38 protein-coding genes, 1 tRNA gene and 1 pseudogene (2 of these 40 running past the window's edge) are annotated in these 57671 nt (G+C 65.4%); 16 read left to right on the top strand and 24 right to left on the bottom strand.

Annotation, left to right across the window (positions count from 1 at the left end):
* The 3 genes in view from HG800_RS14380 to HG800_RS14390 are tightly spaced (at most 16 nt apart) and all read right to left on the bottom strand, a layout consistent with a single transcriptional unit that may run on beyond the window.
* On the bottom strand, positions 1 to 474 hold the 5' portion of the coding sequence (locus HG800_RS14380; RefSeq protein ID WP_169977325.1) for a DUF7133 domain-containing protein. The gene continues 2526 nt to the left of window position 1, outside the view; the window shows 474 of its 3000 coding nt (coding positions 1-474); the start codon lies at positions 472 to 474; the stop codon falls past the left edge of the window.
* 16 nt (positions 475 to 490) lie between these two features.
* Positions 491 to 1861: an amidase gene (locus HG800_RS14385; protein ID WP_169977326.1), complete on the bottom strand. Its 1371-nt coding sequence runs from the start codon at positions 1859 to 1861 to the stop codon at positions 491 to 493.
* Between the two features lie 7 nt (positions 1862 to 1868).
* Entirely contained in the window at positions 1869 to 2783 is a 915-nt protein-coding gene (locus HG800_RS14390; protein WP_169977327.1) for an SMP-30/gluconolactonase/LRE family protein, read from the bottom strand.
* A gap of 226 nt (positions 2784 to 3009) precedes the next feature.
* On the opposite strand from HG800_RS14390, the gene HG800_RS14395 reads away from it, so the two are divergent.
* On the top strand, positions 3010 to 3594 hold the full coding sequence (locus tag HG800_RS14395) for an LOG family protein (RefSeq protein ID WP_169977451.1): 585 nt from the start codon (positions 3010 to 3012) through the stop codon (positions 3592 to 3594).
* A 46-nt stretch (positions 3595 to 3640) separates the two neighbouring features.
* Here the strand turns inward: HG800_RS14395 and hemL are convergent, their stop codons facing one another.
* The 4 genes from hemL to HG800_RS14415 all read right to left on the bottom strand — a co-directional run bounded on the left by hemL (position 3641) and on the right by HG800_RS14415 (position 8030).
* Positions 3641 to 4966, bottom strand: coding sequence for a glutamate-1-semialdehyde 2,1-aminomutase (gene hemL, locus HG800_RS14400; RefSeq protein WP_169977328.1), 1326 nt, complete (start codon positions 4964 to 4966; stop codon positions 3641 to 3643).
* A 305-nt stretch (positions 4967 to 5271) separates the two neighbouring features.
* Positions 5272 to 6240: a DUF1559 domain-containing protein gene (locus HG800_RS14405; protein WP_169977329.1), complete on the bottom strand. Its 969-nt coding sequence runs from the start codon at positions 6238 to 6240 to the stop codon at positions 5272 to 5274.
* A gap of 193 nt (positions 6241 to 6433) precedes the next feature.
* Positions 6434 to 6859, bottom strand: a complete 426-nt coding sequence (locus HG800_RS14410; protein ID WP_169977330.1) for a hypothetical protein — start codon at positions 6857 to 6859, stop codon at positions 6434 to 6436.
* A 265-nt stretch (positions 6860 to 7124) separates the two neighbouring features.
* Entirely contained in the window at positions 7125 to 8030 is a 906-nt protein-coding gene (locus HG800_RS14415; protein ID WP_169977331.1) for a histone deacetylase family protein, read from the bottom strand.
* Positions 8031 to 8176: 146 nt separating this feature from the next.
* On the opposite strand from HG800_RS14415, the gene HG800_RS14420 reads away from it, so the two are divergent.
* Positions 8177 to 9262, top strand: a complete 1086-nt coding sequence (locus tag HG800_RS14420) for a carbohydrate-binding family 9-like protein (RefSeq protein ID WP_169977332.1) — start codon at positions 8177 to 8179, stop codon at positions 9260 to 9262.
* Positions 9263 to 10028: 766 nt separating this feature from the next.
* Positions 10029 to 11342 carry a glycosyltransferase gene (locus HG800_RS14425; protein WP_169977333.1) on the top strand — a complete coding sequence of 438 codons (1314 nt, stop codon included), beginning with the start codon at positions 10029 to 10031 and terminating at the stop codon, positions 11340 to 11342.
* Positions 11343 to 11364: 22 nt separating this feature from the next.
* Here HG800_RS14425 and HG800_RS14430 read toward each other — a convergent pair whose 3' ends face one another.
* From HG800_RS14430 to HG800_RS14445, 4 genes are all read right to left on the bottom strand, one after another.
* On the bottom strand, positions 11365 to 12297 hold the full coding sequence (locus tag HG800_RS14430; protein WP_169977334.1) for an alpha/beta fold hydrolase: 933 nt from the start codon (positions 12295 to 12297) through the stop codon (positions 11365 to 11367).
* 46 nt (positions 12298 to 12343) lie between these two features.
* On the bottom strand, positions 12344 to 13306 hold the full coding sequence (locus tag HG800_RS14435; protein WP_169977335.1) for an NAD(P)-dependent alcohol dehydrogenase: 963 nt from the start codon (positions 13304 to 13306) through the stop codon (positions 12344 to 12346).
* Positions 13307 to 13504: 198 nt separating this feature from the next.
* A complete protein-coding gene (locus HG800_RS14440) occupies positions 13505 to 14236 on the bottom strand; it encodes a YceI family protein (RefSeq protein WP_169977336.1) in 732 nt (243 codons plus the stop codon).
* 113 nt (positions 14237 to 14349) lie between these two features.
* Positions 14350 to 14835: a MarR family winged helix-turn-helix transcriptional regulator gene (locus HG800_RS14445; RefSeq protein WP_169977337.1), complete on the bottom strand. Its 486-nt coding sequence runs from the start codon at positions 14833 to 14835 to the stop codon at positions 14350 to 14352.
* Between the two features lie 322 nt (positions 14836 to 15157).
* On the opposite strand from HG800_RS14445, the gene nhaA reads away from it, so the two are divergent.
* Both nhaA and HG800_RS14455 read left to right on the top strand, forming a co-directional pair.
* Positions 15158 to 16738: a Na+/H+ antiporter NhaA gene (gene nhaA, locus HG800_RS14450; protein WP_169977338.1), complete on the top strand. Its 1581-nt coding sequence runs from the start codon at positions 15158 to 15160 to the stop codon at positions 16736 to 16738.
* A 167-nt stretch (positions 16739 to 16905) separates the two neighbouring features.
* The gene (locus HG800_RS14455; protein WP_169977339.1) at positions 16906 to 17559 is read left to right on the top strand and encodes a PEP-CTERM sorting domain-containing protein; all 654 of its coding nucleotides are present in this window, start codon (positions 16906 to 16908) and stop codon (positions 17557 to 17559) included.
* A gap of 24 nt (positions 17560 to 17583) precedes the next feature.
* Here the strand turns inward: HG800_RS14455 and HG800_RS14460 are convergent, their stop codons facing one another.
* Complete coding sequence (locus HG800_RS14460; protein ID WP_169977340.1) at positions 17584 to 21540, bottom strand: serine/threonine-protein kinase; 3957 nt, start codon at positions 21538 to 21540, stop codon at positions 17584 to 17586.
* A gap of 314 nt (positions 21541 to 21854) precedes the next feature.
* On the opposite strand from HG800_RS14460, the gene HG800_RS14465 reads away from it, so the two are divergent.
* From HG800_RS14465 to HG800_RS14495, 7 genes are all read left to right on the top strand, one after another.
* On the top strand, positions 21855 to 23630 hold the full coding sequence (locus tag HG800_RS14465) for a formylglycine-generating enzyme family protein (RefSeq protein WP_169977341.1): 1776 nt from the start codon (positions 21855 to 21857) through the stop codon (positions 23628 to 23630).
* Between the two features lie 294 nt (positions 23631 to 23924).
* Positions 23925 to 25109, top strand: coding sequence for a glycosyltransferase family 2 protein (locus HG800_RS14470; protein ID WP_169977342.1), 1185 nt, complete (start codon positions 23925 to 23927; stop codon positions 25107 to 25109).
* Positions 25082 to 25948 (top strand): hypothetical protein, encoded by an 867-nt coding sequence (locus HG800_RS14475; protein WP_169977343.1) that lies wholly within the window; start codon positions 25082 to 25084, stop codon positions 25946 to 25948. The genes HG800_RS14470 and HG800_RS14475 overlap by 28 nt, the downstream gene beginning before the upstream one ends.
* Positions 25948 to 27129 carry a glycosyltransferase family 4 protein gene (locus HG800_RS14480; protein WP_169977344.1) on the top strand — a complete coding sequence of 394 codons (1182 nt, stop codon included), beginning with the start codon at positions 25948 to 25950 and terminating at the stop codon, positions 27127 to 27129. Before HG800_RS14475 ends, HG800_RS14480 begins: the two co-directional genes overlap by 1 nt.
* Before the next feature lies 1 nt (position 27130).
* Complete coding sequence (locus HG800_RS14485; protein WP_169977345.1) at positions 27131 to 27784, top strand: hypothetical protein; 654 nt, start codon at positions 27131 to 27133, stop codon at positions 27782 to 27784.
* A gap of 1077 nt (positions 27785 to 28861) precedes the next feature.
* Entirely contained in the window at positions 28862 to 30184 is a 1323-nt protein-coding gene (locus tag HG800_RS14490; RefSeq protein WP_169977346.1) for a Gfo/Idh/MocA family protein, read from the top strand.
* A 201-nt stretch (positions 30185 to 30385) separates the two neighbouring features.
* Positions 30386 to 30457, top strand: a tRNA-Gly gene (locus HG800_RS14495).
* Positions 30458 to 30801: 344 nt separating this feature from the next.
* Here HG800_RS14495 and HG800_RS14500 read toward each other — a convergent pair.
* The 7 genes from HG800_RS14500 to HG800_RS14530 form a co-directional block, all read right to left on the bottom strand.
* The gene (locus tag HG800_RS14500) at positions 30802 to 35604 is read right to left on the bottom strand and encodes a PQQ-dependent sugar dehydrogenase (protein WP_169977347.1); all 4803 of its coding nucleotides are present in this window, start codon (positions 35602 to 35604) and stop codon (positions 30802 to 30804) included.
* A 343-nt stretch (positions 35605 to 35947) separates the two neighbouring features.
* Positions 35948 to 37474, bottom strand: coding sequence for a hypothetical protein (locus HG800_RS14505; RefSeq protein WP_169977348.1), 1527 nt, complete (start codon positions 37472 to 37474; stop codon positions 35948 to 35950).
* A gap of 72 nt (positions 37475 to 37546) precedes the next feature.
* Positions 37547 to 38848: a DUF1552 domain-containing protein gene (locus tag HG800_RS14510; protein ID WP_169977349.1), complete on the bottom strand. Its 1302-nt coding sequence runs from the start codon at positions 38846 to 38848 to the stop codon at positions 37547 to 37549.
* Positions 38845 to 41730, bottom strand: coding sequence for a DUF1592 domain-containing protein (locus HG800_RS14515; protein WP_169977350.1), 2886 nt, complete (start codon positions 41728 to 41730; stop codon positions 38845 to 38847). Before HG800_RS14515 ends, HG800_RS14510 begins: the two co-directional genes overlap by 4 nt.
* Positions 41727 to 42428: a GntR family transcriptional regulator gene (locus HG800_RS14520; RefSeq protein ID WP_169977351.1), complete on the bottom strand. Its 702-nt coding sequence runs from the start codon at positions 42426 to 42428 to the stop codon at positions 41727 to 41729. Before HG800_RS14520 ends, HG800_RS14515 begins: the two co-directional genes overlap by 4 nt.
* Before the next feature lie 502 nt (positions 42429 to 42930).
* Positions 42931 to 46227 carry a hypothetical protein gene (locus tag HG800_RS14525; protein ID WP_169977352.1) on the bottom strand — a complete coding sequence of 1099 codons (3297 nt, stop codon included), beginning with the start codon at positions 46225 to 46227 and terminating at the stop codon, positions 42931 to 42933.
* A gap of 538 nt (positions 46228 to 46765) precedes the next feature.
* Entirely contained in the window at positions 46766 to 47971 is a 1206-nt protein-coding gene (locus tag HG800_RS14530; RefSeq protein ID WP_169977353.1) for a calcium-binding protein, read from the bottom strand.
* Positions 47972 to 48192: 221 nt separating this feature from the next.
* Here HG800_RS14530 and HG800_RS14535 point away from each other — a divergent pair, with 221 nt between their 5' ends.
* Both HG800_RS14535 and HG800_RS14540 read left to right on the top strand, forming a co-directional pair.
* Entirely contained in the window at positions 48193 to 48816 is a 624-nt protein-coding gene (locus tag HG800_RS14535; protein ID WP_235963693.1) for an ECF-type sigma factor, read from the top strand.
* Positions 48816 to 52196 (top strand): protein kinase domain-containing protein, encoded by a 3381-nt coding sequence (locus tag HG800_RS14540; RefSeq protein WP_169977354.1) that lies wholly within the window; start codon positions 48816 to 48818, stop codon positions 52194 to 52196. Before HG800_RS14535 ends, HG800_RS14540 begins: the two co-directional genes overlap by 1 nt.
* A gap of 291 nt (positions 52197 to 52487) precedes the next feature.
* Here the strand turns inward: HG800_RS14540 and HG800_RS14545 are convergent, their stop codons facing one another.
* Both HG800_RS14545 and HG800_RS26950 read right to left on the bottom strand, forming a co-directional pair.
* Positions 52488 to 52838, bottom strand: a complete 351-nt coding sequence (locus HG800_RS14545) for a hypothetical protein (protein WP_169977355.1) — start codon at positions 52836 to 52838, stop codon at positions 52488 to 52490.
* Between the two features lie 6 nt (positions 52839 to 52844).
* On the bottom strand, positions 52845 to 53075 hold the full coding sequence (locus tag HG800_RS26950; protein ID WP_206352271.1) for a hypothetical protein: 231 nt from the start codon (positions 53073 to 53075) through the stop codon (positions 52845 to 52847).
* Between HG800_RS26950 and HG800_RS28430 the strand changes: the two are divergent.
* Positions 53052 to 53147: pseudogene (locus HG800_RS28430) on the top strand (hypothetical protein); the annotation flags it as partial. The gene HG800_RS26950 and the pseudogene HG800_RS28430 sit on opposite strands and share 24 nt — an antisense overlap.
* A gap of 182 nt (positions 53148 to 53329) precedes the next feature.
* Here HG800_RS28430 and HG800_RS14555 read toward each other — a convergent pair.
* The 3 genes from HG800_RS14555 to HG800_RS14565 all read right to left on the bottom strand — a co-directional run bounded on the left by HG800_RS14555 (position 53330) and on the right by HG800_RS14565 (position 57328).
* A complete protein-coding gene (locus HG800_RS14555) occupies positions 53330 to 54769 on the bottom strand; it encodes an MATE family efflux transporter (protein WP_169977356.1) in 1440 nt (479 codons plus the stop codon).
* 448 nt (positions 54770 to 55217) lie between these two features.
* Entirely contained in the window at positions 55218 to 56255 is a 1038-nt protein-coding gene (locus HG800_RS14560) for a WD40/YVTN/BNR-like repeat-containing protein (RefSeq protein WP_169977357.1), read from the bottom strand.
* Between the two features lie 56 nt (positions 56256 to 56311).
* Positions 56312 to 57328, bottom strand: coding sequence for a Gfo/Idh/MocA family protein (locus HG800_RS14565; RefSeq protein ID WP_169977358.1), 1017 nt, complete (start codon positions 57326 to 57328; stop codon positions 56312 to 56314).
* Between the two features lie 334 nt (positions 57329 to 57662).
* Here HG800_RS14565 and HG800_RS14570 point away from each other — a divergent pair, with 334 nt between their 5' ends.
* A protein-coding gene (locus HG800_RS14570) for a right-handed parallel beta-helix repeat-containing protein (RefSeq protein WP_169977359.1) crosses the window boundary here: on the top strand, positions 57663 to 57671 show its 5' end (the start). It continues 1359 nt past the right edge of the window; 9 of the gene's 1368 nt are visible here — the first part of the coding sequence; the start codon lies at positions 57663 to 57665; the stop codon falls past the right edge of the window.

The following is a 57671-nucleotide window of genomic DNA, read 5'->3' on the forward strand; positions in this document are numbered from 1 at the left end:
GTTACCGACCATAACATAAAGCCATCCGTCGGGGCCTCGACGGACGGCATGGGCGTCGTGCTCGCTGCCGGTCTTGATGGGCAGAATGAGTTCGGAGGGGCCGTCGGCGATGCCGTCGTCATTCGCGTCGACGAAACGACGCAGGCCGCCATCACCGACGACGAAGAGGGAGTTGCCCTCCCAGAACAGGCCCATTGCGCCATCCTTCGGACCGTCGGCGAAGGGGAGGGCCCGATCGGCGCGGCCGTCGCCGTTGTCGTCGACGAGGATGCGGGTGTAGCCTCGGCCGGAGACGATCACGCGGCCGCGGGGGTCGATCGTCATGCACTGGATGTCGTTGGCGAGGTCGCTGCCGGAGAACTCGGTGACGACGAAGCCGGGAGGGATACGCAACCCGGAGACCTCATCGCCGTTTGTTCCGATGGGAACGGCCAGGATGAACATGATGGCAGTAATCAATCGCGGTATTCTCATGCGTTCTGTCCTCGGTTCAATCGGCCGGGAAAGGCGGGAGTTCGGCAGCGCCCGCGGCCTTGCGAAGCGCGGCCTCAGTGCGGAGGGCGACGCCGAACAGGGCGGCCTCGCCCTCGGGGCCGGAGCGGCCGGTCAGTTGCAGGCCGAGCGGCAGACCGTTGGGGGAGAGGGCGATCGGGTGGGTGATCGTCGGTAGGCCAAGGAAACTCCAGGGGGAGTTGAACGCAGGGTCGCCGGTCGTCGATGGGTCGGGAGCAGGGCCGAGGGCGGCGGGGGTGAGCAGGGCGTCGACCTCGCCGAGATGGCTGTCGAAGAGCCATCGGGTCTTTTCCTGGAAGTGCTTTGCAACAAGGAAATCAACGTAGGTGACGTGCAAACCTTCCTCAATAAGTTTTGTGATGCGAGGAGGGTAACATTCTGGGCTGCGCTTGATCGCCCCGTAGTGGTTCCCGGCGGCCTCGGCGGAGAGGATGGTGAAGTGATTCGCGGGAATCTCGGGGAACGGGCTCGGCATTGAGAGGCGGACGACGCGGTGGCCCGCGGCCTGGAGTGCGGCGGTCGCTTGCTCCATTGCGTCGAGCATGGCGGGCTCGGTTCGCTCGTCGAACCAGTGGCGGAGGCGGCCGATGGTCAGCGGTCTGTCGGTGAGGAAGGGTCGGATGTTGGCCAGCAGGGCGAGGTCGGCGATGGTGAGGGCGATCGGCCCAGGGTGGTCGAGGCTCTGCGCGAGGGGGAGGATGCCCTCGGCGCTCCAGCTTCCATACGTCGGCTTGAAGCCGGCGACGCCGCAGTACGAAGCGGGCCGGGTGATCGAGCCACCTGTTTGCGAGCCGAGGGCACCGAGGCACATGCCGCAGGCGACCGCCGCGGCCGGTCCGCTGGAGGAGCCGCCGGGGGTGTGGTCGAGGTTCCAGGGGTTGCGGGTCGGTGGGGGATCGATCCAGGCATAAGGGGTTGTGACGGCCTTGCCGAGGATGATGGCTCCGCGGCGCCTCAGGTCGGCAACGATGGGGGCGTCGGCTTCCGGGATTGTGCTTCCGCGGAGCTCGTCGGCTTCCGGTTCCGAGAGGTTCTTGCAGAGAAGTTCCTCGAAGCCAGGGATGCCGTACTCGGTTGGCATTCCGGCGACGTGGATGATATCCTTCACGCCGATCGGGATGCCTCCGAGCGGGCCGAACGGTCGCCCGACCTGGTGGTCGGCGTCGAGCCGGTCGGCCTGGGCTCGGGCACCGTCGCGGTCGAGGAAGGCCCAGGCGTGGACCTCGTGCTCACGATCGTCGATCCGGTCAAGACACCGCTCCAGCACCTCGCGGCAAGAGGTGCGGCCGGAGCGGAGGGCGTCAAGCGTGCCGGCGAGGGTGGCCTCGGCGGGAGGGAAAAGCTCCATCGGCGGATTACTCCGGGTCGTCGGCGATGGCCAGGATGAAGCCTTTGGCCTCCATCGTAACGGCATAAACAGAGGTGCGCGCGGTGATGTAAAGGGTGTTGGAGTCGGGGCCGCCGAAGGCGCAGTTGGAGGGGTTCTCGGGAACCTTGATGAACCCGAGGGTGTTGCCGCTGGGGGCGACGACCTGGATGGCACCGAGCGAAGGCTGGGTGAGGAAAAGGATGCCGCGATCGTCGACAGTCAGGCCGTCACCACCTCGGGGATCGGTGCCGGGAGCCTGTTCGAGCTGACACAGCACAACGGCCTCTCCTGGTTCGCCAGGAGCTTTGAGAACGTAGGAAAGCACGTCGGGAGCGCCGGAGGGAAGGACGTAGAGGGTACGGCCGTCGGGAGACAGGAGGATGCCGTTCGGCCGAGGAAGGTCGGTGAGGATGCGGTGGACGGATCGGTTTGCGTCAATGTAATAGACGGCGCCGACGCCAGGGTCGGTGAAGTAGATGCCCCCTTGACGGTCGAGCACGAGGTCGTTCGGACGGTCGAAGGGTTGGCCCTCGAACGCGTCGGCGATCACGTCGATTTCCTTTGATTCGGGATGGATGGCGATGATCCGCTTCCCGGCACCCTGGCAGGCGATGAGGCGTCCGTCGCGGGCGATCATCAGACCGTTGCAGCCCTGGGAGTTTTCCAGGAAGGGAGAGACGGTTCCGTTCTGGTCGAGCCGGTAAATGGTGTTGCCGCGGACGTCGGTGAAATAAAGATTTCCATTGGCATCGGTCGCGGGGCCTTCGGTGAAAATCAAGTCGGTCACGACCTGACGCATGGGGCCGACAGGCCCGACGGCAGGAATCGTTTCGGCCTCCTGAATCGAGGAGAGACCGGAGAGGGTGAGCACGAAAAACACAAAAGGTGCGGAAATGCTCATGATCGGATTTCCCGACGGGTGAGGGCTGTCCGAAATCTGGCGATCCCTTGATGGTATCGTGCGGGGCTTTCGATTCCTACAGGGTGGCTTCGCTCACAGGCGATCGTTCGCAAAAGGCCGACGGAGTTTGCCGAGCGCGGAGTTCAAGGCCCCTTCCCACGGTGGTGGGGAAGCTCGTAGGATCGAAGCCTTTGATTCGGTCGCTCCTGGATTCTGAATGGAGGCGATGGTGCAAGCGGTCTGTGTGTTTTGTGGGTCGAGCCCGGGGGCCGATCCTGCGTATCGGGAGGCGGCGGCTGCGCTCGGGCAGTTGCTGGCTGAGTTGGGCAAGACGCTCGTTTATGGCGGTGGCAGTGTGGGACTGATGGGCGTGCTGGCCGACGCCGTCATGGCACAGGGGGGGAGGGTGATTGGCGTGATCCCCCAGTCACTCCTCGATCGTGAGGTCGGGCATACCGAGCTGACCGAACTCCACGTGGTCGGCTCGATGCACGAGCGCAAGGCGATGATGGCGGAGCTGGCCGAGGGTTTCCTTGCGCTTCCGGGAGGAATTGGTACGCTGGAAGAATTCTTCGAGATCTGGACATGGGGCCAGCTGGGGCTCCACCGCAAGCCGTTCGGCCTGCTCGATGTCGAAGGGTTCTATCAGCCGATGCTTGCGTTTCTCGATCGCCTGGTCGAACAGCGTTTTGTCAGGCCGGAGCATCGAGCTATGTTAATCGTTGCCCGACAACCGGTCACGCTGCTCGCGGCGATGGAAGCCTACACCCCGCCCCCCGTGCCGAAGTGGATCGACCGGGAAGCGACGTGAGCAGGCTGAGGATTCGCGGTGGGATACCGCCATCGACCTGGAATGGTTAGTGGGTGGCGGCCTTGAGGGCCTCGCAGGCGGCGGTGATGGTGTGGTCGATGTCGGCCTCGGTGTGGGCGGAGGAAAGGAACGCGGCCTCGAACTGGCTGCAGGGGAAGTAGACGCCTCGGGCGAGCAATTCCCAGAAGAAGCGGCCGAACAGTGCAGTGTCGGATCGCTTGGCGTCGTCGAAGCTATGCACGGGGCCCTCGGTGAAGAAGAGGGTGATCATGCTACCGACACGCTGGATACAGTGAGGAACCTTGGCATCAGTGGCGGCGCGGCGGAGTCCGTCTTCGAGTCGGGCAGTGAGCGATTCGAGATATGGGTAAGGGTTTTCTTGCTTGAGCAAGCGAAGGGTGGTCAATCCGGCGGCCATGGCGAGCGGGTTGCCGGAGAGGGTTCCGGCTTGGAAGACGGGACCGACCGGAGAGACGTGGGTCATCACCTCGCGAGACGAGCCGTAGGCCGCCGCGGGGAGGCCGCCGCCGATGATCTTGCCGAGACAGGTGACATCGGGGGTAATGCCAAAATGTTCCTGAGCACCGCCGTAGGCCAGGCGGAAGCCGGTCATCACCTCGTCAAAGAAGAGGAGGGCTCCGTTCTTTTCAGTCAGCTCGCGAAGCAGTTCCAGATAGCCGGGGCGAGGGGGGACGCATCCCATGTTGCCGGCGACTGGTTCGAGCAAGACAGCGGCAATTTGGTCGGGGAAGCGCTGGAAGGCGTCGGCGACGGCAGCGGCATCGTTGAAGGGACAGAGGATGGTGTCGCTCGCGGCGCCGGGAGTGACACCGGGGCTGTTCGGGTGGCCGAGGGTGGCGACCGCCGATCCGGCCGAAACGAGCAGGGCATCGACGTGGCCATGATAATGACCGATCATCTTGATCACTTTATGCCGTCCCGTCACCCCTCGGGCGAGGCGGACCGCGGACATGGCGGCCTCGGTCCCCGAGGAGACGAAGCGAACCATTTCGATTGAGGGAACGGCGTCGACGACGGCCTCGGCGATCTCAGCTTCTCGGACGGTCGGAGCGCCAAAGCTGGAGGACTTCGCCAGGGCGTCGGTGACTGCGGCGTTGACCTCGGGTCGGCAGTGGCCGAGGATCATCGGCCCCCACGATCCAATAAAGTCAATGTATTGATGACCGTCGATGTCGTACAGGTAGGCCCCGTCGGCCCGATCCATGAAGGGAGGCTCGCCGCCGACGGCGCCGAAGGCTCGGGCCGGGCTGTTGACTCCTCCGGGAATCACCCGGCCGGCGCGGACGAACTCGGCGTGGCTGCGGTCGAGGTGGTAATCGGGCCTTGATCGGGCAGGGGTGGTGGCATCCATCGGCATGCGTCAAGCGGGGGTTGGCGGGAGAGGGCGGGCATGGCTTGGGGAGTGCGCGACGCGGCGAGGAGCAGCTCCCTCTGTAGAGACAGCATAGCCACCGGGCAGCGGAGCCGTCGAGCGCGGATCAAGGCGAAGGGAGGGAGTGGATACTCGCGGTGAGGTTGATCGCAGGGGGATGATGATCCCCGATCCTTCAGGCCAACGGAGGCCAGAACGACCGAGGCCCGCGCCTTCCGGCGTGAGAAAACGCCGGAAGGGCGGGCCTGATCGGTGCAAATTCGAGGACGAGCCCCGTTGCAGGGTCAATACTGGTCGGCGCTGACGACCTCACCGCCTCGGGTCGTGCTGAGCGATCGCCAGGTGAAGACGTTGACGGTGTCCTTGACGAAGCGAACGCTACCGTCGGCCATGGCCATGTTGGCACCGCCGGGGTGTCGGCTGCGGACGCCATGTCGGGTCGGGCCGTTGTCTCCGCCGGCGATGACGCAGGGCGGGTTGCCTTCCTCAAGGTTTCGGCAGTTCTGAGACATGACGTCGGGCAACCGGCTGTTGGGGGTGTTCCAGGCCGTGAAGAAGGCGGCGTCTCCCCAGGCGGTAAAGCCGCGAAGGTCGTTGAGTTGCCCCTGGATGCATTCGCCGGCGAGCAAGGTGTTGCTCGTCCCGTCGCGGAAGGCAGAGAAGTTCCGGGTGATGTTGGCGGCAGGACGGGTCGAGCACCAGTCCACATCACTGAAGGGAGCCCCGCCGAAGGGGACGCCGAGGAACTCTTGCTGGAACATGTTGGTGTTCCCGAAGTTCACGACGTAGTTGTTGTTCGGGATCTGGCTGATGGGCCGGTTCAAGGTGTCGCTCGGGCACTGATAGGCCGAGACGACCATCCGGGCGGTCGTCGTGTTCTGAGCGCTGCCGTAGCGAATGAAGTTGCGAATCGGATCGCGAGGCACGGCGGCATCGCCGGTCGTGCCGAGCAGACCCCAGCCGCCATCGAAGTTGATGGCGTTGAACATGTTCTCCTGCTCCACGTAGGGAAGCATGAAGTGAATCCAGGTGTGGAAGCAGCAACAGCGGATGCCCGGGGGAAGGGTTCCGAAGGTGTCGTGATAGTTATGCATGCCCAGGCCAATCTGCTTGAGATTGTTGGTGCACTGGGCGCGTCGGGCGGCTTCTCGGGCACTCTGAACGGCGGGCAAGAGTAGCGCGATCAGAACACCGATGATCGCGATGACGACGAGCAACTCAATGAGTGTAAATCCCTTGCGGCGATGCAACATGATTCCGGCCTCCGATGGAAATCCGCGGATCGAAACGAGGAAATCGGGCAGGTGATCCCGCCCGGGTGATCCGAGCGATCGAACGATCGCGAACGAGGAATTCGGATCTCAGCGCGAGCGAAGGCAACGGCATACACGATCGGCCCATCATTCGAAGCACAAATCGAGGGGCGAATCGAGTCGTCGATCGGGTTTAGGGCTCCAGGGAGAAATCGAAGGTATTCGGGCCGTCGGCGGTGACCTCGGCCTTCAGCTCGGTCTGCGAGTTGTACCGGGCGGGCAGGCCGGGGGTTTTGGCGATGGGGACCATTCCAGGAAGTTCCCCTTCCTCGGGATCGAGTTCGGCCTCTTTCGGGTTCGAGGTGATGATCACCCGGTAGCTGCCAGGGACGGGCCCCTCAGCGCGGGGGATAAGGTAGCGACCGTTGGCAATCTCGGCCCCGGTCAGCGTGGGAATGGAAGGATCAGTCGGCTCGAATTGAATCAGGCCGCTCTCCAACGGTTCTCCGGAGAGTGTGACCAAGCCCGAGACTTGCTCTCGGGGAAGTCCGTCTCCTCCTCCACAGCCCGTGACGGCGAAGGGAAGGAGCAAGGCAATTACCAAACACAGTCGCTTCATCACTATCGGCTCCGAACCAGCGAGACGGCAAAAAGCGGTCGCATGCTGGTAACGAGAACCGCCCGATCATGCCGCGCGGCTCTCACGTTTTCGTTTCATCGTCTTAAACTGGCCAAGACTCAATTGCAAGTCTTTTTTGATGCAAAAAAGTTTTGAGACCCAGGTCGGGAACGGGTTCTCATGAAACACCAAGAGTGTCCGATCCGGTTCCGTCGTGAGGGAGTCTCGGGGACGCTTGCGGGAGATCATCCGACTGGGTTGACGGTTAGCCGGGCAAGCCCTCGACTGCAAGTTTCACGGTGGCGAAGTGAATGGCAACAATGTCGTCCACGTTTTCGGAATAGCCGCCGGCCATGCTCACGGCAACGGGAATCGCTCGGGATCGGAGGGCGTCGAAGACGAGCCGATCGCGGGCTTCCAGCCCCGGCATGGTCAGCTTCATCCGACCGAAGCGATCGGCCAGATAAGGGTCGGCCCCGGCAAGGTAAATGGCCAGATCAGCGCGGGAACGGTCGATCCCCTCAGCCAGACCGGCATCGAGGGCGGCGAGGTAGGCGTCGTCGTCGGTGCCATCGGGCAAGGGAACGTCGAGATCGCTGGGAGGTTTGCGGAGCGGGTAATTGCGTTCGCCGTGGATCGAGAAGGTGAAGACGGTCGGATCGTCGGCAAAGATCAAGGCGGTCCCGTCCCCCTGGTGGACGTCGCAATCGACGATCAAGACGCGGCGGGCGAGCCCTTCGGCCTGCATCGCTCGGGCCGCGATGGCCGAGTCGTTGAACACGCAGTAGCCGGCGCATCGGTTCGGGGCGGCATGGTGGGTGCCGCCGGCAAGGTTGACTCCGAAGGATGCGCCGGTGAGCACGTCTCGAGCGGCGGCGATGGTGGCACCAGCAGATCGGCGCGAGCGTTCGATCAACTGAGGCGACCAGGGGAAACCGAGCGCCCGAGCTTCCTCGGCAAGGAACTGGCCGGAGACGGCTCGGGCGAAGTAATCCGAGTCATGGGCTCGAAGGATTTCCTGATCGGTCGCGGCCGGCGGTTCTCGGAGCAGTTCGGGAGGCACGATGCCGGACCGTTCGAGCCGATCGCGGAGCCGGGCGTACTTGGCCATCGGGAAGCGGTGCCACTCGGGCAAGGGCAGGACAAACCGGTCACTGAAATAGATCGCCACGGGGAAAGACCTCGACCTCGGCCTTGGCTTCGGGGATCGCTGCGAAACATCGGGGCGGCCGGTCATCGACCGGAACAGGATCGGATCGTATTGTAGGCGTCAAGACGATCAGGGGGACTGGTCGATTCTCAGGAGACTCTCGCATCATGCTGATTCCGTCGTTGCTTACCCTGCTCGTGCTGTCACCCTCGCCGCTCGATGACGAGCCGAGGCCCCACGAGTTCACCGCCGCCGAGGCCCGCGGCTATGTTGCGTACCGGACGCCCGGTCTGATCACGATTGATGGTCGGCTCGACGACCCGGGCTGGGAGGGGATTCCCTGGACCGAGGTCTTCCTCGATATCGAAGGAGACGCGCGTCCACGCCCCCGCTTCAAGACCCGGGCGAAAATGGCCTGGAATAAACAGTACTTCTACATTGCTGCGGATCTGGAAGAACCGCACGTTTGGGGAACCTTGACCGAGCATGATTCGGTCATTTTCTATGATAATGATTTCGAAGTATTCATCGACCCCGACGGCGACAACCACCAGTACTACGAGTTCGAGATCAATGCTCTGAATACCGGCTGGGATCTTCGCCTCGTCAAACCGTACCGAGACGGCGGCCCAGCCCTGAACGAGTGGGAGATTCCCGGCCTGAAGACGGCTGTGCACATTCGAGGGACGATCAACGATCCGAGCGACGAGGATGAAGGGTGGTCGGTCGAGATTGCCATGCCCTGGAACGTGTTGGGCGAGTTTACCGATCAGCCCAGCCCTCCCCGAGACGGCGACCGATGGCGGGTGAACTTCTCAAGGGTCGAGTGGCAGCATCGGATCGTCGAGGGACGCTACGAGAAGGTGCCGGAGACTCGGGAAGATAACTGGGTCTGGTCGCCGCAGTGGGTCATCGACATGCACCGCCCCGAGCGCTGGGGAGATGTGCTGTTCTCGACCAAGCCGGTCGGTACGGTGGCCTTTCCCCCCGATCGTGCCCGTCCGGCTCGCGATTTCTTGCACCTCGTTTATGAAGCGCAGAAGGTGTTCCGCAAGGAGAATGAGCGCTGGGCCGAGTCGATCGAGGAACTCGGCTTCGACGCCAGCCCTGAGCCCTCGTTGACGATCGAGGTGACGGAGGAGGGTTACACCGCCTCGGTGATCGTGCCCGCCGCAGAGGGCGAACCAGCCCGACGCTGGACGATCGCCCATGATTCTCGGATCACCAGCGCTTCGGTCCACGACCCGTCGTGATCGGCCTGTCGGCCCATGTGCCCTTGCGGATCGTGACCGGAAGGGCATCGGTCGTTCAGGTTGACATGCGGGCGCAGTTCAAAAAATTGTCAGGCGTCCGATGGACGAGCGTCCTCCTGATCACGACATCGAGTCGCTCATTTCAACCATAATTGAGCGTAATTTCGATGGGATTGACCACGAATCGACCCTTCGTCGGTCGTTTTTCTCGCGGGAATGCCAAGTTTGACGCAATGGTGTCTAGCCCTGATGGGTTCCCTGGCACGGCCTCTCTTGTTGACACGGGTCGAAGGTCTTATTGTCAAAAGGAACGATGCCCGAAATGCCATTGCTGAGGGCATCAGGAACAACGAGTCGAGCACCTGGAGTTCGACGGGATCGCGTTGCGTTGGGGAAACACACAGAGCAGATGATTCGTCTGTGGGGTCACACCCTGCGCCTCCATTCAGTTTAATCTCCATGGATGCGTGTCTTCTGGCGGAATACTCGCCAGGAGGGTTCCTCGGCCAAACCCGAGGCGGAGCCGAACTTCGGCGGAAGGCGCGTTGGAGAACGTGAAGGCGGTTCCCGTCATCCTGGCCCGCAATCTCAATACGGATCTTCGTGTGGAAATGATTGATGGCTGAATTGAAGATGCTCGGTCACGATCGCTCGAAAGGGTTGTCTTGTGATCGGGCTTCTGAAGGTTTGATCCGATCTCGAGGGGTGATGGGGCTCCTTGCCCGGTCATCGTTCGGGAGCGTGAAAGCCGCACGACGATCTCCTGTTGCGTTCGATTGCCCTGGTGCTCGACCATTTGCTCTGTTCTGGTGAACCCGAGATGACCCTGACCGTGAATCGAAACATGCTGCCGGCTCGGCAGACCGAAGCCTGTGATGGTGTGGTCTGGTGCGGGAACGTTGACTACTGGTATCACAACCGGGGTCATTCGTCCGTCCGCATGGCGGTTCGCCTGGCAAAGCGGGGCATGCCCACGCTCTGGATCAACAGTATCGGCATGCGGATGCCGGTCCCCGGTCGAACCGAGATTGCCTGGAGCCGATACACGCGAAAGCTTGGCAGCATGCTCCGCGGTCTGCGTCGCGACCCGGAAACCGGCATGTGGGTCTATTCTCCCCTGTTCGTGCCGAAGTACTCGCCGAAGGGGATCGAGCTGAACGGGCGGTTGCTGGCCTGGCAAATTGCCGTTTTGCGTCGGTGGCTAGGAATGAAGCACGCCTCGGCTGTCGTGTCGATGCCCACCATGGGACCGGCGGTCGAACGCCTGAACTGGACGCGCACGGTCTTCGAACGGTGTGACGACTTCGGATCGATGCCGGGGGCCGATCATGCCACCATCGCCCCGCTCGAACGTCGACTCGTCACCGGGTCCGACGTGGTCATTTATGTCAACGAAGGGCTGATGGAGGCCGAGCGCGGCCTGTCGTCTCACGCCGAGCTGATCGGCCACGGTGTCGATTTCGAGCGATTTGCCCAGGAACGTCCGGAGGGACGGCCTCCTGAAGGACCTCGGCCGAACGCATTGCAGGGACTTCCCCGGCCGATCATCGGCTTCTACGGCGGCATGGACGACTACCGGATGGATCGCGAGTTGCTGGTCCGGGTCGCCCGGCACGCGGCGGCTCGGGGGGGATCGCTCGTTCTGATCGGCCCGGCACAGATGGACCTCAGCTCGATCCTGGCCGAGCCGAACGTTCGACACATCGGCCAGATGCCTCCCAACGACCTGCCGGCCTTCGCCGCTCATTTCGATGTCGGCATCATTCCCTTCCTTCGAAATGAATTCAACGAGAGTTGTAATCCGATCAAGATCAAGGAATACCTTGCGATCGGTTTCCCGGTCGTGGCTTCCCAGCTTCCCGCGTTCGATCCGTACGACGGCCTGATCGAACAGGCCACCACGCATGACGAATTTTTGCAAGCGATCGACCGCGCCTTGCTCGACGACACTGCCGAACGGACCCGAGCCCGCCGGGCGACGGTCGCGGAGGATAGTTGGGACCGTGTGACCGATCGCATTGCCTTGCTGCTCGGCTGTCCTCCCTCGGCCGAGGGGGCAGACGCATCGGCGATCTTTTGACTTGCGAGCAATCCGCCTTCGCTCAGGGAGCCCAGGGAGACGAGGTTAGCCACCAGGTCATCGTCTGGGTCACGCGGTCGGAGGCATCTTGCTGGACAAAGTGGCCCGCGCCGGGGATGGTGATGAGGGTCAGGTCGTCGGCAATCCAGTCCCAGGTTCCGGCAAGGGCTCCGGGCAAGAGGGCGGTGTCGTCCAGGCCGTGAATCATCAAGACGGGGCACGAGACGGGAGGGAACTCGCGTCCTTCGAGGGCTTGATCGTAGGGCGGGCGCGGGTAGTTGGCCCGGTAATAGTTGAGCATGGCGGTGCGGGAGGATCGGCCGAACGCCTCGACGTAGATGGCTCGGGCTTCGGGATCCTGAACCCATCCGGCGAGCAGGGCGGGGGGGATGAGCGCCTCGGCCCCGTCGGCCTGGAAGTTCCGGGCGTACTGGCTGGCCCGTTGCTGGTCAGGGTTCTCGGCCAGCTCGCGGAGAAGACCCTTCGGATGAGGCAGGTTGAGGATCACCAGCCTCTTGGTCTGCTCGGGGTGCGCCATGGCGAACGACCAGGCGATCATCCCTCCCCAGTCGTGCCCAACGATCACGGCTGATTCCGCCTCGAAGTGTCGGACAACGGCCGCCACGTCCTCGACCAGGCGATCCAGGGCGTACGCCTCGACCCCCTCGGGCTGGTCGCTTTCGTTGTAGCCGCGCAGGTCGATGGCGACGACGCGGAAGTGCTTGGCGAGCGGAGGCATCTGGGCGCGCCAGGTGTACCAGAAGTCGGGGAAGCCGTGCAGCATGATCACGAGCGGCCCCTCCCCCATCGTCGCGTAATGAATCTTCACGCCATTCGAGTCGGCCTTGCCGTGCGTGACGAGGTCGCGGATGTCGGGGGCCTTCGCCTCGGGAGCGTCGTCGATCGGCGCGACCAGGCCCAGCAAGATGACGATCGGCAGCAGCAAGCCAGGCATCGGTGGTCCTTCCTTCGCGAACGGTGGGAGTCGAATCACAAATGAGTCAAGCGATGCGTAACACGATCTTCCCGCGCGTGCGGCCGGTCTGGCTCTGCTCGTGGGCTTGCCGCACGTCGTCCAGCGGGTACACGTGTTCGATGACGGGACGGAGTTCTCCTTGCTCGGCAAGCTGAGCAAGGGTGGCAAGGTCGTCTCCACGAGGCTTGACCAGGATGATCGCTGCCCGTCGCCGAACGCCGAACGGCCGGAGAACCGGCAAGACCCCCATCCAGCCGATCAAGCTGGGCGAGGGCAGGGTCGAAACGTACGTTCCGTCAGGCTTGAGGATGTGGCGGGCCCGTCGGAAGCTGCTCCGAGCGACGGCATCGAGGAAGACGTCAAACCGTTCGTCTCGCTGCGTCACGTCGTGCACGGTGTAGTCGATCACGGTGTCGGCGCCGAGCGATCGGACCAGTTCGGCATTCGAGGCCGAACAGGTCCCCACGACCCGAGCGCCCAGCGCCTTGCCGATCTGAACGGCGAAGGTGCCGACTCCTCCCGAGGCGCCATTGATCAGGACCGACCCACCCGAAGGGACCTGGCCAAGATCGCGGAGCGATTGCAAGGCGGTCAGGCCGGCGATCGGGACCGAGGCGGCATCCTCGAAGCTCCAGACCTCCGGTTTCCGAGCGGCGGCCGATTCGGCGATGAGGGCGAACTCGGCATAGCTGCCGGTACGGCCCTTTCGCAGGTCGGCCATTCCGAAGACCGGATCACCCACCCGGAATCGAGTGACCCCCTCGCCGACGGCATCGACCTCGCCGGCCAGGTCGCCGCCGAGGATCAAGGGGAAGGTTGGTCGCAAGATCCCCTTGAGCATCCCGCTGCGAATTTTCCAGTCGACCGGGTTGACCCCCGCCGCCCGGACCCTGACCCGGATCATTCCCGGCTCCAGCTCAGGAGAATTGACCTCTCGGATCTGAAGCCGATCGGGGCCTCCGTATCCGTCGATCACGGCGGCTTTCATGCGTTTGGAACTCCAAGGACCCGAGGGCATTCCGGCCGAGGGTCGAAGGGGCGGGATTACCGAAGCTGGTGGCTCGGTGGCCAGCGGCGCGCTGACGGTGAGGATGCCCCCTATTACGACCAGGAGAACCGAGGGATGTCCAGGGGCCTTGGCTGCTGGACATCCCTCACTGGTCTGTCGTCGACGATTCGAGGACGGTTATTCCGAGGCTTCGGTCGCATCGGCACCGCGAGGAGCGTCCACGTCGAGACGGATCACGACATCCTTGTTGATGATATTGTCGCGGACGTCTGCCTCTGATCCGTAGACGATTCCCCAGATGGTCCGGTCGATCTTGAACTCGGAGTCGAGCGTGACCGCCGCGTCGGTAATGGCGACGGTTGCGGGGAAGCTCACCGACTTGGTGACGCCGTGCATCGTCAGGTTTCCGGTGATCTCGTGGGTTCCTCCACCGGAGGTGTCGGCCACGATCGCCGTCGAAACAAATTCCGATTCGGGGTACGTTTCGACTTCAAAGAAATCTTCATTCTTCAGATGGCCGGTCAGGCGATCGTTGTCCGACCAGATCGAGTTCATGTCGATCGTGACGAAGACGGAGCTGATCGAATCGCCGTCCGCCGGAAGCAAAAACTGGCCGGTGAACGACTTGAATCCGCCGTCGTGACTGCTGCCGACAAGCTTCGAGCCGACGAAGTCGATCTTGGACGACGAACCATCGAATGCTACTTCTTCGCCCTCAGCCGGAGCGGCGTCAGCCTCTCCTTCAGCCTCGGTTTCGGTTTCGGTGGCCGTGACGTCGGACTCGCCCGGAACGGGCTGGGCCTCGCCCACCTTGGCAGCGGTCACGTCGGCGGCCGGGTTCGAGCAGCCGGCCGCGGCCAAGAAGACGAGCAGCGAGCTCAGGGCAGACCATCGCGCAATGACGTTCATGGAAGTCGATCCTCAAGGAAAGTGGGAGTTCGAGAGACGGAACAGTGCGGAACGCGGCATTGCGCCGCGCCCCGGCGTCGGCCGATTGGCCCGAACCGGGCACCGGAAAACGCTTAGGGGTTCGGATCGTTGGGGGAGCAACGGGCCTTGGCGAGCAAGGTGTTGAGGGTTTGCAATTCGTCGGGATCGAGGTGGCCCAGCAGGCGGCGGTGCAGGGTGAGCACCGGTTCGTCAAGCCGGCCGAGCAGGTCGAGTCCCTCGGGGGTGATCCGGACCCGGACCACGCGACGATCGCGTTCGGATCGGTCACGAACGACCAGCCCGGCAGCCTCAAGGCGATCGACGAGCCGGGTGATGTCGGGCACCGAGGTGATCATCCGGCTGGCAATTTCGAGGCTCGGCAGTCCTTCGCCTCCTTCTCCGCGAAGAATCCGGAGGATGTTGTACTGGGCCGGGCTCAGCCCGTGCTGGCGGAACAGACGGATGAACCTCAGTTGTAGCCGGTCGGCTGTGCGCAGCAGGTTGAGCATCGCCTCCTGCTCAGGCACGGCGAACGGTTCCCGTTTTTTCAACTCCTGCTGAAGTCGGGAGCCAACCATTGAATCTCCCGGGAATCGAGTCGTCAGGAGGGTCCATCCACGGCGTCGGGATTCTACGGCCGGAGGAATGGTTGTGTCAACAACCAATAGGGGGTTCTCCAAGGTCTCTTGGCGATGGAATCGGGATTTTGGTTTAATCATCGACGATCGGGCCGGGGCGGAGTCGTCCCGGGACCGTCCCCCGGCACGCGGTGTAGGGGGAACTCGGGAGCGCCATTCGGATTTCCGCCGCGCGCGTGTCTCGACCGCCCGCCGTTCGTGGTGCGTCGAGGGAGTCGATCGCCCCCCTCCCGCGTCGGATCAAGGGATTTGAGACAGTCGTATGCATTTACCTCCTCGTAGCAAGGGTAAGATTGAGATTCATTCGCGGCAGTCGCCCCTGGCTCGCCGTGTGGGTCTTCGAGCCTTGACGTTCATCCACACCGCCGAGGCCGGAGGGGCTGCCCTGTTTCTGGCCGCTACTATCGCCATCTTCTGGGCCAATTCTCCGTGGCGAGACTCCTACGAGACGATCTTCCACACGCCGATGGAAGTGACCGTCGGCGCCTTCGCGCTCGCTCCTCCCTCCGAGCAGGCCAACGGCTCTGGCGAGGATCACGCGCATGATGATCAGGAGCATGGCGACCACGAGGGCGAGCCGGTCAACACGCTCGTCTCCGCAAGCATCGGAGGGGCCTCGGCCATCCCGCCAGCTCTGCCGGCCGAGTCGGCGTCGACCGAGGCGCACGATCATGCGGACGATCATCGCATGAACCTGCACCACTGGATCAACGATGGTTTGATGGTTCTGTTCTTCTTTGTCGTGGGGCTAGAGATCAAGCGAGAGCTGGTGCTCGGCGAGCTGGCCAGCTTCCGCAAGGCAGCCTTGCCTGCGGCGCTGGCGCTCGGCGGCATGATCATTCCGGCGGCAATCTATGCCCTGATCAACATGGCTCCCGGCGGTGTCGCACGCGGCTGGGGGGTGCCAATGGCCACCGACATTGCCTTTGCCATCGGCGTGCTTGCCTTGCTGGGCAACCGGGTGCCGAACACGATCCGGGTCTTGCTGCTGGCCTTTGCGATCGTCGATGACATCGGTGCGATCATGGTCATCGCGTTGTTCTACACCGAGCAGATCTCGCTGACCGCGCTGATGCTGGCGGTGGCGATGGTCGGGGTGGTCGTCATCATGCAGCGGATCGGTGTGCTCGACATATTTCCTTACATTCTGGTGGGAGGGGTCTTCTGGGCCTTATTGCTCAGTTCAGGGGTTCACGCCACGATTGCCGGGGTCGTGCTGGGCCTGATGACCCCCTCGGTCCCCTGGCTCGACATGCAGCGGTACTCTGAGGAACTGGACCGGCTGCAGGCCGAGTACAATGAGGCCATGCGCGTCAAGAACGAGGACGAGGCCAGCTTCATCCTTGGGAAGATCGAGCATCTGACCCAGATGACCGAGTCGATCCTCGATCGGTTGATCCGCTTCCTTCACCCCTGGACGGCGTTCGTTGTTCTGCCGATCTTCGCGCTGGCCAATGCCGGCGTGGTCATCAACGCCGAAAGCCTGAACATTGCCCTCGGCAGTCCGGTGCTCTGGGGAGTGGCCCTTGGCCTCTTCCTCGGCAAGCCGATTGGGACGACGCTGATGGCCTGGCTCTGTGTCAAGTCCGGGCTCGTCTCCCTCCCCGAGGGAACGAACTTCAAGCAAATCTTCGGGATTGGGATGCTCGGTGCGATTGGCTTTACGGTGGCCCTGTTCATCACCGATCTGGCCTTCATCACGCCCCAGAATACCGACGCAGCGAAGCTTGGCATTCTCATGGCCACGCTCGCCGCAAGCGCCGTGGGCTTGATCTACCTCAGAGCCGTGCTTCCGGAGCGGTTCTCCGGGGAAATGACCCCGGCCGAGGCGGCGCACCACTGATCGAGCGACTGCCGGATGTTGCACGAATGCAACCAGATCCGGGGCGGCTGCTTGTCGAACGGGTTCGCTCCGGCTTAGCATGTCGGGGCGAACCCGCGTTCGATTCGAACGTGTTGAATACCGTTCATTGCCATCTGGATTGTGCTCGATTTTTGAGGAGAGCATTTATGACCAGGCAGCACCTTCCCCTTGCGGCCGTTACGCTGCTTGGCGTGGTCTTCTCGGGAGTCGCGTCCCAGGTGGCCGAGGCCGGCTTCATCCTGCGAGAAGTGAAGGCCCAGGAGGTTCTCGACCCGATCGGCCTCTATCAGGCCGAGCTGTTCCTGGTCGGCCCGCCGGGCACGTTCTTCCAGGGATCGTCGAATCCCGCGGATCGCGACTACATCACGATCTACAACATCCCCGACCTGGCCGGCGACGTGAGTAAGCCCGTCGGCTGGCTGAGCAACCCCGAGATCATCACCCCCGGACTGCCTCCCGGCTTTAATGATCCGGCCATCCCGAATCTCACCTTCTCGTTTATCGCCGGCGACCGAATCTTTATCCCCACGGGCAAGACCGAGCTGTTCGTGGGCATCTTCTCATGGCAGACGTTCGAGAGCGCGAGGCCCCCGCTGGTCCCAAGGCTCAACTACTCCTGGCAGACCTCGCGGCTGGTCAACGGCGTCGAGACTCGGGAGACCGGCTTCGGCTCGGTGAAAGTCTTCATCATCCCCGAGCCTGCCTCGCTGTTGATGACTGCCGCGGGGCTCGGACTGGTCGGGGGGCTCGTCCGGCGCCGCCGCCGATCACGGCGCCCCGTCGACTCCGGAACAGCCTGACCTGACAGGAAATCGGCCCGGTCGTCACGGTGTCTCCGGCTCCGGGGCGTCGGTCGCGGTCTCCGATTCCGGTTGAAGCTCGACTGGAGGGGAGAGCAACGTGTCGAACTCGTCCCGATCGCGGAGCGGCCCGAACCGCTCGGCGCGGTCGCGGAGGAGGTCCCTGCTAACCCCGGCGTCGATCGCCACGCGAAGCTGGGCCAGCGCTCGCTGACCCAGCTCGGCCCTTAGCCCTTCGGATCGCGAGGGATTGAGAGCCGGGTCCGAGTCGATGGCAATGAGGCACTCGCCGAGCAACTCGGCCGCCCTGACCCGCAGCTCGGGACGGTTCGGCAGAGCTTCGGCCAGCTCCGAGGCGGTTCGGGCGGCCTCGGCGTAACGACCCTGAGCCAGCAGGGTTTCGACGAGTCGGCCGCTGGCCTGGTCGAGCGTCTCGCGGAGCATCGGGGCATTCATCGCCCTGGCCCCTTGACGTGCGTAGGTGATGGCCGCTTCCAGAGGTTCCTGAGCCGCTTCGGTCGCCCCTCGGTCGAGCCGCATTCCAGCCAGTTCCAGCGCCACGATGCTGGCCATTGAGTGCTCGGAGGCCCCGGCTTCGGGACCGTCGGCCAGCCCGATGAGCAACTCGGCCGATCGGGTGACTTCCTGCTCTGCCTCCTCCGGTCGGTCGAGCTCGGCCAGACGCTCACCCAGGTTGTAGTGCACCATGCCCAGATGCCGGGTCAGTGTCGGCGTCATCGTTTCCTGCTCGTCGGCCAGTTCCTGAAGGAGTGTGAGCGATCGCCGGATGGTTTGCTCCGAGTCGTCTCGTTTCAAATTGCCGAGGTTTGCCAGCGCCATTGCCAGGTCAGACCGCAGCGAGGCGTTCTCGGGGCGATCGGCGAGCAATGCCTCGAAGATGGTGATGGCCTCGCGGTAGACCTGTTCGGCCTGGTCCTCCTTGCCCGAGGCGGCCAGAATGGGCCCGAGCGTGCTGAGGCTCGCGGCCTCGTCCTGGCGGTAAGAGGGCCGGTCGGGGTAGGTCTTGGCCAGGGTGCCGAACAGATCGGCTGCCCTCGTCAGGTCGGCCTCCGCCGCGTCGAACTCTCCGAGGATGTCGAACAGGCGGCCGCGATTGAGCAGGGCCACGCCCCTCGCATCTGCGGTATCGGGAATGTCGGGGAAGCGTTCGTGAAGGGCCTCGGCAGCCGTGACGGCACGGTCGTAGGTCTCGCCGGCCTCGCTCTCGTTGCCTCGCTGTTCGAGCACCGTGCCCAGGTTGACCAGGGCCAGCACGCGGTCTCGGCCGATCTTCAGGGGTTCGGGTGCCATCTCGGCCAGTGCATCGTACAGTTCGACGGCGCGGCGTTGGGCCTGCTCGGCCTCCCTCAGGCGCCCGGCCGAGGAAAGCAGGACACCGAGATTCAGGTGTCCTCGGGCCAGGGCCCGGCGATATTCGAGGCGGCCCGGGAAATCCTCGGTGAGCCGTTCGAAGTGAGCCACCGATGGCCGGAGCGCCTTCTCGGCTCCGCTCAGGTCTCCCTTTCGACGGAGCAGGATGCCCAGGCTGTTTCCGGTCTTCGCCAGGCCTTCTCGGATTCGGGGGACGGTGGGCAGTTCGGCGAGCAACGGCTCCTGAATGGCCAGGGCGCGACGGAGCAAAGGCTCGGCCTCATCGGGGCGTTCCAGCATCAGGAGCAAGACGGCGAGGCCGTCGGTCACGGTGGCCAGCTCGCGACGCAGGGGGATCGATGCCTCGGCCTGATCGCCCAGCGGTTCGAGCCGGTCGATGGCGGATCGGTAGATCGATTCGGATTCCTCAAATCGTCCGGAAAGCTTCAGCAACTCGGCCAGCTCAGCCTCGGCACCGGCGATGGCCAGCGCATTGGCCGAACTGGGCGGTTCGTGTTCGGCGATGGCTTCGCAGGTGGCGATCGACTGGCGGAGCAAGGGCTCGGCCTCTTCGGCTCGACCCAGGGCCCCGAGCAGGTCGCCGAGATTGCTGCGAGCCTCGGCCAAAACCCGGTGTGCATCGCCTGCCTGAGGACCGGTGTGAGGTATGCTCGCCAGGCCGTCGATCGCCTGGCGATAGGCCTGCTCGGCTTCATCGAACCGGCCCAACCGGGCGGTAATGTCACCAATCCGGACTCGGGCGCGTTCCCGGTCGAGCGCGGCCGACCGGCCGAGGCCGCCTTGCTGAACAAATCCTGTATAGAAGGCCAGCGCCTCGTTGATCGACCGCCGCAGGGCGTCGTCGATGGGGGGAGCAACCAGCCCGTTCCCGGTCTCGGTGCCGGGGGTGTCCGGTCCGGTTCGTCCTTCCAGTCCGGCCAGGGCTCGACGGAGGAAATCCTCCTGCCGGGGATCGGAAAGATCGCCAAGAATTGTGTCGGCGACTTCGAGATACATGTCATCAACGGCGGATCGGGCCAGCCCTTCCATCCGGGCGGCGCGGTCGCGCTCTCGGCCGATCAGGGCGGTGCTGAGAGTCAGGGCCGGCACGGCGGCGAGCATCAGGGCCGAGGCCACGGCCACCGCGGTCCGGTGCCGTCGGGCCCATCGGCCGGCCCGAATCGTGAAGGGTTCCCGGTACACGCTGACTGGCTCGTCGGCGAGCCATCGGCGAAGGTCTTCGGCCAGTTCGGGGACCGTCTGATAACGGTCGGCCGGCAGGCGGCTCAAGGCGCGGAGACAGATGGCCTCCAGCGGTTTCGGGACCGAGGCATTGAGCGATCGAGGGGGGGGCGGGGCATCGTCTCGGGCTCTTCGAAGCAGTTCGGTCGCGTCCTTGCCGACGTGAGGAGGCCGACCGGTCAGCAGCTCGAAAAGGATCGCGCCGAGGCTGTAGATGTCACTGGTCGGGCCGAGTTCCTCGATCGCACCGCGGGCCTGTTCCGGAGGCATGTAGGCCGGAGTGCCCAGGATCTGACCGGCGATCGTCTCGGATCGCTCGGGATCGAAGACGACGAACGGGGCTCCCGGAGCGTGGTCACCGGGAGCCGAGGTCGTCATCGGGTCCGGTCCCCCGGCCGGGCGGGCCAGACCCCAGTCGAGCACCAGGGCCTCGCCGAAATCACCGAGAACGACGTTCTGCCCCTTCAGGTCGCGGTGAATCACCCCCCGAGTGTGCGCGAAGGCCACGGCGTTGCAGACGTCGAGGAAGGTGTCGAGCAGCCGACGCAGCTCCATCGTCGATTCGGCCCGCCCCTTGGCCTTGTTGCGGTGATAATCGGCAATGGCTCGGGCCAGGGTCCGGCCTCGTACGAAGCGCATCGTGTAGTACGGGCGGCCGTCTTCCGGGTGGTGGCCCAGCTCGTGAACGGGAACGATGTTCGGGTGTTCGAGCTGGCCGGTGATCCGGGCCTCGGTGATGAACCGATCCCAGAGCGTCGGGTGGTCCAGGCTCTCCGGCTTCAGCTCCTTCAAGGCGACCTCTCGGCCCAGAACCAGGTCGCGGGCTCTCCAGATTTCACCCAGCCCGCCCTGGGCATGGAGCTGCGTGCGGGTGTAGCGGCTCGCGCTGAATTCGCCAGACGAGTGCCCCAGCGGTTCGAGCCCGATGAAGCGTCGAGGGACTGGTTTGGTGGCGTCGATGGTCGTTCCGATCACCTCGCCGCCGTCCTGGGTGTCGATGGTCGCCTGGAACCGGAAGTCGGCTGAGACCGATGCGTTCGGTATCGCGGCCGAGGGGGGGGCGGACGTATCGATCGTTGCCTCGAAGGCAGGCAAGCTCAGGGCGGTCATCGCCGTGCGGACCTGATCGTCGGCCACCGCTGCCCAGAGCCCCTGGGGATTGCCGTCGAATTGCTTCAACAAGGCATCGAGCTGCCCCTGAAGCTGGTCGCGGACCTCGGCGCTGAGGTCGCCATGCCGGACAAGGAGATCCGCCAACGGTTGGGGTGATTGCGACCGGGCCTCGAACGCGAGGGCCAGCCGGTCAGAGCTGATCTGTTGCGATCGCAAGGCCAGGGCGGCGAACAACGCGTCGTGGTCAATGCTCATGCGAACGAGCCTCGGTTCAAGACGAGGAAACCGACAAGCCAGGAGGAACGCCGCGACATCGTCAGTCTCTCGTGGCGACGATTCATGGTAGCGAAGAATGGTACGCCGTCGAATGGGGCTGCCCGGATCGGACCACTGGCCACGCTGTGGAGTCGAGGACTCGACAGGAGCAAGCGAGGCGGACTTGTTCCCCGAGGGTCGTTGCGGATACCCTGGAACAGGTCCGTGATCTCCGCATTCTCTCCTTTGCATTGTGCGGCCGGTTCTGAGGCGAGACAATCGTCCTGCCTGGCAACCGCGGGAGCGATCCCCTCATGGCCGATTCCAGCTCGTCCGAATACGATCTCGCTCCTCCCCCGAGCGGCTCGCCCTCCTCCAAACGGCCGCCGTCTTCGAAGTCGGCCGATGAGGGAAGCGCCCCGCCGTCTCAATCGTCCGGGCCTCGACAGCCACCGAAGCCGTTGCCGAGACTCTCGCGCACGGCTCCTCCTGCAGAGGAGACCGACGCCGAAGCACCGCGGCCGACCGGGTCCGGGGCGCCTCGAACCTCGCGACGTGATCGCAACGCCGAGCGGCTCGCCCGACGCAAAGGGGCGGCCGTTGAGGAGGACGACGAGCCTGGGACTCGGACCCTCGCCACCCCGACACCGACGCTTGACACCGTCGAGACTCGCGGGCGCGTCCGCCTGATCCTCGGCATCATGGCGTTTGTCGCTGTGGGGCTGGCCATCGCGATGATCGTTCGGGCCGTCGGCGGAGGCGGCTCCGATATGTCCGACGTCTACGTCATCGACTCGACCCAGATGTTCGGGCCGCCGACCGTCAACGCTCGGGATGCCCTGCCGACGACCGATCCCAACGATGCCGAGGAGGCGGCCCAAGGCCTGCTCGGACGCGCTCGAACGGCCCTGACGATTCAGCTCGCTCACTCGTATCTCCAACGCATCGTTGACTCCTATCCCGACACCCAGACGGCCGCGACGGCCCGCGAAGCCCTGGAGCGGATTGCCAATCGCCAACCACCGTTCCCGGATATCCCCTCGCTGGCGCCGGAGGTGATTGTTCTCGCTCCCGCTCCCGAACCGGCTCCGGACACTGTCGCCGATCGAATCGTTGCTCCCCCGCCGCAACCGCAACCCGAACCAGAACCGGCACCAGAGCTGGTCGTCCGGGTCTTGCCGAACGGCTTCTCGCCGGCTTCTGGTGCCGAGGAGGACTCGTCGGGCTGGCCATCCCGGATCGTCTGTGAGCGGGACGGCATGACAATGGTTTTGGTCCCTGGGGGGGTCTACATCATGGGCCGAGACGGCGGGCCTCCGTCGGAAGGCCCGGCCCACCGGGTTGAGCTGCCGCCGTTTTACCTGGACGAGCATGAAGTGACCGTCGAGCAGTTCGCCCGCTATCGAGACGCCCTGACCCAGCGGGGCGAGACGGTCTTGCCGAAACCTGAGGAATTGACCCGGCTCGGCTTGACCCCTCGGCATCCGGTCGTACTGACCTCGGCCCAGGAAGCGCTTCGGTACGCCGAATGGGCCGGGAAGTCGCTGCCCACCGAGGCCCAGTGGGAAGCCGCCGCCCGAGGCCCCGAAGGGCTGATCCGCCCGTGGGGAGCCGCACCTCCTCCCTGGCCCCGGCAACGGACCAACCGCTCGATCGAGCCCGTCAGGGCCTACCCTGCCGACCGATCAGCCGCGGGGCTGTTCGACATGGCCGCCAATGCCTGGGAATGGACGGCCGACTGGTTCGAAGGGGGAGCGTATGGGGATCGGGCGAGGTTCGTCGCGTACAACCCGGGAGGACCGGATCGCCCGTCGTCTCAGCCCCCTCGGCAGACCGTCCGGGGTTCCTCGCCGTCGCACGACCTGACCTACCGTGAAGGGATGCCGATCACCACCCGCTTGCCTTACCTCGGCTTCCGCTGCGCCCTGAACGTGGAAGGCTTGCCGGTCGCCGGGGCGGGTCCAAGGCTGATCCAGGCTCCGTCCTCGTACACGCCGGGAGTGCCACCGACGGTTCCGGCTCGTCCACCCCAGCCGCAGCCTCCCCGGCCGCAGCCGCCGGCAAACACGGGAACCCTGGTCCCGTTCTGATGAGCAGGGACGAGGTGATCGTGTCCAGATGGTGGTGGCCGGCAGGTGGCTCGGCGGGGAGATTCGGCACATCGCGCCGGGCTCAGGAACCGCGTTGACAGGGGAGGCGATCCCGGCTAAAGTCCCCCTGCACGTCGCGGCCATGATCGGCTGGATGGGCGCAACACGTGACTCAGCAACAGGTTCGGCCCCTTTGCGTCGTCTGATCGGTTGATGGTCCCGGTCCGAGTGCGGGCGGCCCCACGGACGAGGCTGCACACCGGCTCGCACCGAGGTGACGGGCGAGGGCAAGTCATGGAAGATCACCCCGCCGGTCCGGCATGTCCGGAGCCCCGGGGGCAGTGGTCGCTTTCGGTGGTCGTTCCCGTCCGAGACGGAGGCGATGCACTGACCCACTGCCTCCGGGCGCTCCGTGTTTCGGTCGGTGTCACGTTTGAACTGATCGTCGTCGATGACGGCTCCCGGGACGATTCGAGCCGCAAGGCCGAGGAAGCCGGGGCCGTGGTCGTGCGGCACGATCGGCCGCTCGGACCGGCCGCGGCACGGAATAACGGGGCTCGGGCGGCCTCGGCGCCAATCGTCTTTTTCCTCGACGCCGATGTGTCCGTGCATCCCGATGCCCCCCGGAAGGTGCTCGAACGCTTCCAGGCCGATCCGGAACTCGGGGCTCTATTCGGCTCGTACGACGACCGGCCGACGGCACCGGGCCTGGTCAGCCGGTTCCGAAATCTTCTGCACCACGACACGCATCAGCGGGGGACCTTTCAGAACGAGGCCCGCCCGGCCCATACGTTTTGGACCGGATGCGGGGCCATTCGCCGCGATCTGTTCCTGGCGATGGGAGGCTTCGACCCCCAGCTTTACCGACGACCGGCGATCGAGGACATCGAGCTGGGCTACCGCCTGACCCGGGCCGGTCATCGGATCGAACTGGTTCGGGACATTCAGGTCACTCATCTGAAACGCTGGACGCTCCGGGAGGTGATCCGGACCGACATCGCCCGGCGCGGGGTCCCCTGGACCTTGCTCATGCTGCGCTCCGGGGTGGCCGAGACGGACTTGAACGTCAGTGTCACCCAGCGGGCGAGCGTGGCGGCAACGGCCCTGACGGGGCTCGGCTTGCTGGTCTGCCCGATCGATCCGAGGGGCCTGATTCTGGCCGCCCTCGGGCCGTTGGCGGTGGTGGGTCTCAATGCTCGGTTCTACCGGTTTTTGGCTCGACGGATTGGCATGCTTCGATCGGTGATGAGTGTGCCGTTGCATCTGCTCTACTTCGTTTGCTGTGGACTGTCGGTGCTGATTGCCCTGGCGATCTGGCTTGGTCAGCGACGGGTGAGGCAGCCGATTGCCGATCGGCAGCCATTGCGACCGAGGACCGATGCACCCGCCGAGGTGACTGCCGCCGGTCCGCACAGCCTGATCCCTCAGCCCGCTCCCCGGAGGCGCTCCCCATGGTCCCGGACCGAGACGCTCCCCTGAGACCCCTCGCGCCGAAGGCGGGTTCGACTGCCGAGGCCTCGATCTCGACCGTGGCGGTCGTCCGATCCGACAACCGACGGGGGGCTGTGGCCGAGGCCCTTGCCCTCCTCGACGCCGAGATCCGGCCGATTCTGACTGGTCCGGCCGTGGTCCTGTCGCATCTGGAGCCTCGCCGAGCCGATCCGAAGCCGCTGTCGAGCCTGCTCGATCTGCTGCTCTCGGCCGTAGTGGGTGAGGTGGTTGTGGCCTCGGGGTGCTCCAACGCCGAGACGATCTTTGATCGATCCGGGTTCCGAAAGGAATGCTGGGGCCGGGCGGTTCGGTTCCTTGATCTGCCTCGGGATGAGGAACGCTGGCGGACGATCGAGCGGCCGGGGGTCGGCACAATTCGCCTGGCGGAGACGGTGGCCTCGGCCGGTTGCCGGATTGCGTTGACGCCGATCGGTTCGCTGAAGGGATGGCACGGGATGCCCGCGGGGCGTCGGGCAATGTTGGGATCGCTTCACCCTGACGACCGATCCCGCTTCGACGGGGTGCCGATCCGACGCGCCTGGCCCGATCTGAGCGTGGTCGAAGGCCCGATCGGCCGGTTCGGCAGCGAGGTGGTCGCCATTGCCGGGATCGACCCGACGGCCGTGGATGCGGTGGCGGCGTCGGTGCTGGGTCTCGATCGAGGACGTCATGCGGGGGTCATCCAGGGTGAACTGGAGCCGCCGCGCATCTCGGTCATCGGCGACCCGATCGCTCCGGAGCCTGTTCGGAGTTGGCGGCCGTCACTGTCGCTTGGCAACGGCTTGCGTCGGGACGCCGGACACGGGAATCCCGAAGGGGGTTCCTGATGCGAATTGGCGTGGATGGGGGCTGCCTGAGCAATCGTCGGGGGTTCGGTCGCTTCTCCCGGTCGTTGCTGGCGGCGCTTGGTCGGGTGGCCGACGGTCGAGAGTTCGTGGTGTTCGTTGATCGGCCGTCGCTGGATCATGTCGAGGTCCCCGAGGGGTTCGAAACGGTGGCCGTGCCCGTTCGGGAAGCCCCGAGCCTGGCGGCCTCGGCCGAGGGGAGACGACGGGTGGCCGACCTGCTGGCCTTCAGTCGGGCCGCGGCGGGGGCGAAGCTCGATGCGATGGTCTTTCCCTCGTCGTACAGTTTCTTCCCGGTCTGGAACGTTGGTCGGGTCATCGTGACAATCTTTGATGCGTTGCCATTGATCTATCCCGATCTGGTGTTCCCGAACCGACGGGGAAGGCTGTTCTGGACGGTCAAGGAGCGGGTGGCCGTGCATTCGGCCGATCGGATCCTGACGACATCTGAGGTGTCTCGCCGCGACCTGATGCGGCACTACCGCCTGACCGGCGATCGGGTGGGCCTGATCGAGGCGGCCCCCGATCCGATCTTCCGGCCGTTGCCGTCTGGCCCGGCCTCGGACGAGGCCATCAGGCGGTATGGCCTGCGGCCGGGAGAGCGATTCCTGCTGTACGTGGGCGGGTTGAGTCCTCATAAGAATCTCGTTCGGTTGCTTCAGGCCTTTGCGCGATCGGCCCCGAGCGAGGTACGTCTGGCGATCGTTGGCGACTTTGGCGACGTCTTTCTCACGCATGCTCCGGAATTGCAGGCCGAGGTGGAGCGGCTGGGGATGTCGCATCAGATTGTGTTCACAGGATTCGTTCCTGACGTTGATCTGGTTCATCTGTACGGGAGGGCTGAGGCGCTGGTTCAGCCGTCGATGCTGGAAGGGTTCGGCCTGCCTCCGGTCGAGGCGATGGCGTGCGGCACGCCGGTGCTGGCGAGTACGGCCGGGTCGCTGCCCGAGGTCGTTGGCGAGGCGGGGCTGTTTTTCGAGCCGACCGATCTCGACGCCATGACCAGGGCAATTGCCGCGCTGCTCGGCGACCGTGACACCCGTTCCCGACTGGCCGATGTAGCCCTGCACCGGTCGGCCCGATTTACCTGGGACGCGGCGGCCCGGCAACTGCTGGAACATCTCGACAGTCTTGGCCCGGATACTCACTTGAGGGTCGCTTGATATGACCATTTGCGTTGTAACCCGATCACTGGCACCCTCGATTCCGGCCGTGGCAATGGCCCAGACCCTTGCTGCGATGGGGCATCGGGTGGTGGTGCTTCTGGCACCGGCCGACCACTCGCGTGAGTTGCCGTCCGAGCAGACGATCGAATCAAGGGGGATGGAGATCCATCGTCTGGCGACCCCTCGATGGCTGAGGAGGGTCGGGGGGCGTCGGGGGCGTCGTCTGGCGATCGCCCAAGCCCTGCGAAGGCTGGAGCCGCAGGTCGTCCATCTGACCGACGAGGGCGATCGGGGGGTCGCCGTTCCGCCGGGATCTGTGGTGATTCAGAGCACTTCACGTGCTGAACCGCTGCGAGGGGCGGATGCGACCGTGACGCCTGACGGCCGATTCTTCGACCGATCGGGCAGGCTAATGGAGTGCCCCGGGGTGCCGCCGATGCCGAAGTCGCTGGCTGTGGCCGATGGGCTTGATCCGGAGGTTTCAGCCTCTCAATGGCGGGTGTTGACGTACCTGGCTGGAGTGGACCAGCTTCGCCGATCGCGACGAGTTCGGCTCGATGGGCCTCATGCCGGAGCATCGTCGCGGTCGATCCCTTTCCCTGGCCGATCGACGGGTCGACCGACTCCGATGGGGGCGATGGGAACGATATGACACGAGTTCGTTTCGAGAGCCAACCGCGCGGACAATCGAGTTCGTTTCGAAAATTGGGATTGAGCGGGGATGGCTGGCGAGAGGTCTGTCCGAAACGGCCGGTCTGAGCCCGGTCTGCGGGCTCGGTGCGCCGAGACGAGGGGCTCGGTGCGCGGGATTCAGAGGGAGGCGTGGGGCTGTTTGTCCCAAACTCGGAATGGGTTGCGTCGATCTGGCGAAATCCGTTTCGGAGAATGGCATCTCGGAATTGGGTTCGTATCGTACGGGTCCTTGTCGTCGACGTGCGCCTGACCGTTTGAGGCATGGTGTGCCTCAAGGTGAACGATCCGGTGCGCTTCGAAACGGGGTTCAGTGCGCTTTGGGTGTGCGTCTGGGTGCGCCTTGGGGGCTGTGCGATTTCGGTATCGTGATCGAGTTGCCAAAGAAGGGCCTTGATCCTTCGGGACTATCGCGGAACGGAGGCCGGAAGGCGACACAGTTCTGAAGAGTCGAGGCGCAACGGGATCGAAACCCGCCTCTCTTAGTCTCGTGAAAACGGGGCGAGGGAGTCACACAAAATGAAGGGCTCGGAATTTTTTTCCCTTGCGAGAACAGGGGATGAGCAGGCGAACAACTGGTTTTGGCGGGGAGCGCGGGAGGGGACGGGGATCGCACGAAGGGTCGATCGCGTCGAGGAGCACGATTCGAGGCATTGCCGGTCTCGAACGAAGGTAACGATTTGAGTCCCATCGCCCCCGATCGGAAGGTCGTGGGGTGATGAGGCCTCTGAGGAGGGGAGGAGGGTGGCCAAGCCGAAGGGCAGGGCGCTTGCAACTTCGGTCGCGTCCTCCGTGCGCCTGGTCTGCAGAAAACGGACGATCCGGGGAGTGAAGGGTGATGGGAGCGTCTTCGACGACACCACAGAAAGGGGACGCGAAAGGCCAGCCGAGAGAGGTTGGAATCGTTGAGGGCTCGAAGGGGGTATCGTCTGGAAATGGGAGGGCAGGGGGGGGATGATCGGGGGGCATTGTCGTCAGAAAGGTCGGCGGGGGTCGACCGACGTGAGCGAAGTCTCTGCAGTTCGAGGAGCTATCGAAGATGAGCGCACCACGCAACAACGCCTCCCGACGGACGTTCCTGATGAGTGCGGCAGCCGCCTCGGTCGGCGCGATCGCATTCCCGACGGTCGTGCCCGCGAGGGCGCTAGGACGTGATGGAGCGGTCGCGCCAAGTGACCGGATCGTTCTGGGAACGATCGGCGTGGGAGGCCGGGGGCGGGGGCTCAACCGGATGTTCCTCCAGCATGCTGATGTGCAACTGGTGGCGGTGTGCGACGTGGACGCTTCACACCGACAACAGGCAGTCGTGGAAGTAAATGAACAGGTTGGCAACGATGATTGCGCCTCGTATCATGATTTTCGAGAGCTGATTGCCCGGGACGACATCGAAGCGGTGATCGTGGCCACGCCGGACCACTGGCACGCGATTCCGACGATTGCCGCGGCGCATGCGGGCAAAGATATATACTGCGAGAAACCCTTAACGAACACCGTGGCCGAAGGGCGGGCGATCGTCGATGCGGTGAATCGCCACCAGCGGATCCTTCAGGTCGGCAGCCACGAGCGATCAGGGGACAACGCGCGGTTCGCCTGCGAATTGGTGCAGAACGGTCGGATTGGGCGGGTCCACACGGTGCGGATCAACCTTCCCGACAACGACAATCACCACCAGGAAGCCAAGGGCCTGGCTGAGGTGCCTGGACCGGAGCCGATTCCCGACGGGTTCGACTACGACTTCTGGCTCGGCCATACCCCTCGCGTCCCGTTTGCCGAGGCGCGCTGTCACTTCTGGTGGCGGTTCAACCTGGCCTACGGTGGCGGCGAGATGACCGACCGCGGTGCGCATGTGATCGACATCGCTCAGCTCGGCCTGGGCACGGATCACACCGGCCCGGTTCACTTCGAGGCCAAGGGTCGACGGGGCGAAGGGTTATATGATGTTTTTTGGGATTATGAGTTCACCAATACGTACGCCGATGGGACGAAGCTGGTCGGTTCGACCGAGGGCCCGCGCGGTTTGAAGTTCGAAGGTGAGGACGGTTGGATCTTCATCGAGATCCATGGTGGTCGGCTCGAAGCCTCCAGCCCGTCGTTGCTGGAGGAGACGATCGGTCCGGATGAGGTCCACCTTGGCCGCAGCCCCGGCCATCAGCGGAATTTCCTCGACTCGGTTCGCAGCCGACAACGCCCGGTTGCCCCCGCCGAGGTCGGCCACCGGACCGCCACCATCTGCCACCTGAACACCCTGGCGATGCTCACCGGCCGCCCCCTCACCTGGGACCCCGAAGCGGAACAGGTCACCAACAGCGAGGACGCCAACCGCTTGCTCTCTCCCATGATGCGCAAGCCCTGGTCCCTCTGATCGTCTCCTCGCTCCCCTCGCCCGGCGTCCCTCGAGCGTTGCGACGCCGGGTTTCCCTCCGCGCTCCTCGTCCCACCGGCACCTTCGCCACCTCCTTGACCCGGCCACCCTGGCGCATTACCATGCCCTAGGATCGACCGTTCTTCGGGAGCACCAACGGTGCGTTCGAGCCCCATCTCCCGAACCTCGGCCCTTGCCAAAGCGGGCGTAATTCAGTGGTAGAATGCCAGCTTCCCAAGCTGGACGTCAGGGGTTCGAATCCCCTCGCCCGCTCTCGACCTCACCTGCACCGATTTTTTTCAGGTGACTGCCCACGGAGCTGAAGCCGGAGGCCTTGGGCACGGCGACGACGCTGGTCGATGAGGTCATCGTGGCCGTCCTGGACCTGGCCGAGGGTCAAGACAGGCCGGTCGGCCCGCCAATCGGTTCGGCGCGCTTGTGATGCGAGATCGGCTTGTCTTTTGGCGCACAAACGAATCTCCATGAGGAGGCGGGATCGGGAGGGGTTGCGCTTCTTCGGAGGGACGCCGGGAGTCCCGGGTGGGTCCCTGGTAGAGGATGCAGACGCGGTGCCCTTTTGGAGGGATGGCCACCCGGCATCCTTGGATCGAGGGGAGCTATTGTCCGGGCCGAGGCGGATCGGAGAGGTCGCGTTGCAGGGCCGTCAACTCCGACGAGTCCAACACCCGGTCATAGAACAGGACATGGGCGACGGCGCCGGCGAAGAAGCCGCGGGCGAAGGGGGGGAGGTTCGGGTCGTTGCTCCAGAAGCGGGCACCGACGGTCAGCTCGTCGAGGCGGAGGATCCCCTCTTGCCTGGGGATCGAGCCCTGCGGCCGGCCGTCGATGGAGAGTTGCACGCCGTCGGGCCCCGGCCGGCTGGTCACACTGATCGTGACGAATCGGCCGAAGGGGAGCGATTCGGTCATCAGGTTGCGGACCCCGATGAACCCCGGCCCCTCGACCATCAGGGTGGAGAATTCGTCTCTTGGCTCGGGCATCAGGTCGATGTTGAAGCCGGACTGGTAGTCGTTGCGGTCGAAGGCGTTGCCGGAGATGAGCCCGGGCCAGCCTCGGTTGTGATCCGGCTGCACGACGAGCACCGCGGTGAACTCCCGAGCCGTGAGCCCGGCCATCGACGCCACGAGCGCATCGTCGTTGCCATCGAACCGGACTGCCGGACGGCCGCCGCGGTCCTCGAACCGAGGTTGTGCCTCGATTCGACGCTGGCGGGGATGCCGCCCGTAGCCGCTGGCATCGGGCCAGACGGCGACCGGGCTCCCGGTGGCCAGTGGCTCCAGGCCCAGAGCGGAGCGGCCCTGGTTGATGCGGCCGGCGTCCAGCCACCAGCGGAGCCCTGCCTTTACCGGTAGGGACACATCGGCCCAGGGCTCCGATCGCCGCGGTGGAGCGGAGAACTGGACGTACCGAGAGTCGCCGCCTGCCTCCACGTAGGCCAGGAGGTCGAGCACCTCCTCCCGGTCCAGCGTGTTCAGCAGGCCGGCGGGCATGAGCGAGACGTCCGATCCGGAGCGCTCCTCGACCTGATCGGCCGGGATCAGCCGGGGCTGATCTGCCTGGGACGGGTCGGTGACAACCTGGAGCGTGCCTTCTTCCTCGGCGACGACGAGGCCGCTGAGCACCTGGCCATCGGCCAGGGCCAGGATCTGGGACCGATAGGCCTCGACAATCGAGTGAGAGGGCTCGACGATTGAACGCAGCAGGGCGCCGCCGGGGTCGAGTTCGGCGGCCAATCGCTGGCGGACGTCGGTCAGGTCGGGCCCGGCCACGCCCCCCGAGCCCGCGATGCGGTGGCAGGCCACGCAGGAAGCGACCCGGAAGAGCTGCTCGCCCCGGGCGAACGACCGGGGCCGGGCCGCATTGTCGAGCAGCGGGCGGAGGTCGTCGTAAGACCATTCCCGGATGACGGGACGGACCTGCGGTGGCAGTTCCAGCAACGCCGGATCGACGTCGACCGGCGCCCCGGCCTGAGGCACGTCGACGCCAGCACTCCAGAGGATGCCGTTGACCAGCATCCGCCGGAACTGGGGGATCGCGAAGTTCTCGTGGAAGTGGCCCAGGGTGGTGCCGAAGCTCCGGCCCCCGTCGGCACGCTCCAGCACCCAGGCCACCGTCTGCGCCGTCCCGTCGACGTCGACCGAGAGGACCGGCCTCGCGTCGGGGCTGAACTTCAGATTGAGGTAGAACTCGTCGTGCAGGTCATAGGGCGCCCAGCCGAGGGAGACGGGGTGATCCGGCTCGACCTGGCGGAGCGGTCTGGTGTCGACCTTCAGCCCGCTATGATCGAAGTTGAACCAGCCGCCGAGGATGTCGAGGAATCGCGGGCCGACGTCTTGCTCGGCCCCGGTCGACCAGTGGATCGCCGAGAAGCCGACCCCGCGATTCAGCAGCGCCTCGGCCTGGTGGCGGTGCTCGGGGCTGAGCAGGATGTCGCCGCTTGGCCGGGAGTAGTAGACGATCGCGTCGGCATCTTCCAGGATCGTCCCGTCCGCGGGCCAGTCGAGCTCTGGGGAGACGACGGCCTCGACGCCCGGCGTCTGATTCAGGCAGGCGGCCAGGATACGGCACACGTCGGAATACATGTGCGTGGCCCAGGGATGATCGAGCTTCGTCGGGATGAGGACGATCTTCGTCGTCGCCTCGCGCTCGGCCTGCTTGCGGGTGAGTGCTTCCGGAGCGTCGCGGAACTCCAGCCAGGCGAGGCTCAGGCCCTTTCCAATTGGTTCGGGCGTTGTGGCGCTCGGGGCACCAGCGAGGAGGGCGACCACGTACAGGTCATGGGAGCCGACCGGATCGGTAAGGGGGGTCGTCTGCTCGCGATAGATCTCGCCGAGGGCGTCGGAGGCACCCTGGACGGCCACGCGGGCCAACTCGGGACCGTCAGGTGCACCGACTCTCAGGGCGAAGGCCCCGTCCTCGCCGTCGAAGGCGGCGACGCTCCAGGTAACCCGATCGATGTCGGCCAGGTTCACGTCGCGGAAGGCGATCCAGTCTCCCGGGGTGAAGCGGGCGACCATCCCGGCCTGTCGCTCGAAGACGTCGACCAGATCGACACCTTGTCGACGGTCGGCCGAGGAGGCCGGCTTGCGTCGGGCATGGAGCACGATCGACGACTCGGCCCGCAGCGGCGGCGCCCCCTCGGCGCCGTCATCGGTGTACTCGGCGGTCAGGGTCAGCACGCCCGGTCCCGGCCCAGCGGGCGACCCCGTCGGCTCGGCCCGGAAGAACCCGCGAGTCCCCGGCACGGGGGCCGGTGTGTCGTCCTGGGCGAGTGAGAGGATCCAGTCGACCATCAACCTGGTCTGGCCTGTGTCGTGCTGCGGGTGCGGGGGCATTGGCTGGTCTCCCCAGACTCCTGCCCCGCCCGAGACGATTTTCGAGGCGAGCCGCTCCCGGGCCTCGGGATCCTCCGCATACTTCCTGCCGACCTCTCGGTAGGGAGGCCCGGCCGATGCGGCCCTGGTGGTGTGGCATGAGAAGCAGGTGGTCTTCCGCATCAGTTCGAGCCCGGGATGGGCGGCCGACCCGGAGGCCAGGTCATCACCCGGATCGGCACGTCGGCTGAGGAACGCGCGGTTCAGCAGCACGCGTCCCGGAGCGATCGCCCCCTGATCGGACGAGCCGTCCTCCGAGTCGGTCACCCGGATCTCGTATCGGATCGTCTCTCCCGGGTCGAAGAACGAGCCATGGACTGGGGACACCAACGTGACCGACGGCGGGGCGTTGCCCACGCGCACGGTTGACACGGCCGAGGAAGAGGCGCCGGAGCGGTCGGTCACCACGACGGCAACCCGGTGGCTGCCTGGCTCGTCGAAGGTGAACTCGGCCAAGGGGCCGGACCGATCGGGAGCTGGCCGGCCGTCGACCTCCCAGGCGAACGAGAGTACGTCATCGGGATCGCGGTCTGAGGAGCCGGTCGCATTCATCCGAACCAACAGCGGGTGCTTCCCGGCCGGAGGATCGGCGGCCAGTCTCGCCTCCGGGGCACGGTTGCCGCGGCGATAGACGAGGCGGACGACCTGGGCGTCGGTGTTTCCGTACCAGGTGTCGCCGTATTCGAGCAGGTAGAGTGTCCCATCGGGCCCGATTTCCATGTCGATCGGCTTCCGGAACGCCATCGCGGGGAGGAACGGCTCGACCGAGGCGAGCTCGCCCGCCTCATCACGGCGGACGATGTGGATCCAGTTGCGCGTCCATTCGTAGATAAAGAGCACGCCATCGAGTTCGTCGGGTAGTCTCAGCGGGGAGTTCTGGAACCCGTCGGCGTGATAGACCGGGCCTGCCATTGCAGACCGTCCGCCGCTTCCGAGACTCGGAAATCGGTTCGACGGGCCGGAGGGGTACCACAGGTAGGCCGGCCGCGGCGGGGGCAGCTCGCGAGCTCCGGTGTTGTTGGGCGAGTCGTTGACGGGCCGGGCCGGGTCGAAGGGAGGGCCGGCGGTGCGAGTCGCGAAGTCGAAGTCGCGGTACGCTTCGTTCGGGCCGACGAACATCGGCCAGCCGAAGTTGCCGGCCTGGGGAGCCCGGTTGAACTCGTCGTAGCCGTTGGGGCCGAGTCCCAGGTCGAGCTGGATGTTCGGCCCGACGTCCCCCCAGTAGACGCATCCGTCCCGGTCGTCGACCGTCACCCGGAAGGGGTTTCGGCAACCCATCGCGTAGATCTCCGGCCGGCCCCGGGCCGGGTCGTCGAACAGGTTCCCCTTGGGGATGGTGTAGGTCCCGTCCGGCTCGGGGTGGATCCGCAGGACCTTCCCCCGGAGATCGAAGCTGTTGGCGCTGGTGCGCATCGCGTCGAAGTTCTCGCGGCCGGGGCGACGGTCGACCGGCAGCTCGGGGATCGGCGGGCAGTTGTCGCCGGTGCCGATGTGGAGGTTCCCAAGGCCGTCCATGTGGAGCCCGCCTCCCATGTGGACCGCGCCGCCGGAGTCGATCGGGTAGTCGAGCAGAGGGACCTCGGAGGCGAGGTCGAGGCCCGCGTCCGCGAGGGTGAACCGCGAGAGTCGCATCGTCTCCGGCGCGTCCTTCGGGCAGAAAAAGAGGAAGATCCCGCCAGTCCGCTCGAACTCGGGATCGCGTGCCAGGCCGAGCAGGCCGACCTCACCGTAGAGCGCGACCGGGATCGTGGCCAGGTCTTCGACCGTGCCTGTGCCTGCCGATGCCCGCCGCACGCGGCCTGCACGCTCAATGAAGAGCACGTCCCCGCCCGGCAGCACTTCGAGCTGGATCGGGTCCTCGCACCCGGCGGCGACGACCTGCTTCTCGAACCGGAGCGGGTCGTACTCAGCGCCGGCGGGCATGGCGGCGGCGAGGGCCGCCATCAGGGTGACGAGGACCGAGCGCCGTCCGGAGGCGATGTGCTGGGGTTTGATGAAGGTGCGGTCACGCGAGGCGGGCTTCATGGCTGATCTTCCTCGTTCGGGCAGGTCGCGGATTCCACCCTGCGATTGAGTTCGGGGCCCCTCGGATTTATTGAAGACGGGGCGAGCGTCGGGGGTTCTTCGGACCCGAGGCCGAACCGACGGGACACGATGCATTGGGCAGCAAATTCTCGTGGTAGACGTCCCGATCGATCGGGATTCCGGTGTCTCTGACCGGCCTGGTCGCCGGAGACGGCAGAGTTCGAGTCGGGTCCGGAAGCGACTGAGGATCGCCCTCACGGTCGACCGTCCGTGTGGCGGTGACTTGCGTGCTCGAGGGCGTCACCGCGGGGGACCTCTCTCCGGGCGCTCGAGGGTGTTCGCATCAGCCGGTTCGCTCCCTCACAGCCTGACCGATGGCATCGAGGCTCGTCAGGCGCATCTCCTGATACTCCCGGCAGGCGATGACGCCGGTGGCCCCGGCGTCGAAGGCCCGATGGACGGCGGTGATGAGCCCCTCCGGGTCGCTGTCGAAGAGGCGGCGCGGGGAGGGCGGATCGGGCATGTACATGGGAACGTCCATCGCGATGCCGGGGTAGACGGCGCATCGGCCGTCGGCGCCCTCGACGAATCGACTCGTCTCACGGCCGACGTAGTCGGGCGAGAAGCCGCGGTGAATCAGCTCCTCGAAGCGGGGCTCCCGCGACGGGTCGGTGCCGGTCAGTGCGTGGAAGAGGTCGAGTGCCCTGGGCCCCGAGAGCTCCGAAAGCAGGGCCTCCCGCTGCCGGTCGATGACCCAGAGCCGGGTGCGAGGCCCCATGATCTCGTGGTAGGTGACCGGCTTGAGGAAGTCGACGTCGGCGGCCATCCGGCCGATGTTGCAGGCGGCGCGGTGGAAGATGTCCCACGAGGTTTGCTGGTGGTCGATGTGCCGGCCGAAGGTCGCCCCCGGCCGAGCGGTCCTGACGGCGCGGCCGACGTGGGCAACGAACTCGTCGAAGGCGGTGGCCCACTCGCGTTCCCAGGCCAGCAGCTCGGGGTACTGGAAGAAGACTCCGAGTAGGGCGCTGATGACTCCCCCCGCGGGCCGATCGCCAGAGGCGGCGTTCGCTCGCCATGTCCCGAGCGCCCGGAAGGCGATGCGGGCTCGATCGACGTCGACGCCCGCGTCGGCCATCCGCGCCAGGCAGTGCTCGCAGAAGCACCAGGCGGGCTTGCCGTTCTGGACCACGTCGAGCAGCGGACCCGGCCGTTCGGCGCCGATCATGAAGCCATCGAGGTCGTTGTTGCCGACGACGTCGGCGGCGGCCCGGGCCCAGAACTCGCGGAAGTCCGGATTGTTCAGGCAGCCCTCATCGCTCGGGCGGCCGTCGAGGTCTACCTGGCGCACCGCATTCCAGCCGGGGATGCGGCCCTTCGTTTTCGAGCCGCTCGGGACGAGGATGCGGGCCATCCGCTTGATGCCCCGCCGGCGGCAGGGCTCGATGAGGTCGGCGAAGAGGTCGCGGCCAGCGTGCTCGGCCTCGGGAGGGTCGTCGGCGAAGCTGAGCGGAAGGCCGTCGTAGAGGCCGGGCGTGGGCCGGGCCCAGATGCGGCGGAACGTGCGTCCCCTCGGATCTCGGGGAGCGACGCCATGGTCGGGGGCCAACGTCTCGAGCGGCACGTCTGCCGCGGCGGCAAAGAGGTGGCTGTAGATGAGAAGCGTGTTGATCTCGGCCCGCTCGACGTTGTCGAGGACGCGGTCGATCCCCTCGTCATAGAAGCTGTGCGGCTGGACCTGGATGCCGACGAACGGCCGGTCTTCGGCCGAGCGTGCAGGTATCGCCGCCGCGGGGGACGCCGCGGCGGCGGCGCCACCCAGGAGGCCGAGGAAGCTGCGGCGGTCGATTGCCGGGCCGGGGTTGGGGGTCATCGCGAGCCTCCAACGGCCTTGTCCGACCGCAGGGTGACGAGAGGGACGGTTGCGCCCGGGCGGATGGGGCGGTCAGGTGAGCAATTCATCGAGCACCCCCGTGCTGTCGGCGAATCGGGGCACGTCCACGCCGCCGAGCTGCGCGAGGGTCAGCCAGAGATCGGCGAGCGGCCGATCGCCCTCGTAGTGGAGGTGCCTGCCGGGCGTGAGGGCACCGCCGGCTCGCCCGGCGAGGAGGACCTGGAGGTCGCGGTAGTTGTGCGAGTCGCCGTCGCTGATGCCACTGCCCATCGCCAGGACGCAGGAATCGAGCAGCGTCCCCTCCCCCTCAACGATGCGGCCGAGCCGGGAGACGATTGAGGCGAACTGATCGACGTGGAACCGGTCGATCTGCGCGAGCTTCGCCTTCGCCTCCTCGCCCTTGGTGTGGGTGAGGACGTGGTGGTTCTGAGGCGTGTCGAAGACGTCGTGGAACATCCGGGGAGAGTCCCATCGTTCCGGGTCGACGACCAGCGTGGCGACCCGGGTGCGGTCTTGCTGGAAGGCGAAGACGATCAGGTCGCCCATCAGGCGAAGGTACTCGCCCCGATGGTCGGGGATGCCGCTGGGCCGATCCAGGGGGGGCGGCCCGTCTCGGCGGTCGGATCGCTCAGCAAGCTGGATGCGACGCTCGGTGGCGCGGACGCTCGACAGGTATTCGTCGAGCTTGCGGCGGTCGTCGAGGCCGAGTCTCCGCCCGAGCGACTCGGCATCGTCGCGGATTGCGTCGAGGATGCTACCCCGGCTGGGATCGCCCGGACCCTGGCCGAAGAGGCGGTCGAAGACGGCGCGGGGGTCCTTCTCGACGTTGGCGGCATAGCCGGGCCCGTACCAGGAGATGCACTCGAAATACTTCGTCTCCTTGTTGTCGGCGAAGTCGTTGCAACTCAATTCCAGCGACGGGAGCGGTGTGTCACGGCCGATCGAGCGGGCGAGGAACTGATCGAGCGTCGTGTTGGTCGGGAAGCCGCCATCGAGGGTCTCGGCGGGCGGCGAGCTGGTCAGCCAGCAGGAGCCACACTGAGCGTGCACGCCGGTGCCCGGGACGAACGCGCGGTCGAGCCCCGTCACCAGCGTGACATGCGCGCGCACGGGTGCCAGCGGTTCGAGCGCCGAAGTCAGCTCCCAGCCCGTGCCGGTTCCTTTGGGGACGAACGTTGGCTGAGAATAGCCGTTCGGCGTGTAGAGGAATGCGAACCGAGCCGGGTGCGCCTGGGGCACGGCGGCCCGAGTCCGCCGCGGGGCCATCGCCTCCAGCCAGGGCAAGGCGACGGCCACGCCCAGCCCTCGCAACAGGGTGCGACGCGAGACGGGTCGGCTCAGGGCAAAGTTCATGGTTCCTCCGCTTGATCGAACCGAGTATTCCGCACATGTCGGAACGGGTACGACTTCACGATCTCGACGACAACCCGGCGCAACCGGGAGTCCTCCTCCGCGGCGGCCGCGACGATCTCCGCGACGGCCGGACGGTCATAGACCTCGAGCTCTCGGCCGATGGCATAGCTCAGCAGGTGCTCGACGAAGCCGCGGACGAGGGCCTCCCTGTCTTCCAGGAGTGCCTGCTTGAATCCGGCGGTTCCGTCGAAAGGCCGACCGTCCCAGGATCCGCTGGCGTCGACCGGCAGGCCGCCGTCGGTCTCTCGCCAGGCGCCGATCGGGTCGAAGGCCTCCAGCGCGAAGCCGGGCGGGTCGAGCCGATTGTGGCAGGAGAAGCAGGCCGGTTGGCTGCGGTGCTGCTCGAACCGTTGCCGGATGGTCTCCGGCTGCTCGGTCGCCGGTGCGTCCTCCTCGAGCGCGAAGGCGATCTTGGGCTCTGCAGGGGGGCGGTTCAGGATCGTCTCCAGCAGCCAGGCGCCGCGCTTCACTGGGCTGGTGCGTGTGGGCAGCGATGTGACGACCAGGGGACCGGCCATCGTCGGGTAGCCGCCTCGGGTCCGATCGGGCAGGCGGACCCGCCGCCAGGTCTTGTTCGGATCCCCCTGCTCGGGACGCTCGCGGTTCGACATTCCGTCGCCCTCCGCATCGCCGGGACTCACCGGGGATGAAGGCTCGTCGAGCCCATAAAGCGCCCGCAGCCGGCCGTTGACCCACGTGTAGTCGGCATCGACAAATTCGAGGATGCTCCGGTTTTCGACCAGGACCGTCTCGAACAGCAGGAGGGCCTCGATCAGCATCGCGCCGTGGAGCGTGTCCTTGCCCTGCGGGCCGGCGTAGAAGCGCTTGAACTGCTGCCGATCCGGCTTGGCGGTGTACAGGCCGTCGAGCCGCAGCCACTGGGTCGCGAACGACTCGCCCAGCTCGCGGATGCGAGGATCGTCGAGCATGCGGAGAGTCTGCGCTTCGAGCGTGTCGGGGTCGGTCAGCATGCCTCGATCGGCCAGCTCAAGCAGCAGATCGTCGGGGGTGGAGGCCCAGAGGAAGAAGGCGAGTCGAGACGCCAGCTCATGGTCGTCGAGCGGGCGGACCGCCGGACGATCGGGTTGCCACGGCTCGGCGAGGTAAAGGAAGCTCGGCGAGGCGAGCACCCCGGCCAAGACGGATCGCATTGCGGAGGGGAAATCGGCCCCGGCCACTGCGGCCTCGTCGAAGATTGCGAGGAAGCGCTCGATCTCGGCCGCGCGAACAGGCCTGCGAAAGGCCCTCGGTAAGAATTCTTCGAGCCGATCGCGGGCCTCCGATCGTTTCTCGGCCATCGGCGTTGGTTCGGCAGATGGTCGGGGATCGGCCTCGGGTTCGGGCTGACTGCCCACGGTGTGGGGAGGAGTTAGGAAGGCGATGTCGTCGAGGAGGACATAGTCGCCGGTGAAGCGCGTCCCGTCGACCGTCAAGGCCTCGATCGTCTCCCCCGGGGGGGCCTGAAAACTGAAGAAAGTATTGCCGCCGGGCCCCTCGGCAACCGTGTGTTCGAGCGTCGTGGAAGCGCCTCCGCGGACGTGGGCCGTGATCGCGACAACCCCGCCGGCGAGGGCCCGGCCGAGGACGACCACCCCCAGAGCCGTCGGCCCCTCGCTCGACGGCTCGTCCTGGACTTTGAACCGGATCGTGAACCGTTTCTCCCCCTTTGTGTGATTGGTCAGGAGCGTCGAGCCGGAGGACTCCTCGGCGGTCGTGAATGAGGCGAGCCAGAGGTCAGCGTCGCCGGTGAGCTGAAGAGACCTGCCTCCGTCGGGTCCGAACGCAACGGATAGGCCCGATCCCGTCGGCAGGACGAGGCTGGACGTCTCGGCATCGAAGACACCGCCGTGGGACGTCTCGAAGGCTGAGGCAATCTCCCGACGGAACTGCTCTTGCGGGATCGCGCTACCCTCGGCCTGGTGCCCGACGTTCCGGTGGGGCGCGAGGTCTCGGGCCGCGGTAACGACCGGAACTGCCTCCCTGTGCGGCAAGGAGGGGGCGTTGGGGTCGGCGACCAGGGCGCGAAACGCTGGGCTTTGTTCAGGCAGATTCGGGCTGTCGACGATCTGCCGGGCCAGGTTGACGTAGTTCTCCAGGAGCAGCGGCGAGACGTTCAAGGCGTCGCCACGGTTGCGGTAGCCATGCTCGGCGCGGTTGTCGGGAGGGAGGCCGGCGGAGGGAAGGAGGACCGGGTATTTTGCGCCGAACTCCCGGGTCGTCGTGAGGATCTGTTCCCCCATGCGGTGAGCGTCGGGTCGGAAGTAGCCCTTGTTCACCGGCAGCCGATCGGAAAACATGAAGACATCGGTCTGCAACCCGAACAGGTCGCGGATGGCGTTGTTGTACTCGAGGCGGGTCATGCGGCGGAGGACGGGTTTGCCTGGGTCTCGGGCACCGAGGCGCGGGTCGGGACGGGCGGCGATGTCCTCGATCCAGACCAGGAGCTGTGCCTGCTCCTCGTCGGTCGGCCGATCGGCACGGTCCGGAGGGGGCATCTGATCGGCCTCGACCTTGTGGAAGACCTGGCTCCAGATCGACCGGTCGCGGAGGACGTCGTCCTCGCTGCGGAAGCGGTCGAGATCGACCCCGGCGACGGCCCCCTCGCCGCCCGAGTGGCAGTCAAGGCAGTAGAGTTCGAGGAGGAAGCGGATGTCTTGCTCGAAGTCAGCAATGCGAGGAGGCTCTTGACCGTCGAAGGCTGCGGAGACCGGTGGAGCGGAGGGCATGCCGACCCCGGCAAGCAAGGCAATCTTTGCGAACCCCCGGATCCTCGTGACGGAGGCGATCCGACCTCGACCTCGACCGCGACTCGTCAGGTTCATCGCCCTTGGCTCCGCTTCGAGGACTCGTTCTGGAAATACGTCCGCACGAAGAACGCCTTCCACTCGCGGATGTGGTCGACGATCGCCTGCCGCGCCACGGCCTCGTCGCGGGCCTCGAGGGCTCTGAGGATCCGGAGGTGTTCGTCATGCGCGTGCTGAAGATCGGTCACGCAGGTGTGCTGACGGTTCAGGGCAAGGTGAAGCCGGCGATACCGGCCGATATCGCGCGCGAGCCGACGATTGCCGGAAGCGTCGGCGATCCGGGAGTGGAAGGAGTCGTCGTGCTCAGCCCAGCGCTGGACCCAACCTGGCTGCTCCCAGGAAGACGCAAGGTTGTCCAGCTCGGAACGGAACGTGAGCAGCGTGGGACGGTCGATGCGGGAGGCTGCGAGCGCCGCGGCCTCGCCCTCAAGCAATGCCCGCATGTCGAAGAGCTCGGCGACCTCCCGATCGTTCGCCGACGCAACGGTTGGCCTGTGATTGGCCCGCTGCGTCACCAGGCCATCGCCGATGAGCTGGAGGACGGCGTCGTGAACGGGCGTCCGGCTGATCGCGAACTGGCGAGCTAGGGCCTGGACCCCGATCGGGTCGCCCGGTGCCAGTTGCCCGGAGATGATCGCATTCAGGATCGCTTCGTAGGCCACCTCGGAGAGACGAGCCTCGCCGGGAACTCGTTGCAGCTTCAGGGACGTCGTCATCCGCGGGTGTCACTCGGAGGAGTTGAGGTTGCGCGACCCGCAGCACCACTGGCCGACTCCGCACCGGGGCCGGATCGTAGGCTCATGGTAGCAAAGTGCATTCACTTTGCAAGAGCCTGCATGTTGTCTTTGGGGAACATCATCACGCGTGACTGAACTGGACCTCAGCAACGCGTTAAAGACTGGGGGATCGAGCCGATCCTGAACGGGTCTTGCATCAAGGAGCAGAACCCCGGCCTGTTTGCTGCGGGAGCGCCGCATCAGGAGGCATGTTGTCACCGCTCGGCCCAATACCGGCATTGCGCGACAGTCGAACTTATGGCTCAATTCGAACGGAGCAATCGGGCCGCAAGACTCAACCCAGGCGGCACATGGTGCGTTGAAGGTGCTGGGACGTGATGGGCCAGCGCATGCAGAAAGGGGAATTGGAGACGTCCTGATTGCCTGGGAGCAGCATCAGGGCGACGATGACCGTAGCAGGACCGGAGAGCACAGAGGCTTGCTAAGAAACGACGACCTCGTCGATGAGTGCCGTGTTGTCTCCTCCGAGCCGGTTGGTGCCGATGATGAAGAGGAGTCGGGGCCTGGCGTCGGGGACGGTGAACGGGGCGCTGGTGAACCGGACGAAGCGGCCGTCGGCGGAAGGCGAGGGGGTGAAGGTGCCGATCAGTCTCCGGCCGAGGCGGACCTGCAGGGTCTGACGGTTCACGGTCCCGTTGTCGAGGAGGCGCTGCGCGACCAGGAAGCTGACGGTGTGCTCCCGATTCGGTTGGAGCCGCACCAGCTGCCGGAGGTGTCCCCGACCCCGGATGAAGGCGACCTGAGAGCCGGCCGGCGTCGGGTTATTCTTCGCCAGGGGGCTGCCCGACTGGGCGATGCCGGAGAGCCGGGCGAACGCCCAGGAGACTCCCGGTCCTCTGGGAGCGACGACGAAGTTGCGGCGGGTCGACCGGATGGGATGTTCGAAGCCATGGTTCCTGGCCGCCGAGGGCGGAGGGGGAATCACTCCCGCGTCGATCCGGACGGGGATCGGCGTCGAGACGCTGGGCATGTTCTGGCTCAGGACGATCTGCGGGAGGTCGCCCGAGACCGGGCCCTTGAAGATCAGCGTCGTGCCGGCCGGGATGAACCCCGGCGAGAGGATGGAGGCCCCGACCTGACCTGAGCCGGGGTTGTTGATCTGGTTGTAGAGCTTCAAGGCGTCGGGGCCGATGAAGGTCACCATGGAGGACCCGGCGTATGGGAAGCCGGGCGGGACGACGCTGATTGTTGCCATGGTTTCGAGCGCGCCCCAAGGGGTCGTCGGGAACCACTGATTCGGATTCCCGAGGCCGCCGGTTCCACCGAAGCCGATGTTCAGGTTGTTCGGGAAGTGGTTGCCCGTCCCGTCGGCCGCGAGCAGCGGACCGGTCGCTGTCGGGTTGGCCACGTCGTCGTCGACGGAGAAGCCATAGGCCGACATCCCCTGCACGACGTGAACGAACCAGACATACGGGTCGAGGTTGTACACGTTGAAGAGCTGGCCGCCCATCGGAGTGCTCGGCGCCGGGTACCACTTCGACTGGTCCTTGACTTCGTTGAAGTCGTAGACCCCGCGGAGGATCGATTTGACGATGTCCCGCGTCTCGCCCACGAGGGTCGGCCCCCAGGGCTCTTCGTAGCCGGGGAGCTTCGCCCAGAACTCAATGACTCGGGAGACCAGGTTCATCGCGTCGGGCAGGTATGGCGAAGGCGGCGGGTCGACCGACTGGGAGGCGATCGCCTGGTAGACCGATCCGGCGAAGAGCCGGGCCGTCTCGGCCTCATCGGGGCCAAAGGTCAGCGGAAACGTCTGGGTGTAGGCTGGGTCGTACGGGAACATCGTTGGCTTGCCGAAGGCATACGCTCCGGGTGTCGCCGCGTCGACGTCGAGGATCTGGCTGAGGTGGATTGTGGTGCCGTCGATGCTCAGGATCGTGGTTCCCACAGAAACCCCGGGGCCGGTGACGGTCATCCCGACGGCCAGGGGGACGGTCGGGGCGGTGGCGAGCTCGAGCCGGTTGGTGACGTAGGTGGTGGTATTGCCGCTGCCCGGGATCGGCAGGAAGACGGGCGTGGCCTGAAGCGAAAGGCCGGCGAAGTCCTGGTACTGCTGGACATAGTACTGCGCCCACGAGTACCAGAGGTTGGTGATCGCGGTGATCGCGTAGTCGGCCGGGGGGCGTGGGAAGACGTAGGAGATTGGCTGGCCGGTCGGAAGGCTCTTGCCCTCGTCCAGCGCCACGGTGACCTTCCCGCCCCCGATGGCGGCCGTCGCGGAGGCGCCCGTGCCGCCTCCGCCGACGAGGCTGACCGTCGGCGGAGCGGTATAGCCGCTGCCGAAGCTGGTCAGGCCAATGCCCGTGATCACGCCATCATCGCTGACGAAGGCCACCGCCTTGGCACCCTGGCCAGCGCCGCCGGAGAGGACCACCTGAGGCGGATCGGCTTTGCTGTAGCCGCTGCCGCCATTGGTGACGGTGATGGCCTGGACCGAGTCGGTGGCGTCGTAGCTCAGGACCTTTCCCAGCACCTCCGTCGATGGCGCGATGGTCAGATTGACCGTCTCTCCGGCGGAGAGCATCGCGCGTATCGTCTGGACGAAGGCTGCCCGCTCATCGGGGGCCAGGACCAGCGGCAGGACCGTGGCCTGCGGGTCGGTCAGAATGACGCCGCCAGCCCTCGCGGCGATCGGTCCGGTCCCATTGCTCGTCAGCATCCAGCGGTTCGGGTCAAAGCTCGAGGGATGGACGATCTGGCCCTGCTTCGACAGCGGGCTGTCGTCGAACAGGTTCGCACCCGACGGGATGACCGTGTCCCCCCCGGGCGGGGCGAAATAGGACGGCCAGCCGGGTCGGTCCGGGCCGAAGTAGGCCCCGATGCTGGCCGCCCCTCGGTTGGCGACAAAGTCTTCGATGGCGGCCTGGAACGAGGTGGTGTCGCGGTTGGTCGCCAGCCAGCCGAAGTCCTGGAGACCGAAATACTTCGGCGGGGTCTTGGGGTCCTGGGTGTTTCCGAAGGTGATGGGGACGTCTCCGGCGGCCATCGAGACTGGATACACCATGTTATTTACATACGAGACGTCGTAGTTGAGCAGCGGGAAGGTCTGGTTCGGGTCGGTGATGAACTGGGTGAGGTAGGGATCTCGGAAGGTGATTTCGGTGAGCTGAGCGGGGGCGTCGTCGGGCACCGTTTTGGGCGGGCCGTTGAAGAAGTAGAACATGACCAGCGCGTCCTGGCCTTCCGGGAAGCCGGAGCTGTCCTGGACCCAAACGCTGCCGCTGACCGGCACGGCCCCGGCGACCGCGATCTGCGCCGTCGCCTCGTAATTGAACAGGTTTGGTGAGTCGGAGGTGAGGTATTCGCCGGCAGTGGCCAGGTAGAGATTGTTCCCGTCCCAAAGGACCAGCGGCACCTGGAGGGTGATCGACGCTCCGGCTGGCAGCCCCAGATATTGCGAGCCGTCCTGGTCGGCATAGCCGACGTACTGGCGGAACTCGCGGTCGGTGAGGTCCTGAGGGTCGTAGAACGACCCCTCGCTGGAGTTGGGATCCTTGCCGAAGTTACCGCCCCGGAGGAAGGGGTAGATCATCTCGGCCGAGTTGTTCTTGATCGTGATCGTCTTGGCGGCACCGGCCGCCTGTGGGGAGGGGACGCCGACCTTGCCCGAGGGATTCAGCGGCATCGTCTCGCCGTTCCAGAAGATCGTCGAGAGCGGCACGCGAGGATTCGAGGCGGGGATCGGCACGCCGTCGCTCAGCACGATGCGTTCTTCCAGCATCTGGCACCGAGGTTCAAATGAGCGGCGGCGTCGAAGACGGGAGGAGCGAGAGTTTCGCCGGGTCTGGGATTCACTGCGATCGGGGACCATGGAGTCAGCCCTTCGAGATGCCGCGGGATGTTGAACCGGCAAGGTGCTGCTGCCGAACGCGGCATTGAAGGCGGACGGCACGGAGTTCTTCGGGCGAGGACGTCCGCGTCCCTTCTCCGAATCCACTTTCCAGCGATAATGAACGTTGCACGATTCTTTCTGATTTTCAATAGATATCTCAATTTCAGTGATCAATTCGATCCGTCGTTTCGCCCGGATTGACTTTTTAGGTTGGGACGTTCTTGTCCGAGAAGGGCAGGTTCAAGCCTGTCTAGAGGGACCGAATGCGTTCCGAATCGCGACCGGGTTCGGCCAGGTATGTCTGGACGACCCGGTCGAGGTAACGAATGTGCCGGGGGACGAAGTTGGCCATCCGACCGTGTTTCAGGTGGTCCCAGATCCGCTCGACCGGGTGGAGGTCCGAGGGGTAGCGGGGGGAGGGTCTGCGTCAGGTGATCCGACTGTCCCAGTTGCTGTTGAAGTCCGCGAGGATGTCGAGATCCAGTCCATACGGCGTCAGCTCGCGTTTGAACTTATCCTTGCCGGAACCCCCGTAAAGGTGGTCGATGGAGCCGTCGAGGCCGCCGTGGAGGTAGTCGTCGCCGGCTTCCCCGTAGAGAACGTCGATCCCGGTCTGGCCGTAGAGGTGATCATTGCCGCTGCCGCCGTAGAGGTGATCATTGCCGCTGCCGCCGTAAAGGAGATCGTGGTCGGCTCCGCCCCAGAGTTTGTCTGCCCCCGAGCCGCCGTGCAGGTCGTCATTCCCGTTGCCCCCCTCGAGCCAGTCGTTGCCGCCGTCGCCGAAGAGGTCGTCGTGTCCGTCCTCGCCGTAGAGGTTGTCGTTCCCGGCGCCTCCTTTCAGGGTGTCGTTTGAGGGGCCACCTTCGAGGCGGTCATTCCCGTCGTTACCGTAGAGGTGATCACTCCCGCCACCCCCTCGGAGCGTGTCCTGGCCGGCATCGCCGTGGATCAGGTCATTGCCGCCCTCTCCCCAGATCACGTCGTCACCGTCGCCGCCGTAAATCGTGTCGTTGCCGTGGTCGATGGGATTTGATTGCGAGTCCGAGCCGACGTCACCCGCGAGGAAGTCGAGGCCGCCGTGGCCCTCGATGTGGTCGTCCCCCACGCCGCCGACGATGATGTCGTTGCCGCCGCCGCCGATGAGCGTGTCGTTGCCTGATCCCCCGGACAGGGTCACACGCGAGACGCCGGATCGATCGAAGGTGTTGTAGGTCGGGAAGGCGATCGAAAAGTGTTGCTGAGCAAGGTTATTCTTGGCCCGAAACAGATCATCTCCGGCGTATCCCTCGAAGCTGAGGTTGACGGCGACCAGCTGTCCGCTGGCCATTTTCATCCCGGGCAGTTCCAGAGTGTGCTCCTGGCCGGTACCGTCGGTCATCGAGATCCGCAGGTTCGTCTTGCGGGAGAAGCCGTTGCGGTCGTACTCCTCTATGAGGATCGATTCTACCAGGACGGTGTCGTTCCCCTCGGACCCCTCGATCCGGACGTCGCCGTTCGCTTCCTGGAAGATCCCGGTCAGGAGATCCCGGCGTTCCAGGCTTTCCATCCCCACCCGGGGCTTGCGGAGAGGGCGACGGGCTCGCGACGTGTTTGTCTTGCGGGAGTGGAAGAGTCGGCGGGCGAGCTGACGCATAGCAATCTCCTCGACGATGGGTGTGGCCGTTGATGATCTTCCTCGCGACGGCCGCCCTTATCTCTGCGTCTGCCCTAGCGACCCGACAGGTCTGTCGATTTTTTAGGTCCCACTCGAGCCGTCGTGGAAGCGGGTCAGGCCGCGTGCTGTAATAGACCCGGTCTTCAGAGCGGCCTACGCGGGCCGATCCTCGGCGCCATCCCTCGAACCGGGAGACGACCATGGAACCGACGCATTCGAGCATGGGCTCCGTCACCCGATGGATCGGCGATCTGAAGGAGGGTGACTCCGAGGCGGCGTCGCAGCTCTGGAGGCGCTACTTCGCCAGCCTGGTCACTTTGGCTCGCAAGCGGATGGAGGGGCGCCGCCGCTCCGCCGCTTCGGACGAGGAAGACGCCGCTCTGTCCGCCTTCCACAGTCTCTGCCGCGGTGCCGCCCAGGGCCACTTCGACCAGCTGTCCGACCGTGACGACCTCTGGCGTCTCCTGGTCGTCCTTACAACCCGCAAGGCCCTCGACCAGCAGAATCGTGAGCGCCGCCTGAAGCGAGGCGGCGGCCGGGTCTTGCACGAGGCGGAACTCGGTAAGGGTATGGACGATCCGGGCCTCGCGATCGGGCTCGATCGGATCGTCGGTAGCGAACCGACGCCCGAATTCGCCGCGCTGGTCGCCGAGGAGTACGCCCGCCGTCTCGATGCGCTCGATGCCCCGCTACGCGAGATTGCGCTCTGGCGTCTGGAGGGCTACGGCAACGACGAGATCGCGGTCCGGCTCGGCTGCTCGACGCGGACGGTCGAACGCAAGCTCGATCTGATCCGCCGAACCTGGAAGGAGGACTTTACTTGATGAGCCGGGAACCGGAAGAGGACTCGTTGCCGCTGGACGACGCCCGGCGCATCGACGAGTTGTGTGACCGCTTCGAGGCCGAGTGGTCCGCCGGCCGGTCGCCTCGGATTGAGGAACTCTCGGCGAGCGCGGGCGGCAGCTTCCGTGAAGCGCTGCTGCGAGAGCTCATTGCGCTCGAGGTGCATCTCCGCCGTGGTCGCGGTGAGTCGCCGTCCGAAGCGGACTATCATCGCCGCTTCCCCGACCTCGCCCCGCAGGTCATCGAGGCCTTTGCATCCTCTCCGGGAGAGGACACGCATCGCGATGTGCCCGGATTTCCAGAGATGGGGGACGGGGCCGAACCCCCCTGGAACGAACCTCCAGCGTCGAGCCGGTATCGCATCCTCCGGCTGCACGCTCGCGGCGGCCTTGGCCAGGTGTCGCTGGCCATCGATCGCGAGCTCGATCGGGAGGTGGCCCTCAAGGAGATCCAACTCGACCGCGCGGATGACCCCATGAGCCGGGAGCGCTTCGTCCGCGAGGCCGTGCTGACTGCGAGGCTGGACCATCCCGGCGTCGTGCCGGTCTATTCCCTGGGGCGATACCGGAGCGGACGCCCGTTCTACGCGATGCGGTTCATCCAGGGGGAGACGCTAAAGGAGGCGATTTCCCGGTTCCATGAGACGCGCCCGCCGGGTCGACGCGGTCGGACCCGATCGGACGGCTCGGGCAGCGAGGCCCGGACACCGATGTCGACGAGGAGGACCGCGTATTTTGCCGAGGAGCCGTCGCTTTCGGGCGATGCCCCGTTTCCGTCGGAGAACCGGAAGGCGGACGAGGAGGGGCATACCGAGGAACCTCGTGAGCTGGCGTTCCGTCGACTGCTCCGACACTTCGTCGCCGTCTGCAACGCTGTCGCCTATGCTCACAGCCGTCGTGTGATCCATCGCGATCTCAAGCCGGCCAACATCCTGCTCGGCCCGTTCGGCGAGACCTTGATTGTGGATTGGGGGCTTGCAAAGCCGCTTGACGCATCGCTCGAAGAGGCGAGGGGAATCGATGCCGCGGCCACTTCCCCGAGCGACGTCGGGACGCTGCCCGACTCGCTGATCGGGACCCCCGGATTCATGAGCCCGGAGCAGGCTTCAGGAGACCGCGGGCGGCTTGGCCCGGCGAGCGACGTGTACAGCCTCGGCGCCATCCTCTGTACGATTCTGACAGGCCGGCCGCCGGTCGACGTCTCGACGGCTCGGACGGCCATCGACCAGACCATCAACGGCCAGATCAGTACGCCTAGTGCAATCGATCCCGCGACCCCGAAAGCCCTTGATGCGATTGCGCGGAGGGCACTTGCGTCCCGACCCGAGGATCGCTATCCCACGGCTGCGGCCCTGGCCGACGACGTGGAACGATGGCTGGCCGACGAGCCGGTGCTCGCCCATGAGGAGCCGATCCTCGCCCGGGGAAGCCGATGGATGCGACGCCACAGAACCCTTGCCAGCACAGGAACCGTCGCCGTACTGGCCACCCTGGTCGGCCTCGCTCTGATCGTCGCTGTCCAGAACGAGGCCAATGATCGGATCCGAGCGTCGCTCGACGCCGAGCGCAACGCTCGACGTCTGGCCGATCAGCAGTCCGCGCTCGCGCTCGACGCGATCCGCTCGTATTACACGGGTGTCGGCGAGGAAGTCATCCTGTCTCACCCGGAATTCGACGACCTACGACGCCGGCTCCTCGAGTCCCCTCGAAGACTGTTCGCGACGCTCTCTGCGAACCTTGAGGCCACCAGTTTCCCGACCCTGGAGGATCGGTTCCGACTGGCCAGGGCGCGACTCGATCTCGCGCGTCTCAACGACCTGGCCGGTTCGGTCGGTGAGGCCCTTGGGGCCGCGGTCGAGGCCCGGGTGCAGCTGGAACGGCTGGAGGCAGAATATCCCCAACTTCCTGCGCTCGGCGACACGCTGGCCGAGTCGGCCGAGCTTCAGGCCAGGTTGCTCTATCGGCAAGGCCACTCGGAGGAGGGGGCGGAACCGGCACGACTGGCCCTCGATCTGCGTCGCCGCTCCCTGGAACGCGATCCGGCCGACCCGGACCTGCGTCACCGTCTCGCCCGCTCTCATTGGGCCTATGCCGAGCTACTTCGCAGCCAGGGGCAGACCGGTGGCTTGAAACTTCTTGAGGACGGACTCGAACTTGCGGGGCCACTCGTCAAGGAGCAACCCGGTGTCGCCGCCTTCCGGAACACGTTGGCCGACCTGCACCTTTCGCTTGGCAACCTGCAGGGGACACGAGGCCAGAGACCCGACGCGATCATGAACCTTGAGATCGCGGTCGATCAGTTTCGCCAGCTTGTCGGCCGGTGGCCGGACGATACCCATTCCTGGAATCTCGCCCGCGGCCTCAGCGACCTCGCGCTCAATCGGCTCCGCGTGGCGGTCCCTCGCCTGAACCCGGGTCGGCCGCTCGACGCGTCGCAGTCCGGCGAGGTCGAGCGAGCGGTTGCGCTCTGGCGCGAGGCCGAGACGATCCTGGATCGCCTCGTCCGGACGAGCCCCAATCGCACGGACTATCAGGGCCGCCTCTCGGACCTTTACGGCAATCTGGGCGTGGCCCTGGGCCTCCTCGGTCGAGCGGAGGAACTCGAGGCAATGGCACCGAGGACGCTGGCGATCGCGGAGCGCCTGGCGGGTCGCTACCCGGATGATCTCAAGTATCCGTTCGACCTCGCGGTCACGTTAACCAACCTTGCGGTGGGCGAGGCCCGGCGCAATCGGCCGGAAGCGGCGCTGACGCACTTTGAGCGATCCCGGGCGGTGATTGGTCCTCTTGTGGAGCGACACCCCGACAACCCCACGTTCCGCCTGTTCGCGGCGACGAATGACCTGAATCGGGCTGGGCCTCTCCAGGAGCTGGGTCGTGACTCGGAGTCGTTGGCCTCGCTCAAGGAAGCGGAGCGGACCCTGGTCCCGCTCTCTCGCTCGGCCCCCGACGACCCGCGGGTCCGCAACACACTCTCGACGATCTACGAGTCGCAAACGCGGCATCACCTCCGGCTCGGTCAGGCCGACCAGGCCACGACATCCATCTTCGAACGACGAGACCTCTGGCGTGGAACTGACTCGAATCGACTCTATGAGGTCGCCGTCGATTTCGCGAGGTGCGCCTCACAGGTCGATTCCTCGGCGGATGACGCGGGCCATCCCCTCGACGGGCGGGCTCGTCACATTGCGGACGAGGCGATCGAGTCGCTTCGACTCGCCCTCGATGCCGGATATACCGACCTCGGCCAACTCCGATCCGATCCCAGACTCGCGATCTTGCGCTCCGATCCGAGCTTTCTGAAGCTCTTTGACCGTGCGTTTCCGCTCAACCCCTTCGTTTCCGGATCAGACATCCGATAGGAGCAAAGCGAGGCTCGGCGAAGGAAGCTCTGCGGCGCGCGATTGCCGTGTTGGATTATCGCGAGCCCCGACACCCTTTTCCGGACTCGAGGTCGCCTTTTCAAGAGCGATCATCACGGGTACCGATCGAACTCGTGGGCACTTCTGCGTAAGCTTCAATAGCCAGGGCGTTTTTCCTAGAACGGTTTTCGATGGAGCGAAGCGGCTCGCCGGGAACTGGGGGACAGGCACCTCGAAGACTCGGAGCCAGTCCCCATTTCCCTGACCTTTCACAGGCAAACGAATAACGCTTTAATGACTGCGATCGCGTCTTGCTTCTTCCTCGGTGTCGCTGCGGCCAATTGGCGGAGCGCAGAGCTGTCTGCGAGAGTCAGAGGAGGCACAGCCTTCGACGGCCAAAGTCCACGCCCCAAGCAGTTCGAGGAGGCTCCGCCAACCGAGCTCGGCGAGGATGGTACTGAGGCTCTCGATGAGCAGCGGAAGGATGTCATCGGCCAGCACGCGGAGGACGATGGAGTCGTGGGGCTGGAACGAGAGAGTCGGGCGACGATCACGGCGATAGAGCTCTGAATGATTGAAGTGATCATGCCTGTCGACCTTGAAGGCAAGCCTCGGCCCGTCAGCGAGCAGGTCGACCTCCATGACGAATTAGCGGCCCCGGGGGAACTGCAGGGGATGGTCTAGCCAGAATCCCCCGGCGGTCTTAGGGAGCGGTTCGAGCCGATTGAACAGGAATCGCTCGGCGGTGCTGCGGGAGACGTCGTTCTTGGTTGCGGGGGTGGTAGGTACGTCAGCGTCGCGGAACAGCTCGACGAGCTGGGGAAGGGTGGCACCGGCGAGTCGATCCGCCGCCGACTGCTCCAGAACTGCAATGTCCATACGTTTCTCCGCCTGGCCACGGGCTTCTTCTACGCCCAGGGGGTCAAGGGGAACGTTTTCTTCTTCGATCGTGAGCGGACTCGACCAAACCCCTATACGCAGACCGTCTGGGTCTCCGACCTGCGGACAATCTTGCACTTCACCCTCAAACCAAATGCCTCAAGCGCCCCGATCTCGACGAGTTCGTCTCGTGCGATCGCTTCGAGAACCGCCACGACCGCAGGCCCATCGAGAGGTGGGGATTCGGTGGTCGATCAGTCAATTTCGGCCGACTCAATGACTCTCATCGCTTTCCACTTCCCCGATCGAAACCGAAGCGAGAAGCAGACTGCCATCGCCAGAATGTACGCCGTCGCGAAGGCCCACGCCCATTCGATTGCTCCGCTGGACCGGACAAGCAGGTAGGTCGGCACGACCATGATCGGCCAGGCCAGCAGGAACGTTACGATCGAGACGAATCGTGTGTCTCCGGCCCCGCGGAGGGCGAAGCCGAATGTCATGTTTGCACCGTCGGCCAGCGAATAGGCCGCCGCCATCGCCAGCAAGGCCGGCACCAGCTCGGCCACGGCAGCGAAGTGCTCCGGGTCGCCCTGGCCCTCGAAGACCGAGACCATCACGCCGGGAATCGCCAGGTAGGCAACTGCGACCAGTCCCATGTAGCCGACCACCCATCGTAGCCCCGTGTAGGCCGATCGCTCGGCCAGGTCGGGCTGCTCGCCCCCCAGGCGCTGGCCGACGAGGATCGAGACGGCCTGGACCATACCCAGCATCGGCAGGAAGGCCACCATGTTCAGACGGACGGTCAACGCCGTGGCCCCGGCCTGGGCCTCGCCGAGCCGACCGACGAGCTGTACGAAGACGTGAAAGACCAGGACGTCGGAGAAGACCTGAGAGCCGGCCGGAAGGCCGTAGCGCAGGAGCCTCCCGAAGAGCTCACGCTCTGGGCGCCAGCCGGCCAGGGTGCGGAACTCGCGCGCGAAGCGGGGCCGAAGGAAGAGAACGAGCGCAACCGTGGCGGAGACCCATGAGCCGGATACGGTGGACCAGCCGGCCCCGGCAATGCCCCACTCGGGGAAGCCAAGGCGGCCGGAAATTAGGACAAGCCCCCCGGAGATGTTCACGGCGGTGCCAACGACCTCGATGCCCAGCACCGTCCATGTCTGGCCTCTGCCGGAGAAGAAGCCGTTGATGGCGGACATGAAAAGCATGGGCAGGGCGGCGAAGCTCAGGCAGCGAAGATAGGTGACTTCCAGTCCTTGTAAGGCCGAAGTGTGCCCACCCAGGGCGATCAGCGACGGGGCGGCCGGGACCATAAGCAGGAAGACCAGCCCGGCCGCTACAGCGAAATGGATACCCTGCCAGACGGCCGGGCCGACGCGATGATGCCGGCCGGCACCCGTGTACTGGGCGACGAAGGTGGCGACATAGGCGGCGGTGGCCTGGAGCAGGCCGAAGGGGAGCCAGAACCACATCATGGCCGGGAAGGAGGCGGCCATTTCCAAGGGGTCGTGCCAGGCGAGCAGCAGGGTATCGGCGAAGACCTGAGCGGTCATGAAGCTCTGGCTCACGACCAAGGGCAAGGCAAGGGTCAGGAGTTCACGGCTTCCCCCCGGCCTTGATCGGCCGCGACATGCCTCCTCAGGGGCTGAGGTGGTGGCATTGGCACTCTCTCGAATCACAGTCTCTCGACTCATCGGCTGGTCTCTCGCCGGGCGAGGGAGGTTGCCGGGTCGTCCGGCACTCCGGATGGAGGCACAGAGTCGTCGAGAGGTTCGGGGTGTCGCCGAAGTTCTCAATCCCAGGCGGCGGCGCATCTGACCGAAGAACGTCAATATGCCCCCGCTGAACTCCAACTTCAAGGGGCCCCGATCCCTGGTCCCGAAGCCTCCGGTCGGTGGCCGATGAGGCTAACGGCACGCGGTGCTGGGAAGGTGTCAATGGTGTAATCGAGTGAAACCGCGGGGGCTCAAAGTTGTCGAAATCGCTGCGATTTTTCGTATGCGGATGCAATCGCTTACAAATTCGGTTGAACGGTTCAACTTGATCCGAGGCCCGACTCAATGATGAACTCCGCCGTCCCCGATCGGCCCGGTCGCCGGCCGGAAATGGAGGCGACGGGTTTGGGAGAGGAGACAGGGTTGATCAGGGAGTGGTTGGGCGGACTCCAAGGAGCCGGGAAATGCGTCCGTCCTCTCCCACGGCCCAGACCAGGTTGAGACCGGCAGCGTCGACTGCGTGGAACCCGGTGTTGCCAAGGGGTGTCCAGGTTTCGCCTTGATCGAGGGAGTGATCCGATCCGCTCGGGCCAACGGTGATCAGGGATGGGTGTTCGGTTCCTGGAATGACGACCACGGCAGAGCGATAGCCGCCGGGCTCAGCTCCCCGGGGCAATCGCCAGGAGCGGCCACCGTCGGAGGTCAGGGCGACACTCTGGCCGGGTTGGTCGGGTTGTTCAAAATCGCCGCCGAGGGCAACCCCGTGATCGGTGTCACGGAAGGACAGTGAGAAGACACCTGCAGAGGGGGAGTCGGCGCGGATTGGGGTTTGATGAACAGTCCAGGTTTGTCCCCGATCGGAGGAACGGAAGACGCGTCCGCGGCTGGTGCCGAACCAGGCATGATCAGGTCCGAGAACGACGAGGCAGGTACCGCTTGCCGCGAAGGCTCCTTCGCCCGGAAGGGCTTCGGGCATTCCGATGCTGTCAATGCGAGACCAGCTTGAGCCGCCGTCGTTGGTTGTGAGGATCACGAAGCGACCGCCGACCGGATCTCCAAGGACGAGGCCGTGGTCTGCGTCCCAGAAGGCCAGGGCATCGAAGAAACCATCGTGATCCGGGTTGATGAAGGAACGGTTCCAGGAGGTGCCGCCGTCGGTGGTCTTGACGATCTGGGATGATGCCCCCAGGCCGATGGCAAGGGCGTAGGCCCGGTTCGCGTCGAAGGCCTGGATGTCACGGAAATCCAGAAGATCGGCATCGGGAACGGTCTTGCGCTCCCAGGTGTTTCCGCCATCGACGGTGCGGAGGATGGTGCCTCCGGCGCCGCTGGCCCAGGCAATCTGATCGGTCACGACACTGATCCCGCGAAGCCGGTGGGTTGTGCCGGATTCCTGAGCGATCCAGGGGTCCGAGGGTGATTCTGGGAAAAGGAGGCAGACGAGGAACAGGATCGTGATGCACATGAGGGGAGACCTTGGCGGCTTCTCAGTGGCGATGGTCGATGCTGAACAGACGCGTCTTAACGGGAGCAATAGGGGGAGTCAGTCAATGGGAGTGTTTGGTGAGTCTCGGCGGCAAGCTGGGCCTTGAGCGCAATCTCGGTAATGCGGCAGGCTTCGTGCAAGGTCAAAGGAGGAGGTTCCTCACCACGCAACGAATGAGCAAAGCGCGTAAACAGGTCGATCTGAGGGTCAGGGGAGAGCGTCCGAGGCGGTTCCTGCGCGGTAGTCATCGAGAGCTTACGATCAGCCAGAACCAGGTCGACCACGCCGAGCGTTCCAGCGATGCGCACGCGTTCGTCTCCGTGAGTGGGGGCGGACTCGGGACGGAGATAGTCGAGGGTGACAGAGGCCAGACCGCCGTTACGCATGGTGAGTACGAACGCCGCCTGGCTGGCACATGCCGGGAAATCGGGATGAGCTGTGATTCCTTCGTGTCCGCAAATCGAGGTAAACTCGTCGCCTAGAATCCAGTGAAGCCAGTCAAAGGCATGAATGCCGGCCCAGGGGGCAATGCCAGGAAAGGTATCTCGACTGCGCCAGGAATCAGGGCGGGAGCGGCCCCATTTGTAACTTTTCTGGCTGAAGCTCAGAAGCGGATCACCAATGGCGCCAGCTCGGACGACTCGACGGACTGCCGCCAACTCGGCGACGCCTCGCATGGTGTGCATGGGAACAAGGGATGCCCCTGTGTTCTGCGCGAGCTTGAACAGGATCTCAAGCGTTTCGAGATCGATGGCCAGCGGTTTTTCGGCCATAACGGGCAAACCGCGTTCAAGGCAGAGACGTATCCATACGGGGATGCGGTCGGACCGGCCGCAGATCTGCACCACGTCGAGGTGTTCGGCGTCGAGCAAGCGGCGGGCATCCTCGTAACGACGGGTTTGGATCGTCAGGCCGGGGGCATGGTCGAAGGCTCCCGTCGATTCCTCCGGTCCGGCGGGGGCGACCGCCACGAGTACCAGACCGGGAACCCGATCGAGGGCTGGGGCATAGCTTTGCCAGTGTCCAGTCGATCCGATCAAGCCGAGTCGCATGGTGGGCCTCATCGACCGATTCCCCGGATGGTAGAGGGCCGGGGTGGGTTTGGAATGGACTGATCTCGCAGGGAGGATGCAGCAGGACTCGGAAAAGAGTGGGCCTGGCGTCCGTGATCACTCTATCGACCCTGACTGGCCGTTGCCAGTCGAGCACAACCTGCAAGAAAGACGAAGCGGGGATGGAGGCGGTGACTTTCTTCCCGGTGGGCTCCGGGGCATACTGGGACCGAAGTGTTGTGTCGGTCCTGGGCCGCTTCGTCATCGGATCAGAGAGATTCAGACACTCGAAGCGGATCAGGACGCGAAGGTAAATCAATTTCAGGAGGTACTCATGAGTCGC

The organism is Tautonia rosea (assembly GCF_012958305.1).
In the GTDB taxonomy this organism is placed as follows: domain Bacteria; phylum Planctomycetota; class Planctomycetia; order Isosphaerales; family Isosphaeraceae; genus Tautonia; species Tautonia rosea.

Coding starts and splice junctions, on each gene's coding strand:
- HG800_RS14385 (WP_169977326.1), bottom strand. CDS start 1,861: ATGGAGCTTTTCCCTCCCGCCGAGGCCACCCTCGCCGGCACGCTTGAC.
- HG800_RS14390 (WP_169977327.1), bottom strand. CDS start 2,783: ATGAGCATTTCCGCACCTTTTGTGTTTTTCGTGCTCACCCTCTCCGGT.
- HG800_RS14395 (WP_169977451.1), top strand. CDS start 3,010: ATGGTGCAAGCGGTCTGTGTGTTTTGTGGGTCGAGCCCGGGGGCCGAT.
- hemL (WP_169977328.1), bottom strand. CDS start 4,966: ATGGATGCCACCACCCCTGCCCGATCAAGGCCCGATTACCACCTCGAC.
- HG800_RS14405 (WP_169977329.1), bottom strand. CDS start 6,240: ATGTTGCATCGCCGCAAGGGATTTACACTCATTGAGTTGCTCGTCGTC.
- HG800_RS14410 (WP_169977330.1), bottom strand. CDS start 6,859: ATGAAGCGACTGTGTTTGGTAATTGCCTTGCTCCTTCCCTTCGCCGTC.
- HG800_RS14420 (WP_169977332.1), top strand. CDS start 8,177: ATGCTGATTCCGTCGTTGCTTACCCTGCTCGTGCTGTCACCCTCGCCG.
- HG800_RS14430 (WP_169977334.1), bottom strand. CDS start 12,297: ATGCCTGGCTTGCTGCTGCCGATCGTCATCTTGCTGGGCCTGGTCGCG.
- HG800_RS14435 (WP_169977335.1), bottom strand. CDS start 13,306: ATGAAAGCCGCCGTGATCGACGGATACGGAGGCCCCGATCGGCTTCAG.
- HG800_RS14440 (WP_169977336.1), bottom strand. CDS start 14,236: ATGAACGTCATTGCGCGATGGTCTGCCCTGAGCTCGCTGCTCGTCTTC.
- HG800_RS14445 (WP_169977337.1), bottom strand. CDS start 14,835: ATGGTTGGCTCCCGACTTCAGCAGGAGTTGAAAAAACGGGAACCGTTC.
- nhaA (WP_169977338.1), top strand. CDS start 15,158: ATGCATTTACCTCCTCGTAGCAAGGGTAAGATTGAGATTCATTCGCGG.
- HG800_RS14455 (WP_169977339.1), top strand. CDS start 16,906: ATGACCAGGCAGCACCTTCCCCTTGCGGCCGTTACGCTGCTTGGCGTG.
- HG800_RS14460 (WP_169977340.1), bottom strand. CDS start 21,540: ATGAGCATTGACCACGACGCGTTGTTCGCCGCCCTGGCCTTGCGATCG.
- HG800_RS14465 (WP_169977341.1), top strand. CDS start 21,855: ATGGCCGATTCCAGCTCGTCCGAATACGATCTCGCTCCTCCCCCGAGC.
- HG800_RS14470 (WP_169977342.1), top strand. CDS start 23,925: ATGGAAGATCACCCCGCCGGTCCGGCATGTCCGGAGCCCCGGGGGCAG.
- HG800_RS14475 (WP_169977343.1), top strand. CDS start 25,082: ATGGTCCCGGACCGAGACGCTCCCCTGAGACCCCTCGCGCCGAAGGCG.
- HG800_RS14480 (WP_169977344.1), top strand. CDS start 25,948: ATGCGAATTGGCGTGGATGGGGGCTGCCTGAGCAATCGTCGGGGGTTC.
- HG800_RS14485 (WP_169977345.1), top strand. CDS start 27,131: ATGACCATTTGCGTTGTAACCCGATCACTGGCACCCTCGATTCCGGCC.
- HG800_RS14490 (WP_169977346.1), top strand. CDS start 28,862: ATGAGCGCACCACGCAACAACGCCTCCCGACGGACGTTCCTGATGAGT.
- HG800_RS14500 (WP_169977347.1), bottom strand. CDS start 35,604: ATGAAGCCCGCCTCGCGTGACCGCACCTTCATCAAACCCCAGCACATC.
- HG800_RS14505 (WP_169977348.1), bottom strand. CDS start 37,474: ATGACCCCCAACCCCGGCCCGGCAATCGACCGCCGCAGCTTCCTCGGC.
- HG800_RS14510 (WP_169977349.1), bottom strand. CDS start 38,848: ATGAACTTTGCCCTGAGCCGACCCGTCTCGCGTCGCACCCTGTTGCGA.
- HG800_RS14515 (WP_169977350.1), bottom strand. CDS start 41,730: ATGAACCTGACGAGTCGCGGTCGAGGTCGAGGTCGGATCGCCTCCGTC.
- HG800_RS14520 (WP_169977351.1), bottom strand. CDS start 42,428: ATGACGACGTCCCTGAAGCTGCAACGAGTTCCCGGCGAGGCTCGTCTC.
- HG800_RS14525 (WP_169977352.1), bottom strand. CDS start 46,227: ATGCTGGAAGAACGCATCGTGCTGAGCGACGGCGTGCCGATCCCCGCC.
- HG800_RS14530 (WP_169977353.1), bottom strand. CDS start 47,971: ATGCGTCAGCTCGCCCGCCGACTCTTCCACTCCCGCAAGACAAACACG.
- HG800_RS14535 (WP_235963693.1), top strand. CDS start 48,193: ATGGAACCGACGCATTCGAGCATGGGCTCCGTCACCCGATGGATCGGC.
- HG800_RS14540 (WP_169977354.1), top strand. CDS start 48,816: ATGAGCCGGGAACCGGAAGAGGACTCGTTGCCGCTGGACGACGCCCGG.
- HG800_RS14545 (WP_169977355.1), bottom strand. CDS start 52,838: ATGGAGGTCGACCTGCTCGCTGACGGGCCGAGGCTTGCCTTCAAGGTC.
- HG800_RS26950 (WP_206352271.1), bottom strand. CDS start 53,075: ATGGACATTGCAGTTCTGGAGCAGTCGGCGGCGGATCGACTCGCCGGT.
- HG800_RS14555 (WP_169977356.1), bottom strand. CDS start 54,769: ATGAGTCGAGAGACTGTGATTCGAGAGAGTGCCAATGCCACCACCTCA.
- HG800_RS14560 (WP_169977357.1), bottom strand. CDS start 56,255: ATGTGCATCACGATCCTGTTCCTCGTCTGCCTCCTTTTCCCAGAATCA.
- HG800_RS14565 (WP_169977358.1), bottom strand. CDS start 57,328: ATGCGACTCGGCTTGATCGGATCGACTGGACACTGGCAAAGCTATGCC.